Source organism: Mesorhizobium sp. CA15 (assembly GCF_020165215.1).
Lineage (GTDB): Bacteria > Pseudomonadota > Alphaproteobacteria > Rhizobiales > Rhizobiaceae > Mesorhizobium.
Genome location: NZ_JAIUHQ010000015.1, coordinates 51,140 through 105,282, shown reverse-complemented (window position 1 = coordinate 105,282; position 54,143 = coordinate 51,140). Strand labels below are relative to the sequence as shown.

60 protein-coding genes and 2 pseudogenes (1 of these 62 cut by a window edge) are annotated in these 54,143 nt (G+C 63.3%); 24 read left to right on the top strand and 38 right to left on the bottom strand.

What is annotated here, in order from left to right; genetic code table 11:
* Positions 1–558 precede the first annotated feature (558 nt).
* Together groES and groL are read left to right on the top strand one after the other, a co-directional pair.
* The gene (gene groES / locus LB515_RS22100; protein WP_010915433.1) at positions 559–855 is read left to right on the top strand and encodes a co-chaperone GroES; all 297 of its coding nucleotides are present in this window, start codon (positions 559–561) and stop codon (positions 853–855) included.
* A gap of 63 nt (positions 856–918) precedes the next feature.
* Complete coding sequence (groL, locus tag LB515_RS22095; RefSeq protein ID WP_095768453.1) at positions 919–2,574, top strand: chaperonin GroEL; 1,656 nt, start codon at positions 919–921, stop codon at positions 2,572–2,574.
* A 77-nt stretch (positions 2,575–2,651) separates the two neighbouring features.
* Here the strand turns inward: groL and LB515_RS22090 are convergent, their stop codons facing one another.
* Positions 2,652–3,260 carry a TetR/AcrR family transcriptional regulator gene (locus tag LB515_RS22090; RefSeq protein WP_224708961.1) on the bottom strand — a complete coding sequence of 203 codons (609 nt, stop codon included), beginning with the start codon at positions 3,258–3,260 and terminating at the stop codon, positions 2,652–2,654.
* A gap of 114 nt (positions 3,261–3,374) precedes the next feature.
* Here LB515_RS22090 and LB515_RS22085 point away from each other — a divergent pair, with 114 nt between their 5' ends.
* The 3 genes and pseudogenes from LB515_RS22085 to LB515_RS22075 all read left to right on the top strand — a co-directional run bounded on the left by LB515_RS22085 (position 3,375) and on the right by LB515_RS22075 (position 5,262).
* A complete protein-coding gene (locus tag LB515_RS22085; protein WP_224708960.1) occupies positions 3,375–4,385 on the top strand; it encodes a zinc-dependent alcohol dehydrogenase family protein in 1,011 nt (336 codons plus the stop codon).
* A 37-nt stretch (positions 4,386–4,422) separates the two neighbouring features.
* The gene (locus tag LB515_RS22080) at positions 4,423–4,857 is read left to right on the top strand and encodes an OsmC family protein (RefSeq protein WP_224601523.1); all 435 of its coding nucleotides are present in this window, start codon (positions 4,423–4,425) and stop codon (positions 4,855–4,857) included.
* A gap of 19 nt (positions 4,858–4,876) precedes the next feature.
* A pseudogene (locus LB515_RS22075) lies at positions 4,877–5,262 on the top strand (nuclear transport factor 2 family protein).
* Here the strand turns inward: LB515_RS22075 and LB515_RS22070 are convergent.
* The 7 genes from LB515_RS22070 to LB515_RS22040 form a co-directional block, all read right to left on the bottom strand.
* Positions 5,259–5,657 (bottom strand): RidA family protein, encoded by a 399-nt coding sequence (locus LB515_RS22070; protein WP_224708959.1) that lies wholly within the window; start codon positions 5,655–5,657, stop codon positions 5,259–5,261. The pseudogene LB515_RS22075 and the gene LB515_RS22070 sit on opposite strands and share 4 nt — an antisense overlap.
* Positions 5,658–5,776: 119 nt before the next feature.
* On the bottom strand, positions 5,777–6,388 hold the full coding sequence (locus LB515_RS22065; protein ID WP_140840792.1) for a LysE family translocator: 612 nt from the start codon (positions 6,386–6,388) through the stop codon (positions 5,777–5,779).
* A gap of 100 nt (positions 6,389–6,488) precedes the next feature.
* On the bottom strand, positions 6,489–6,827 hold the full coding sequence (locus LB515_RS22060; protein WP_224708978.1) for a YkgJ family cysteine cluster protein: 339 nt from the start codon (positions 6,825–6,827) through the stop codon (positions 6,489–6,491).
* Between the two features lie 44 nt (positions 6,828–6,871).
* A complete protein-coding gene (locus tag LB515_RS22055; RefSeq protein ID WP_181174749.1) occupies positions 6,872–7,030 on the bottom strand; it encodes a hypothetical protein in 159 nt (52 codons plus the stop codon).
* A gap of 1 nt (position 7,031) precedes the next feature.
* Positions 7,032–7,439, bottom strand: coding sequence for a hypothetical protein (locus LB515_RS22050; RefSeq protein WP_318012642.1), 408 nt, complete (start codon positions 7,437–7,439; stop codon positions 7,032–7,034).
* Between the two features lie 369 nt (positions 7,440–7,808).
* Positions 7,809–8,564 carry an SDR family NAD(P)-dependent oxidoreductase gene (locus LB515_RS22045; protein WP_224708957.1) on the bottom strand — a complete coding sequence of 252 codons (756 nt, stop codon included), beginning with the start codon at positions 8,562–8,564 and terminating at the stop codon, positions 7,809–7,811.
* A gap of 105 nt (positions 8,565–8,669) precedes the next feature.
* Positions 8,670–9,329 carry a glutathione S-transferase family protein gene (locus LB515_RS22040; RefSeq protein WP_224708956.1) on the bottom strand — a complete coding sequence of 220 codons (660 nt, stop codon included), beginning with the start codon at positions 9,327–9,329 and terminating at the stop codon, positions 8,670–8,672.
* A 164-nt stretch (positions 9,330–9,493) separates the two neighbouring features.
* Here LB515_RS22040 and LB515_RS22035 point away from each other — a divergent pair.
* Positions 9,494–9,628: pseudogene (locus LB515_RS22035) on the top strand (CsbD family protein).
* Positions 9,629–9,704: 76 nt separating this feature from the next.
* On the opposite strand, the gene LB515_RS22030 reads toward LB515_RS22035, so the two are convergent.
* Positions 9,705–10,829, bottom strand: coding sequence for a metallophosphoesterase (locus LB515_RS22030; protein ID WP_224708955.1), 1,125 nt, complete (start codon positions 10,827–10,829; stop codon positions 9,705–9,707).
* Positions 10,830–10,879: 50 nt separating this feature from the next.
* Positions 10,880–11,527, bottom strand: coding sequence for a TetR/AcrR family transcriptional regulator (locus LB515_RS22025; protein WP_140840784.1), 648 nt, complete (start codon positions 11,525–11,527; stop codon positions 10,880–10,882).
* 227 nt (positions 11,528–11,754) lie between these two features.
* Between LB515_RS22025 and LB515_RS22020 the strand changes: the two genes are divergently transcribed.
* Entirely contained in the window at positions 11,755–12,513 is a 759-nt protein-coding gene (locus LB515_RS22020; RefSeq protein ID WP_224708954.1) for an NIPSNAP family protein, read from the top strand.
* On the opposite strand, the gene LB515_RS22015 is transcribed toward LB515_RS22020, so the two are convergent.
* On the bottom strand, positions 12,514–13,350 hold the full coding sequence (locus LB515_RS22015; RefSeq protein ID WP_224708953.1) for an alpha/beta fold hydrolase: 837 nt from the start codon (positions 13,348–13,350) through the stop codon (positions 12,514–12,516).
* On the bottom strand, positions 13,347–14,285 hold the full coding sequence (choX, locus tag LB515_RS22010) for a choline ABC transporter substrate-binding protein (RefSeq protein WP_224708952.1): 939 nt from the start codon (positions 14,283–14,285) through the stop codon (positions 13,347–13,349). The genes LB515_RS22015 and choX overlap by 4 nt, the downstream gene beginning before the upstream one ends.
* Before the next feature lie 84 nt (positions 14,286–14,369).
* Here choX and betI point away from each other — a divergent pair, with 84 nt between their 5' ends.
* Positions 14,370–15,020 (top strand): choline-responsive transcriptional repressor BetI, encoded by a 651-nt coding sequence (betI, locus tag LB515_RS22005; RefSeq protein WP_224708951.1) that lies wholly within the window; start codon positions 14,370–14,372, stop codon positions 15,018–15,020.
* 73 nt (positions 15,021–15,093) lie between these two features.
* Here betI and LB515_RS22000 read toward each other — a convergent pair whose 3' ends face one another.
* Positions 15,094–16,065, bottom strand: a complete 972-nt coding sequence (locus tag LB515_RS22000) for a LysR family transcriptional regulator (protein ID WP_224708950.1) — start codon at positions 16,063–16,065, stop codon at positions 15,094–15,096.
* Between the two features lie 105 nt (positions 16,066–16,170).
* On the opposite strand from LB515_RS22000, the gene LB515_RS21995 reads away from it, so the two are divergent.
* The 4 genes from LB515_RS21995 (at position 16,171) to LB515_RS21980 (ending at position 19,507) form a co-directional block, all read left to right on the top strand.
* Positions 16,171–16,650 carry a cupin domain-containing protein gene (locus tag LB515_RS21995; RefSeq protein ID WP_224708949.1) on the top strand — a complete coding sequence of 160 codons (480 nt, stop codon included), beginning with the start codon at positions 16,171–16,173 and terminating at the stop codon, positions 16,648–16,650.
* A gap of 262 nt (positions 16,651–16,912) precedes the next feature.
* Positions 16,913–18,310: a class II fumarate hydratase gene (fumC, locus tag LB515_RS21990; RefSeq protein WP_224601497.1), complete on the top strand. Its 1,398-nt coding sequence runs from the start codon at positions 16,913–16,915 to the stop codon at positions 18,308–18,310.
* Between the two features lie 211 nt (positions 18,311–18,521).
* Positions 18,522–18,944 (top strand): DoxX family protein, encoded by a 423-nt coding sequence (locus LB515_RS21985; protein ID WP_224516145.1) that lies wholly within the window; start codon positions 18,522–18,524, stop codon positions 18,942–18,944.
* A gap of 140 nt (positions 18,945–19,084) precedes the next feature.
* Entirely contained in the window at positions 19,085–19,507 is a 423-nt protein-coding gene (locus LB515_RS21980) for a DoxX family protein (RefSeq protein WP_224531012.1), read from the top strand.
* A gap of 24 nt (positions 19,508–19,531) precedes the next feature.
* On the opposite strand, the gene ppx is transcribed toward LB515_RS21980, so the two are convergent.
* Together ppx and LB515_RS21970 are read right to left on the bottom strand one after the other, a co-directional pair.
* Positions 19,532–21,067, bottom strand: coding sequence for an exopolyphosphatase (ppx, locus tag LB515_RS21975; RefSeq protein WP_224708948.1), 1,536 nt, complete (start codon positions 21,065–21,067; stop codon positions 19,532–19,534).
* Positions 21,064–23,259 carry an RNA degradosome polyphosphate kinase gene (locus tag LB515_RS21970; RefSeq protein WP_224708947.1) on the bottom strand — a complete coding sequence of 732 codons (2,196 nt, stop codon included), beginning with the start codon at positions 23,257–23,259 and terminating at the stop codon, positions 21,064–21,066. The genes ppx and LB515_RS21970 overlap by 4 nt, the downstream gene beginning before the upstream one ends.
* 252 nt (positions 23,260–23,511) lie before the next feature.
* On the opposite strand from LB515_RS21970, the gene LB515_RS21965 reads away from it, so the two are divergent.
* A complete protein-coding gene (locus LB515_RS21965) occupies positions 23,512–23,757 on the top strand; it encodes a zinc-finger domain-containing protein (protein WP_027169907.1) in 246 nt (81 codons plus the stop codon).
* A 15-nt stretch (positions 23,758–23,772) separates the two neighbouring features.
* A complete protein-coding gene (locus LB515_RS21960; RefSeq protein WP_224708946.1) occupies positions 23,773–25,005 on the top strand; it encodes an FAD-dependent monooxygenase in 1,233 nt (410 codons plus the stop codon).
* 225 nt (positions 25,006–25,230) lie between these two features.
* Here the strand turns inward: LB515_RS21960 and LB515_RS21955 are convergent, their stop codons facing one another.
* The 5 genes from LB515_RS21955 to LB515_RS21935 form a co-directional block, all read right to left on the bottom strand.
* Positions 25,231–25,899: a TIGR02117 family protein gene (locus LB515_RS21955; protein WP_224708945.1), complete on the bottom strand. Its 669-nt coding sequence runs from the start codon at positions 25,897–25,899 to the stop codon at positions 25,231–25,233.
* A gap of 173 nt (positions 25,900–26,072) precedes the next feature.
* Positions 26,073–26,822 carry an amino acid ABC transporter ATP-binding protein gene (locus tag LB515_RS21950; protein ID WP_176477089.1) on the bottom strand — a complete coding sequence of 250 codons (750 nt, stop codon included), beginning with the start codon at positions 26,820–26,822 and terminating at the stop codon, positions 26,073–26,075.
* Between the two features lie 68 nt (positions 26,823–26,890).
* Positions 26,891–28,048, bottom strand: a complete 1,158-nt coding sequence (locus LB515_RS21945; RefSeq protein ID WP_224708944.1) for an amino acid ABC transporter permease — start codon at positions 28,046–28,048, stop codon at positions 26,891–26,893.
* A gap of 4 nt (positions 28,049–28,052) precedes the next feature.
* Positions 28,053–29,240 carry an amino acid ABC transporter permease gene (locus LB515_RS21940; RefSeq protein WP_224708943.1) on the bottom strand — a complete coding sequence of 396 codons (1,188 nt, stop codon included), beginning with the start codon at positions 29,238–29,240 and terminating at the stop codon, positions 28,053–28,055.
* A 62-nt stretch (positions 29,241–29,302) separates the two neighbouring features.
* Entirely contained in the window at positions 29,303–30,331 is a 1,029-nt protein-coding gene (locus LB515_RS21935; protein WP_140545460.1) for an amino acid ABC transporter substrate-binding protein, read from the bottom strand.
* A 464-nt stretch (positions 30,332–30,795) separates the two neighbouring features.
* Between LB515_RS21935 and LB515_RS21930 the strand changes: the two genes are divergently transcribed.
* The 5 genes from LB515_RS21930 (at position 30,796) to LB515_RS21910 (ending at position 35,214) form a co-directional block, all read left to right on the top strand.
* Complete coding sequence (locus LB515_RS21930; protein ID WP_224708942.1) at positions 30,796–31,968, top strand: cystathionine beta-lyase; 1,173 nt, start codon at positions 30,796–30,798, stop codon at positions 31,966–31,968.
* Between the two features lie 136 nt (positions 31,969–32,104).
* Positions 32,105–32,803 carry an RNA polymerase sigma factor gene (locus LB515_RS21925; RefSeq protein WP_224708941.1) on the top strand — a complete coding sequence of 233 codons (699 nt, stop codon included), beginning with the start codon at positions 32,105–32,107 and terminating at the stop codon, positions 32,801–32,803.
* Between the two features lie 107 nt (positions 32,804–32,910).
* On the top strand, positions 32,911–33,435 hold the full coding sequence (locus tag LB515_RS21920) for a DUF4142 domain-containing protein (protein ID WP_224544660.1): 525 nt from the start codon (positions 32,911–32,913) through the stop codon (positions 33,433–33,435).
* Positions 33,432–33,818 carry a cupredoxin family copper-binding protein gene (locus LB515_RS21915; RefSeq protein ID WP_224708940.1) on the top strand — a complete coding sequence of 129 codons (387 nt, stop codon included), beginning with the start codon at positions 33,432–33,434 and terminating at the stop codon, positions 33,816–33,818. The genes LB515_RS21920 and LB515_RS21915 overlap by 4 nt, the downstream gene beginning before the upstream one ends.
* A gap of 310 nt (positions 33,819–34,128) precedes the next feature.
* The gene (locus LB515_RS21910) at positions 34,129–35,214 is read left to right on the top strand and encodes an HPP family protein (protein ID WP_224708939.1); all 1,086 of its coding nucleotides are present in this window, start codon (positions 34,129–34,131) and stop codon (positions 35,212–35,214) included.
* A 101-nt stretch (positions 35,215–35,315) separates the two neighbouring features.
* On the opposite strand, the gene LB515_RS21905 is transcribed toward LB515_RS21910, so the two are convergent.
* Entirely contained in the window at positions 35,316–36,539 is a 1,224-nt protein-coding gene (locus LB515_RS21905) for an anion transporter (RefSeq protein WP_140840747.1), read from the bottom strand.
* Positions 36,540–37,214: 675 nt separating this feature from the next.
* The gene (locus tag LB515_RS21900; protein WP_095768421.1) at positions 37,215–37,379 is read right to left on the bottom strand and encodes a DUF3309 family protein; all 165 of its coding nucleotides are present in this window, start codon (positions 37,377–37,379) and stop codon (positions 37,215–37,217) included.
* A 203-nt stretch (positions 37,380–37,582) separates the two neighbouring features.
* Here LB515_RS21900 and LB515_RS21895 point away from each other — a divergent pair, with 203 nt between their 5' ends.
* The 4 genes from LB515_RS21895 to LB515_RS21880 all read left to right on the top strand — a co-directional run bounded on the left by LB515_RS21895 (position 37,583) and on the right by LB515_RS21880 (position 39,760).
* Positions 37,583–37,750, top strand: a complete 168-nt coding sequence (locus tag LB515_RS21895) for a Thivi_2564 family membrane protein (protein WP_095768420.1) — start codon at positions 37,583–37,585, stop codon at positions 37,748–37,750.
* A gap of 48 nt (positions 37,751–37,798) precedes the next feature.
* Positions 37,799–38,104, top strand: a complete 306-nt coding sequence (locus LB515_RS21890; RefSeq protein ID WP_224637311.1) for a hypothetical protein — start codon at positions 37,799–37,801, stop codon at positions 38,102–38,104.
* Between the two features lie 120 nt (positions 38,105–38,224).
* Positions 38,225–38,665, top strand: coding sequence for a GFA family protein (locus LB515_RS21885; protein WP_224632227.1), 441 nt, complete (start codon positions 38,225–38,227; stop codon positions 38,663–38,665).
* A gap of 549 nt (positions 38,666–39,214) precedes the next feature.
* On the top strand, positions 39,215–39,760 hold the full coding sequence (locus LB515_RS21880) for a hypothetical protein (protein ID WP_224708938.1): 546 nt from the start codon (positions 39,215–39,217) through the stop codon (positions 39,758–39,760).
* 26 nt (positions 39,761–39,786) lie between these two features.
* On the opposite strand, the gene LB515_RS21875 is transcribed toward LB515_RS21880, so the two are convergent.
* On the bottom strand, positions 39,787–40,047 hold the full coding sequence (locus tag LB515_RS21875) for a hypothetical protein (protein WP_140840739.1): 261 nt from the start codon (positions 40,045–40,047) through the stop codon (positions 39,787–39,789).
* A gap of 189 nt (positions 40,048–40,236) precedes the next feature.
* On the opposite strand from LB515_RS21875, the gene LB515_RS21870 reads away from it, so the two are divergent.
* Positions 40,237–40,413: a hypothetical protein gene (locus LB515_RS21870; protein ID WP_176477083.1), complete on the top strand. Its 177-nt coding sequence runs from the start codon at positions 40,237–40,239 to the stop codon at positions 40,411–40,413.
* Positions 40,414–40,525: 112 nt separating this feature from the next.
* On the opposite strand, the gene msrA is transcribed toward LB515_RS21870, so the two are convergent.
* The 15 genes from msrA to LB515_RS21795 all read right to left on the bottom strand — a co-directional run.
* Positions 40,526–41,047 carry a peptide-methionine (S)-S-oxide reductase MsrA gene (msrA, locus tag LB515_RS21865; protein WP_095768415.1) on the bottom strand — a complete coding sequence of 174 codons (522 nt, stop codon included), beginning with the start codon at positions 41,045–41,047 and terminating at the stop codon, positions 40,526–40,528.
* Positions 41,048–41,201: 154 nt separating this feature from the next.
* The gene (locus LB515_RS21860) at positions 41,202–41,522 is read right to left on the bottom strand and encodes a hypothetical protein (RefSeq protein WP_140545448.1); all 321 of its coding nucleotides are present in this window, start codon (positions 41,520–41,522) and stop codon (positions 41,202–41,204) included.
* Positions 41,522–41,716, bottom strand: coding sequence for a hypothetical protein (locus tag LB515_RS21855; protein ID WP_140840733.1), 195 nt, complete (start codon positions 41,714–41,716; stop codon positions 41,522–41,524). The genes LB515_RS21860 and LB515_RS21855 overlap by 1 nt, the downstream gene beginning before the upstream one ends.
* Entirely contained in the window at positions 41,701–41,940 is a 240-nt protein-coding gene (locus LB515_RS21850; RefSeq protein WP_224637308.1) for an ABC transporter permease, read from the bottom strand. The genes LB515_RS21855 and LB515_RS21850 overlap by 16 nt, the downstream gene beginning before the upstream one ends.
* A 109-nt stretch (positions 41,941–42,049) precedes the next feature.
* The gene (locus LB515_RS21845; RefSeq protein ID WP_224708937.1) at positions 42,050–42,253 is read right to left on the bottom strand and encodes a hypothetical protein; all 204 of its coding nucleotides are present in this window, start codon (positions 42,251–42,253) and stop codon (positions 42,050–42,052) included.
* Positions 42,250–42,999, bottom strand: a complete 750-nt coding sequence (locus LB515_RS21840) for a glycoside hydrolase family 108 protein (protein ID WP_224708936.1) — start codon at positions 42,997–42,999, stop codon at positions 42,250–42,252. Before LB515_RS21840 ends, LB515_RS21845 begins: the two co-directional genes overlap by 4 nt.
* Positions 43,000–43,121: 122 nt before the next feature.
* A complete protein-coding gene (locus LB515_RS21835; RefSeq protein WP_224708935.1) occupies positions 43,122–44,198 on the bottom strand; it encodes an acyltransferase family protein in 1,077 nt (358 codons plus the stop codon).
* 69 nt (positions 44,199–44,267) lie between these two features.
* Positions 44,268–44,978, bottom strand: a complete 711-nt coding sequence (locus LB515_RS21830) for a LamG domain-containing protein (protein WP_140840723.1) — start codon at positions 44,976–44,978, stop codon at positions 44,268–44,270.
* Positions 44,978–45,418, bottom strand: coding sequence for a hypothetical protein (locus LB515_RS21825; RefSeq protein WP_224708934.1), 441 nt, complete (start codon positions 45,416–45,418; stop codon positions 44,978–44,980). The genes LB515_RS21830 and LB515_RS21825 overlap by 1 nt, the downstream gene beginning before the upstream one ends.
* A 12-nt stretch (positions 45,419–45,430) precedes the next feature.
* The gene (locus LB515_RS21820) at positions 45,431–47,404 is read right to left on the bottom strand and encodes a hypothetical protein (protein WP_224708933.1); all 1,974 of its coding nucleotides are present in this window, start codon (positions 47,402–47,404) and stop codon (positions 45,431–45,433) included.
* Between the two features lie 122 nt (positions 47,405–47,526).
* A complete protein-coding gene (locus LB515_RS21815; protein ID WP_224708932.1) occupies positions 47,527–50,373 on the bottom strand; it encodes a hypothetical protein in 2,847 nt (948 codons plus the stop codon).
* Between the two features lies 1 nt (position 50,374).
* Positions 50,375–50,872: a hypothetical protein gene (locus LB515_RS21810; protein ID WP_224708931.1), complete on the bottom strand. Its 498-nt coding sequence runs from the start codon at positions 50,870–50,872 to the stop codon at positions 50,375–50,377.
* A 27-nt stretch (positions 50,873–50,899) separates the two neighbouring features.
* Positions 50,900–51,547 carry a hypothetical protein gene (locus LB515_RS21805; RefSeq protein ID WP_224708930.1) on the bottom strand — a complete coding sequence of 216 codons (648 nt, stop codon included), beginning with the start codon at positions 51,545–51,547 and terminating at the stop codon, positions 50,900–50,902.
* Between the two features lie 89 nt (positions 51,548–51,636).
* Positions 51,637–54,102: a hypothetical protein gene (locus tag LB515_RS21800; RefSeq protein ID WP_224708929.1), complete on the bottom strand. Its 2,466-nt coding sequence runs from the start codon at positions 54,100–54,102 to the stop codon at positions 51,637–51,639.
* Positions 54,102–54,143 carry the 3' portion of a hypothetical protein gene (locus LB515_RS21795; RefSeq protein WP_224708928.1) on the bottom strand. Its footprint extends 558 nt past the window's final position, so the window shows 42 of its 600 coding nt (coding positions 559–600); its start codon lies beyond the right edge, outside the window — the gene reads right to left on this strand; the stop codon is at positions 54,102–54,104. The genes LB515_RS21800 and LB515_RS21795 overlap by 1 nt, the downstream gene beginning before the upstream one ends.

Here is a 54,143-nt window from a genome sequence, read left to right as displayed (position 1 = left end):
CGCCCTTGACCAGGCTCTGCGGCGAGACATGACGGGTGCAGCGCTCGCGCTCCCCGCAGAACAGCCAGAAGCGGGCGCCAAAACCGTCCGGCTCCGGCTCGGGAATGAATTTCTCGACGACCAGATCCCGGCGTTCGAAGACCGCGGCCGGAACATCGGCGAGCGAGGCATGGATCTCGTATTTTTCGAAGGCTTGGACGCCGGGAAACGGCTCCGGCCTGCCGGCTCGCCGCGCGCCGGTTCAGCTGCTGTTCCGGCGTTCCCCGCACATACGGGCTCGCAGAACGCTGCCCGTTGCTGGTGCTGCGTTCGCCGAGGCGCCTGGACTAACGGGCGGGTTGCTCGTCGGCGCCTCGCGATGGCCGGTGCATTTCGGCCTTGCGTCTCGCACGAGAAAAATTTCGCGCCGCTGCCCCGTTGCGCGCGCCTTGACTCCGGCAACCCAGCGGCCTATCTCAGCGCCACGTTAGCACTCGCCTTTGGTGAGTGCTAACTTATATCCGGCGGCCTCGCCGGATGGAGGAACAGTTCTCACCGTTCTCATTCGAGGAAGAAAACATGGCAAAGTCCAAGTTCCGCCCGCTTCATGACCGCGTGGTCGTTCGCCGGGTCGAATCCGAATCCAAGACCGCCGGCGGGATCATCATCCCGGATACGGCGAAGGAGAAGCCGCAGGAAGGCGAGATCATCGCCGTCGGCTCCGGTGCCCGCGACGAAAGCGGCAAGCTCGTGCCGCTGGACGTCAAGGCCGGCGACCGCATCCTGTTCGGCAAGTGGTCGGGCACTGAAGTCAAGCTCAATGGCGAAGACCTTCTGATCATGAAGGAATCCGACATCATGGGCATCATCGGCTGATCATCGGCCTCACCTGAATCTTCATCTTCGGGCTCTTCCCGAGCCCCTGCCAGGAGCTAAAACATGGCTGCCAAAGACGTAAAATTCTCCCGCGATGCCCGTGAGCGCATGCTGCGCGGTGTCAACATCCTCGCCGACGCGGTGAAGGTCACCCTCGGCCCCAAGGGCCGCAACGTCGTCATCGACAAGTCGTTCGGCGCCCCGCGCATCACCAAGGACGGCGTCACCGTCGCCAAGGAAATCGAGCTTGAGGACAAGTTCGAGAACATGGGCGCCCAGATGGTCCGCGAAGTCGCTTCGAAGACCAACGACATCGCCGGCGACGGCACCACGACCGCAACGGTCCTGGCGCAGTCGATCGTCCAGGAAGGCCACAAGGCGGTCGCCGCCGGCATGAACCCGATGGACCTGAAGCGCGGCATCGACCTCGCCGTCACCGAAGTCGTCACGGCGCTCGGCAAGGCCGCCAAGAAGATCAAGACTTCCGAGGAAGTCGCCCAGGTCGGCACGATCTCGGCCAATGGCGACGAGTCGGTCGGCAAGATGATCGCGGAAGCGATGCAGAAGGTCGGCAACGAAGGCGTCATCACCGTCGAGGAAGCTAAGACCGCCGAAACCGAGCTGGAAGTCGTGGAAGGCATGCAGTTCGACCGCGGCTACCTGTCGCCCTACTTCGTCACCAACGCTGACAAGATGGTCGCCGATCTCGAGGACGCCTACATCCTGCTGCACGAGAAGAAGCTCTCCAACCTGCAGGCCATGCTGCCGGTCCTGGAAGCCGTCGTCCAGACCTCGAAGCCGTTGCTCATCATCTCGGAAGACGTCGAAGGCGAGGCCCTGGCCACGCTGGTCGTCAACAAGCTGCGCGGCGGCCTGAAGATCGCCGCCGTCAAGGCGCCGGGCTTCGGCGACCGCCGCAAGGCCATGCTGGAAGACATCGCCATCCTCACCGGTGGCCAGGTCATCTCGGAAGACCTCGGCATCAAGCTCGAGAATGTCGGCCTCAACATGCTCGGCCGCGCCAAGAAGGTGTCGATCTCCAAGGAGAACACCACCATCGTCGACGGCGCCGGCAAGAAGGCCGAGATCCAGGGCCGCGTCGCCCAGATCAAGCAGCAGATCGAGGAGACCACCTCGGACTACGACAAGGAGAAGCTGCAGGAACGTCTGGCGAAGCTCGCCGGCGGCGTTGCCGTGATCCGCGTCGGCGGTGCGACCGAAGTGGAAGTCAAGGAAAAGAAGGACCGCGTCGATGACGCCCTGAACGCGACCCGCGCGGCCGTGGAAGAAGGCATCGTCGCCGGCGGTGGCGTCGCCCTCCTGCGCGCTTCGGGCAACCTCAAGGCCACCGGCGCCAACTCCGACCAGGCCGCCGGCATCAACATCGTGCGTCGCGCGCTGCAGGCTCCGGCCCGCCAGATCGCGGCCAACGCCGGTGCCGAAGCCTCGATCGTCGCTGGCAAGATCCTCGACAACAAGGGCGCGACCTTCGGCTACAACGCCCAGACCGGCGAGTATGGCGACATGATCGCCATGGGCATCGTCGACCCGGTCAAGGTCGTGCGCACGGCTCTCCAGGACGCGGCCTCGGTCGCCGGCCTGCTGGTCACCACCGAAGCCATGATCGCCGAAGCTCCCAAGAAGGAGTCGGCTGGCGGCGGCATGCCTGGCGGCATGGGCGGCGGTGGCATGGGCGGCATGGGCGGCATGGACTTCTAAATCCAGGCTACCAAGCCAATGCATACGAAAGGGCGCCGAAAGGCGCCCTTTTTGTTTGCATTTGGAGATCCGAGTCCTCAGGCGGCACTCTCCGCCTGCCGTGCCGCCTTTCCGGCCAGCACCGCCTGCTCGACCAGCCCAGCGACCTCGTCGGCAACCGCCTGGACCGGGGCACGGTCGCGGGTGGCGCGGGCGATCACCATCAGACCTTCCAGCGAGGATTCGACCAGCAGGGCCAGCGCCTGAGCGCGCCGCTCCGGCACCCCTGCCCTGACGAATGCCTGACGCAGCAGTCCGATCCACTGCTCGAAGGCCGAGCGGCAGATTTCAACCAGGTCCGGCACATCGTTCGGCGCGTCGAGCACCACCGGCGCGACAGGACAGCCGAGCGAGAATTCGTTCTCCTCCAGCATGCGGGCCACCGACTGATAGATGTGGTGAACGGCAACGGCGGGATCGCTTTCCTCCAACAGCGCGGCGCCCAGCCGCTCCGTCACGTGGGCGACACTGGCGCGCGTCACCTCGACGACCAGTTGGTCCTTGCCGCCCGGGAAATGGAAATAGAGCGAGCCGCGCGGTGCGGCGCTGGCGCTTAGAATGTCGTTCAGCGACGTGCCGTGATAGCCGCGCTGGCGGATGAGCAGCGCCGTCGCCTCGATCATGCGGGTGCGTGTGTCCGTCGCCACGTCGACCTCTCAAAATGTCAACCTCTGTCAGGAGCGCGCATTATAGGACTTGCCCTGAATATGACAATCGGTCTACATAATATGTAAATCGGTCTACATATACCGGAGGCAAAAATGCGGACTTACCGGCTCGAGGAATTCGGCGACATCGGGGGACTGGTCATGCGCAAGGAAGCGCTGCCCAAGCCGGGTGCAAACCAGATCCTGGTGCGAGTGCGCGCCGCCTCGCTCAACCGCCGCGACACGATGATCCTCAACGGCACCTATCCTTTGGCACCCCGCGCGGGCATCGTGCCGCTGAGCGACGGTGCCGGCGAAGTCGTGGCCGCCGGCGACGGCGTCACTCGCTTTGCCGTCGGCGACCGCGTCACCGGCAGCTATTTCGCGCGCTGGATCGACGGCCGCATCCATCCGGGCGTGATCGACCAGCTCGGCTGCACACTGGACGGCGTGCTGAGCGAATATGCGCTGCTTGACGAGCAATGGGCGGTGCGACTGCCGGACCATCTTTCCTGGCAGGAGGCTGCGACCTTCACCTGCGCCGGGCTGACCGCTTGGAGCGCGCTGACGCACGCCGAGATTCCGAAGCCGGGGCAATGGGTTCTCACCATTGGCTCAGGTGGTGTTGCGTTGTTTGCCTTGCAGTTCGCCAAGCTCATGGGCTGCCGTGTGGCCGCTGTCACCTCGCGGGCGGAGAAGACCGACAGGCTGCGGGCGCTCGGCGCCGACCTCGTCGTCGCGGCGGCCGAGACACCGGAATGGGGCATGAAGCTGCGCGAGGCGACCGGCGGCATCGACCTGGTCGTCGAAACCGGCGGCCCGGCGACTTTTGCGCATTCGCTGATCGCCAGCACGCTTCACGGGCGCATCGTGCTGCTGACCGTCCAGGACCAGAACGGCAAATCGGTCGAAATCCCGGGCGCCGTCTATCAGCGCAGCCTTGTCACCATCAGCCGACTGTTCGTCGGCAGCCGCAATGGGTTGGAGGCAATGCTTGCCGCTGTGGCCACGCACCGGCTGAAGCCGGTCATCGACAAAGTCTTCCCCTTCGCCGAGGCGCGCGAGGCCTACCGCCATTTCCAGCAGGGCGACGTCTTCGGCAAGGTCGTCATCGAGGGCGCGTGATCGCCGCTTTTCCGCAAAACCAGATAGGAGATCAGCCATGACAATCCGCGAAGCCTCCGCCCAATGGCAAGGAACGCTCAAGGAAGGATCCGGCCGGCTGCGGCTGGGCAGCGGCGTTTTCGAAGGCGCCTATTCCTTCCCGTCGCGCTTCGAGAACGGCCCAGGCACCAATCCGGAAGAGCTGATTGCGGCCGCCCATGCCGGCTGCTTTTCGATGGCGCTTACCGCCATTCTCGGCGCCGAAGGCCACACGGCCGAGAGCATCCACACCATCGCCAAGGTGCATCTCGGCGCGACTACGGCCGGGCCGACGATCACCCGCATCGAGCTCGAAACTCAGGCGCGCATCGCCGGCATATCGGCCGAGGATTTCGAGCGGCTGGCGCAAAAGGCCAAGGCGGCCTGTCTCGTCTCGCGCGCGCTGGCGGGCGTCGCCACCATCACGCTCAAGGCGAGCCTCGTAGCTCAATGAAACGACAGGAGAAGATCAAATGACCCATGAACACATCATCGACATCGCCGCGGCCAAACGCTCCGCCGAGACGGCGGAAATCATGCGGCGCTACAATGACGTCTCCAGCGCCACGACCCTTCGGCACTGAACGAACTGGTGGCGCAGGACTGCGTGATCGAGAACACCACGCCGGCGCCCGACGGCGCCCGCCGCACCGGCAAGGCGGCTTGCGTCGAATTGTGGTCGGCGATCGCTACCGGACCCGGTACCCGCTTCGACATCGAAGAGACGTTCGTCGCCGGCGATCGCGCCACGATCCGCTGGCGCTTCTGGATGGCCGACGGCAGGTCGCTGCGCGGCGTCAACCTGATGCGTGTCGCCGATGGGCAAATCGTCGAGGCGATGGGCTATGTGAAAGGCTAGGCGTCGACCACCGCAACCGCATCGACCTCGATCAGATATCCAGGCGACAGGCTGGCCACTCCCAACACGACGTTGGCCGGCTTGTGGTCCCCGAACAGAGCCACGCGGGCGGCATCGATGATCGGGTAATGGTCATCGAGCCGGTAACCGACGACGTAGATCATGATCTTCGCCACGTCGTTCGGACGGGCGCCTGCGGCGGCAATAGCCCGACCGAGATTGGCGAACACCTGGCGCGTTTGAGCCGTGAAATCACCTTCGCCGACAAGCTTGCCGTCTAAGTCTTCAGGTTCCTGGCCGGCGATAAATATCAGCCTGGTGCCCTTCGCCACGACAACTTGGCTGTATGTGTCAGGCTTCGGCAGATCCTGGGGATTGATGCATTCAAGCGTCATTGCGACCGCCTTTCTTACTCGGATTTCCGGCCTTCCTCGGATTTCTGGATCTCTCGAGCCTCATCAGCCCAAAGCTCCCCCGAGGCGGCATGGGCTATGTAGAGGGCTGGCGCCAAAGGCTACCGATCGGCAAGCGCCAGCTTCGCGCCGAGCATGACGAACGCGGCGGCAAAGCTGCGGCGCATCCATGTCAGCACCTTCGGCCGCGACACGATATGGCTGCGCACCGATGCCGCGAAGACGCCGTAGATGGCGAAGACGACGAACGTCATCAGCATGAAGACGCCGGAGAGCTCCAGCATCTTGGGCAGCGCGTGCGGCTCGGTGGTGCTGACGAATTGTGGCAGGAAGGCAAAGAAGAAGATCGACAGTTTCGGGTTCAGGATGTTGATCAGGATGCCCGAGGTGATCGTTCTGGCGGTCGAGCGCGGCGCGGCGTCCTCGTCGATGCTGAGGCCGCCTTTTTCCTTCAATGTGTTCCAGGCCATGTAGAGCAGATAGGCGACACCGAGATATTTCAGCGTCTCGAAGGCGACGGCGCTTGTGTGCAGCACTGCGGCCAGGCCGGTGATGGCGGCCGCCATATGTGGGATGATGCCAAGCGTGCAGGCGAAGGCCGCGATAATGGAGGCGCGCGCGCCGCGCGAGAGGCCGGCGCCAAGCGTGTAAATGACGCCGGTGCCGGGCGAAGCCACGATGATCAACGACGTCAACAGGAATTCAATGCTCATGGATTTCCTCCGCTGCCCTGCCCGGCGGGAAGGTACCGGGAGGCGTGCAACAGGGCAAGCGGGGCGCTTTTCCTCGCCCCGCGATGCGGGGGCAAGGAAACTAGCCGACCGCCAGCCCATGCGCCGCCCTCGCCATCAGGCAGTCGCCGCCGCCGGGCATGCAGGCCCGGCAGACGTCGGGGCGCAGCTCGTAGATGCCGCAGGCCGTGTGCTTGCCCACCTCGCCGGTGAGCGCCGAGCATCGGCCGCCCTCGCAGCGCATGCCGGACTGGTCGGCCGCTACCAGCTCGGCCGGGATGCGGTCGAGCTGCTCATCCTCCTCGGTCGAAAAGCGCGGCCAGTCCGCCGAGTAGGAGCAGCAGGCGCCGCAGCTCTGACAGTCGAAGACGGCGACCGCGCCGCCATCCTCGTCGACAGACACAGAGGGCTGACCGAGCAGGCCGAGCGGCCCGGCTGTGCGACCGCCGTCCTGCGGCAAGGGCGCTACTTCTTCCTGGTCTTGCGCGGCGGCGCTTCGGCCGGCGACTTGAACAGATCGGTCGCAACCTCTGCGGGCGCATCCGGCTTTGCCGCCGGCTTGGCTGGCTTGGCCGCGGCGGGCGGAGCTGCCGGCTGGTCCTTGGCGGAGAATTTTATGGCCATGTCAGTCCTCGTCAGAAAAGCGCGATGATGGCGCATTCGGATTGCGCAAGCGGCCGATCAGCGCCGAGACCGCCGTGATGTTCATTTCCTCGGGCGACCAGTTCCTGGCGTCCTCGATGTGGTGCGGCGCCAGCTCACGATGCGTGCTGCCGCTGTAGGCGGCATCCTGATAGCTGGTGCGTTGATGGGTCCTGGCGTCTTCCCGCACATACTCAATCAGATAGTTCGGGGCTTCGGCGCGGCCGGGCACGCCAACGCGCACCTGGGCATCGCCATGCGCGCGCTTGCAGCGTTCGAGCCTTTCCAGCACTCGGCGAACATATTCGATCGGCTTGTCAAGGGTGTCGATCATATCGGCGATGGTCGCATCGGCGGCGATCGGCGTTGATGGCACGCGTTTGGCGGCCATCAGCGTGTGCCTGCCGGTTTCGGCAAAGCCTGCCCACATGATTCATTCGAGCTAGCGGTCAAAATCTTCTCCTGCCCGCAGGTTGATGCCGAAATGGCAGAGCGTCTTTCGGCCATGACCACGCACAAAGCAACATTGGCGTCGGATTAAATTGCGGACGTCCGCATCCCTGGCCTTGCAGCATCCTTATCACATCGTGGCGGACGTTGGGGCTATCCGCAAAAAGGGCAAAAAATTCGTCGGCTGCGGAACCAATGTCGTGGCGGGCCGTTTTCACTCAAGCCGTCAGCAATTCACGAGCAATCGAGAACGGTTGACGGCAAAAGCGCCTCCCGCGCCATAACAAGCGCGAGAGGCGTTTTCTGTTGTTCACCGCTCCTGATCGGTCGGACGGATAAGTATCTCGTTGACATTGACCCTTGGCGGCTGGCTGACAGCATAGAAAATCGCGTTCGCAATGTCTTCAGCGGTCAGCGCTTCCATTGTGGCGAGACGGTGTTCGAGTCCGGCCTTGGATTGCACGTTGGTGATATGATCGCCGAGTTCGGTACGCACAAGGCCCGGCTCGACGACGGTGACGCGCACCTTGTCGGCATAGACCTCGCGGCGCAGCGATTCCGAAAAAGCCACCACCCCGAACTTTGTCGCCGCATAGCCGCTGGCACCGGGATTTGCGACCCGGCCGGCGACCGAGGAGACGTTGACGATGTGACCCTTTGAAGCCTTCAGGTGCGGCAGCGCCACCTTGGTGGTCGCCATCAGGCCGACAAGGTTGAGCTCGATCATCCGGCGCCAGTCGTCTAGATCGGCTTCGGCCGCAGGAGCAAGCAGCATGACGCCGGCATTGTTGACGAGGATATCGAGCCGCCCCCATTCGGATACGACCTTGTCGACCATCGCGGTGATGTCGCCGGGCTTGGCGATGTCGGCTTCAATGGCGAGCGCGACGCCATCGGCCTGTTCGATGCGCGCAACCAATGCTTCGAGGCGATCGGCACGACGGGCGGCGACCACGACTTTCGCGCCGGCCGCGGCAAGGACCACGGCGGTGGCCTCGCCGATGCCGGACGAAGCGCCGGTGACGAGCGCGACCTTGCCCGTGAGTGGTGAAATGGCGGTTGTCATGAGAAATCTCCAGGAGCCCGGCCCGCCCCTTCACATAGGCCGCGCCGCCGGGGCTTGAAGACCCCATCAGAGCAGTCGACGCAATTTGCCGAGCCGACCCCGGGCTCAATCCTGTTCGTGCGGGCCGGGCTCCGGCCAGGGCTCCCTGGCGGCTTCCGCATACCAGTGCCGCATCGCGGGCGTCGCCAAGACCGCGTCGACATAGGCGCGGGTGACGGGCGCCAGTTCGCCGCCATAGGTGTCGAAGCGCGTCACCACCGGCGCATACATGGCATCGGCCGCGGTGAAATGGCCGAACAGGAACGGCCCGCCCTCGCCATATTGCTCGCGGCACTGGCGCCAGATCGCTTCGATCCTCGCCCGCTGCGCCTCCCCCTCGGCATCGAGCGGCTTATAGGATTTCGGCCGGCGCAGGTTCATCGGCCAGCCGTAGCGGACCTCGCGGAAGCCCGAATGCATTTCCGTCGCCACCGAGCGCGCCAGTTGACGGGCGCCGAGATCGGTCGGCCAGAGCCTTTTTTCCGGATAGAGATCGGCCAGATATTCAAGGATGGCAAGCGTTTCCCAGACAATCCTTCCATTGTGGTTCAAGACCGGCACGAGGCCGGTCGGCGACACCTTGGCGAGGTTTGCCGCCGTCTCGGGCGTGCGCAGCCGCACGAAGCCTTCCTCAAAAGGGATATCCAGGTGCTTCATCGCCACCCATGGCCGCAGCGACCATGAGGAAAAGCACTTGTTGCCGATATAGAGGGTGAACTCCGCCAAGACCGACCTCTCCTCATGCAGGCTGCGGCCAACCTAGCCGCTTCACCTTCGAGCCGAAAGTCATTGTCGCAACGCCGGCTTGCGGGACCAAAATCTCTGCGTCCGTTTGGCTGCCGGATGCGGTTCTCGCATCCGGCTCCCATCCAGACCCAGGACATGCGCGCATGGTGAACAGGGATCAGGTCGCCGGCATTGCCAAGCAAATGAAGGGTTCGGTCAAGCCGGCGGCCGGCAAGGCCACCGGCAACCGGCTAACCCAGATCTGAAGCGCCGCCGACAAGCTCGCCGGCAAGGTGTAGAAGACCTGTGGCGACGTGGATAAGGTCCGTAAGGTCTTCTGGTTTTGGTCGCAAGAGTCAGCCAGGAGGCGGCCTTTCATGTCTGGAATTGCTTGGCCAAGGCATTGGTGAAGACGATCTCGCCGTGATCGCCGACCGCCTCGCCCAATGCCACATCCATGTTGCCGGCCGTCACCCGCGCCAAGGCGAAGCCCCCTAAAAAGGCGGCCTTCGGCTTGATGATGTCGAGCCCGTCACGCTGGTAGATCATCGGCACTTCGTGCTGGTGGCCGTGGAAGACGGCAATCACATTGTAGCCCTTGATCGCGGTCACCAGCGCCTGGCGGTCGGTCTCGCCCCACCAATGCGGGCGGCCGGAGCCATCGTCATCATAGGTGCGTTTCAGCGGATCCCAGCGCTCCGTAGAGAAAGAGTCCCAGCCATAACGCTGGAACAGGATGACCGGCCGGCCATCGCCGGCATAAGTGGCGAGGTCCTGCTTCAGCCAAGGCAGGCTGCTTGGCGCGCCATGGCCGGTATCGCCGGCGAAGCGGTGCATCTGGACGAGATGCAGGCCGCCCCAGTCCCAGGAATAGCAGTCGGTATCGACGTCGTATTCGGTAGCGGGCACCGGCGGCTTGAAGAACACGCCGGGACGATGGTTGACCTCGACATAATCGCGCAATTCGCGGCGATACCAATCGACGTGCGGCGGCGAGCCGTTCTGGTCGAGATCATGATTGCCGAGTCCGACATAGACCGGGATGTGGATCCGGTCCGGCCCGACACCTTCCTGATAGCGCTTGGAGAACTGCAGAAGCTGCGTGCCTTCGCTGGGCTCGGTGACCTGGCCGCCGCCATCGTCGGTGATATCGCCGCCGGTGACGAGGCCGAGCGGCGTGCCGATGCGGGTGCCGGCCGAATGCAGGCCGGTGGCAACGCCGTCGATCTCGGCCGGCCACTTCTTGTCGGCAATCGCGTTCAAGGCCGCGACGTTGCGCAGAAGTGCTGCATCGGTCTTGCCTTCCTGCAGGCAGTTGGGACTGAGCCCGTTCGCCATGCGGCAGGCATGAATATCGGCGATGAAGAGGAAAGTGGCGTCGATCGGCTGGATGCGCCTGCCGGTCTGGCCGAAGGCGACGCGAGGCAGCGCGCCGGCAGCAGCGAGACCTCCGGCGATGAAGACGCGGCGCGAAACGGTTGCTGGTGAAGAGCGATTCATCGTCACCCGATTAAACACCCTCGGACCGACTCCCTCTGTCCTGACAGCATTTATCGCAACAACACCCTGCGGCGTCGTCTCGTTGCCAATCCGCCCGAAGACGGATGCACGCTTTCCAGCCCCGTCAAGCACTCCAGCAACACCCCGGCATCCTGCGATGTCTTGGCCATCGACATGGCGCCGGAATAAGCAGCCACCGCAAGCGCGGCGAAGCGGTCGGGATCGGTCCCACCCTCCCCGCCGTCCTGCTGGTCGGCTCGGATCTTGTCGGCGATCGCCCTCCGCCAGCCGGCGAAAATCTTGGCAAGCGCCAGGCGAAACTCGTCGTCGGCCAGCGACAGTTCATGCGCGAGATTGTTGAGCGGACAGCCGCGGACATAGCCCTGTCGCTCTAGCTCCGCAGCCACCGCCTCGAACACGGCCCGCACGCCTTCGCGGGCCGATGACGCCGCCAGCATCGGGTCGATCCAGGTCTCCTGGACCGCCGCCGCCACTCGTTCCTCGATCACTGCGAGCGCCAGCGCCTTCTTGGTCGGGAAATGGTGGTGCAGCGCGCCGCCGGTGACACCGGCCGCCGCCATCAGATCGCCAAGGCTCGAGGCGTGATAGCCGCGCGCCTGGAAGGCGCCTTCCGCCACGTCGAGGACGCGCCGGCGCATGCCTTCCGGATCGTTGGTGCGCTTTTTGCCTATCGCCATCTCCGCCTTCTCCCCTTGTGGGAGAAGGTGTCGCCGAAGGCGACGGATGAGGGGTGCTCCAGCTTGGCAATGACGGCGATCCGTCACCCACCCCTCATCCGTCTCGGCGCTACGCGCCGATCCACCTTCTCCCACAGGGGGAGAAGGGAAGAAGATAGCAGATTGACAAAACAGGACAACCGGTCTGTTTATAAACAGGACGATCACCCTGTTTTGAGATTCTGGCCATGAACCGACCTTCCCGTCTTGCTTCGCCCGTCGTCGAGCTTCGGCAATACACGCTGAAGCCCGGACAGCGCGAAACGCTGATCGCGCTGTTCGAGCGGGAGCTCGTCGAAACGCAGGAAGCGACGGGCATGACCGTCATCGGCCAGTTCCGCGATCTCGACCGCCCCGACATGTTCGTCTGGCTGCGCGGTTTTGAGGACATGGAAACGAGAAAGGACGCCCTGAGCGCCTTCTATGGCGGCCCGGTCTGGGCAGCGCATCGCGATGTCGCCAATGCGACGATGATCGATTCCGACGACGTGTTGCTGCTCAAACCGGCTTGGCGAGGCGCGGAGTTCGACCTGTCAGGGTTGCTGCGGCCGACAGCCACCGAGGCTGAAACCATGAGCAATGGGAGCCGGTTGGCCGGCTTTGTTGAGATTTCGATTCATAATTTGCGACCAGGCACTGAGGCCGGCTTTGCCGAACGCTTCCAGGCTGAGGCGGTTCCGCTGCTTGCGGCAAACGGCGCCCGGCTGCGTGGCGCCTTCGTCAGCGAGCGTTCCGAAAACACATTTCCTCGGCTGCCGGTGCGGGCCGGCGAAAATGTCTTCATCGCCATTACCGGTTTCGACGATGGCGATGCCCACGCGGGCCATCAGGCCGCTCTCGCCGCTTCGCCGGCATGGCAGGTGGCCCGCGAAACTATGGCGGCCGTTGCCACAAAGCCGGCCGAGACGTTGCGCCTGACGCCCACGGCCCGGTCGCTGTTGCGATAGTCAGACTGCCGGCAACATGCCGGCTATTGCCTCGGCGACAAAGGCCGGATCTTCCCAATGCGGGTTGTGGCCGCAATCCTGTGCCCACACCAGGCGCGATCCGGCCAGCGCCCCTGCCATCGCCCGCTGATGCGCTTCGCCAAAAAGCGGATCGCGCCCGCCTGCGATGATCAGCGTCGGGGCCTGCACGGCGCGCGCCGCGGCGGTCAGATCGGTGCCACGGACTTCTTCGAGAATGGCGCGCCAACGCGCTGCGGGAATCGCGGACGCGTCTTTCGCCAGGCCGGCGAGAAAAGCCCGCGGCACGCCCGGCCGGCAGGCATGCCACCAATCATAGAAGGGATCGACCGGCGAGATCGGATCGCGCAACGCGGCGACTTCATCGATCAGTTGGTGATCCTGTTCGAAACCGGGCATCAGCGCGCTTGCCAGGATCACCAGCCCGCCGACCAGTTCCGGATGCCGTGTGGCCAGCGCGATCGACACCATGCCACCCAGTGAATGGCCGACGACGACCGGCCGGTCGAGCCGCAGGCGCCGGATCAGCCCGGCAATGTCCTCAGCGAAATTGACGACACTGCACCCCTCGCCCGCATTCGAGGCGCCGTGGCCACGCAGATCGGGCATGATCAGCCGGCGCCCGGAAAGATGCGGCGTCAGCAGAGAAAAACTGCGGCTGGTGTCGGTGAAGCCGTGAATCAGCAGCAGCGGCGGCTCCGCACCGGCGATCTCGACATAGGCAAGGTCGAGACCGCCGATATAGACGGTCCGCTTGCGCCCGGCCCAGGACGCCTGCTCGGCCTCCTGATCCATCAGTTCCAAGGCTGCCGGCCTCACAGTCCGAGCTTTTCCTTGACCGCGGCAAGGCCGGGCTTGCCGTTAAAGGTGGTGACGCCGGCGAGCCACGCATCGAGCCGATCCTTGTGCAGGGTGATCGACTTCAGCGCCCCATCCTCCGGCTTCATGCCGTCGTTGATGAGATAGCCCATACCGACATTTTCCATGTCGATGTCGAAGGCAAGGTTCTTCAGGAACTGCGCGACGTTGGGACATTCCTGCAGGAAACCCTTGCGCACCTGGGTGGTCACGGTGGCGGCGCCGAAATTCGGGCCGAAGAACTTGTCGCCGCCGGTCAGGTACTTGAAGTCGTACATCGTGTTCATCGGGTGCGGCGCCCAACCTTGGAAGACGATGAACTGCTTCTCCTTGATCTCGTAGCCGACCTCCGAGAGCATGCCGGCTTCGCTCGATTCGACCACCTGCCAGCCATCCAGACCATATTGCGGATCGGCAATGGCATCCATCATGAGCTGATTGGATCCGGGCTCGATGCCGTACATCTTCTTGCCGAACTTGTCGGCGAATTTGTGCAGGTCCGACAGGTCCTTGACGCCGGCGTCCCAGACATACGTCGGCACGGCGAAGGTGTATTTGGCGCCGACCAGGTTGACGCGCACATTCTCGATCGAACCGTCCTTCTTGTAGGGCTCGTAGTAGGTGACCATCGCAGGATCCCAGTAGCCGAGGAACAGGTCGAGGTCTTTGTTCTTCATGCCTTCATAGATGACGTTGATGCCAAGCACCTCGCTTTGCGGCTCGTAGCCGAGCGCCTGGAGCAGCACCTTGGCCACACCCGTGGTGAAGGCGAGATCGTTCCAGCCGGGTTCGGCCATGCGAACCGCTTTGCAGCCTTCGGCTTCGGCGGCGCCGGCCGCCTGGGAAGCCGCCATTAGCGCTGCGACACAGACGCCTCTCGCAAGCATGCGCAACATTCCGGTTCTCCTCTTCCAATCCTTTTTTGACCTTGTGGTCATTTTATTGTCCCATTGGTCAATCATTGATCTGAGCGGACGAAAATGTCAACGTGGATTCGTTATGCATGGATCGGTCCGGTGAAACTCACGCGTCTCAGCGACATACGCCGCAAGGAACTGCGGCAGGCGGCCTTCGCAGTGCTGGAGCGCGAAGGCATCGCCGGCGCGACGCTGGAAAAGGTCGCAGCCCAGGCCGGCGCCTCGAAGGGCATCGTGCTGCATTATTTCCGCAACAAGCAGGAGCTTTTCGAGCACGCCATGCGCGAGGCGAACGCCGTGCTCTGTCACGCCGTCGTCGCCCGGCTTCAGCGGGCGCGAGCGCCGATGGAACGGCTGGACGCCGTGATCGAAGGCAATTTCGAGGAGCATTTGTTCCTGCCGCCGCTTTGCCACGCATGGCTGTCGCTCTGCGCCGAGGTGCCGCGCGACGAGAAGCTGGCGCGCATCCAGAAAGTCATCCACGCGCGCATGCGCTCGAACCTTTTGTCCGGCCTGCGTGGCCTCGCTGCGCCCGAACTGGCCGAAGAAATCGTGCTCGGCGTCACCGCTTTGATCGACGGACTGTGGCTCAGGCTTGGCCTGCAGCCGGGCAGCGTCACGCGCGAGCAGGCCGTGCGCCAGGTCAAGGATTTCGTCGCGGGCCGGCTGGGCCCGCGCCAGCCCGCGCCGGTCGGGTTAGCCTCAGCCGGATAAGGTTCATACCGGCGATCGCTCCCGCGCTTGACCGTCCGCGTTGCTCAGCGCTGCACTCCCGCTCCAACGGCAGCTATACCCCCGGGAGAGCACTTGCGGTGCCGTCCCGGTCCTTGAAGCCGAGCGTTCCCACCTCATCGAGTATCTGCTCGCGGATCCAGCGATGCGGTGGCTCATCATCGCGGCGGGCGTGCCAGTACATTCTGACCGCCGGCGATGGTATCGGGATCGGCGCCCGATAGATGCCGATCGGCAGGGATTTTGCCGCCGCTACAGCGAACTGCGTTGGAACCGCAGCCAGGTAAGGCCCATTCGCCACGGCCAGCGCGACGGCCTGGAAGTGCGGCAAAGCAAGCATGACGCGACGCGCCCGGCCCATCCTGCCCAGCGCATCGTCGGTGAAGCCCGACATTGATCCATCGATGGAGCGCAGCGCATGCGGCAGCGCGCAGAAGAGGTCGAGTGGCACCTCTTCGCCCTCGGCGATGCCGGCCTGGCCGAGCGCTGCATTGTCCTTCGCCGCGACAATGGCGAAGGGCGAGCCGAACAGCGCCACGCTTGAGACCCACTCCGCGACCTCCAGCGGGCGCTCCAGCGCAAGGTCGATCCGATCGTCCTGCAACAGCTTCGAGACGTCGCCGATGGCGCTGTCGAGGAAACGGAACGATACGCCGGGCGCCACCGCCGCAACACGCGCGGCGAAGGGCGGCATAAGAAGCATGGAGAAGAAATCCGCGCCCATGAAGGTGAAGGTCCGTTCCAGCCTTGCCGGATCGAAATCGGTCGCCGGCTGAAAGGCGCGCTCGATCTCGCGCAGCGCCGCGCGCACCGGCTCCGCCAGGCTTTCGGCGCGAGGCGTCGGCACCATGTCGTTGCCGCGGCGCACGAAGAGCTGGTCGTTGAGCGCATGGCGCAGGCGGTTGAGCGCGGCACTCACAGCCGGCTGGCTGAGGCCGATCTGCTCGCCGGCGCGCGTCACGCTCTTCTCGCGCAGCAGCGCGTCGAGCACCCTCACCAGATTGAGGTCGAGCGCGTTCAAATTCATCGCATCAATCCGCCCCATACGATCATTCGATTTCCATCACCGGCTCGTCCTTGCTTAGGTCGCCGTCGAAGCCGCTTTGTCGGCACTCAACAAGGGAGAGCAATGATGACAATGATCAACACGACGATCGCAGGCAAGGAACTCCTCTGGTTCAACAACACGCTCGTTGCCATCCAGGTTTCGTCAGCCGACGGCGAGGACGGCATCTGCATCATCGAGCACCGCCAGCCCTACGGCGATTCCGCGCCGCTGCACGTGCACCGCAATGAGGACGAGGTGTTTCATATCCTCGAAGGCCGGATACGTTTTGTCGTCGACGGCCGCGAGCGGCTTGCCGGCGCCGGCGAAACGGTGCTCGCTCCGAAAGGGCTGCCGCACACTTACAAGGTCGAGTCTCTCGAAGGCGCCCATACGCTCACCGTCACGCGCGGTTCGGATTTCGAGACGATGGTGCGCAAGGCTAGTCGCCCTGCGGAGCGAGCCGAACTGCCGCCGGCGGCAGCGCCGACGCCGGAGATGATTGAGGTGTTGACGAGCCTGTGCGCCGAGAACGGCATCGATATTGTCGGGCCGCCGCTGGGGTGAGCCTTTCCTTCTCCCCTTGTGGGAGAAGGTGGATCGGCGCGATAGCGCCGAGACGGATGAGGGGTGTTCCAGCGGAGTGAGACGCTGGCTTTCCCTGGAACACCCCTCATCCGTCGCCTTCGGCGACACCTTCTCCCACAAGGGGAGAAGGAAGAGGCGCGCCCTTCAACCGATTTGCATCTTTCCCGCCCGCAATCTCCGCTTGATGCCCTTTGTGCAACGCGATACGCCGTTGCCCAAATCGACAGATCGGAGACTTGCCGTGAGCGCTGAAAAGACCAGAACCGAAACCGATACGTTCGGCCCCATAGAGGTGGCGGCCGACCGCTATTGGGGCGCGCAGGCGCAGCGTTCGCTGGGCAATTTCAAGATCGGCTGGGAAAAACAGCCGGCTTCTATCGTGCGCGCGCTCGGCATCGTCAAGCGCGCCGCGGCCGAAGTGAACATGGAGATGAAACGGCTCGATCCGGTCATCGGCAAAGCGATCGTCGAGGCGGCGCAGGAAGTGATCGACGGCAAGCTTAACGATCATTTCCCGCTGGTGGTTTGGCAGACGGGCTCGGGCACGCAGTCCAACATGAATGCCAACGAGGTGATCTCCAACCGGGCGATCGAGATGCTCGGCGGGGTGATGGGCTCGAAGAAGCCGGTGCATCCGAACGACCACGTCAATATGAGCCAGTCGTCCAACGACACCTATCCGACGGCCATGCATATCGCCTGCGCCGAGCGGGTCGCGCATCACCTGATCCCTGCCCTGCACCACCTGCACAAGGCGCTCGACGCCAAGGCCCGCGCCTTCAACCACATCATCAAGATCGGCCGCACGCACACGCAGGACGCCACGCCGCTGACGCTCGGCCAGGAATTTTCCGGCTATGCCGCGCAGGTCGCCTCCTCGATCAAGCGCATCGAGCTCACGCTGCCCGGCCTGCAGGAACTGGCCCAGGGCGGCACCGCCGTCGGCACAGGGCTCAACGCGCCGGTCGGCTTCGCGGAAAAGGTGGCGGACCGTATCGCCGCCATCACCGGCATCGCCTTCGTCACTGCCCCGAACAAGTTCGAGGCGTTGGCGGCGCATGATTCCATGGTGTTCTCGCATGGTGCCATCAACGCTGCGGCCGCGGCGCTGTTCAAGATCGCCAACGACATCCGCCTGCTCGGCTCCGGCCCGCGGTCGGGCCTCGGCGAGCTCTCGCTGCCGGAAAACGAGCCGGGCTCCTCGATCATGCCGGGCAAGGTCAACCCGACCCAGTGCGAGGCGCTGACGCAGGTCTGCGTGCAGGTGTTCGGCAACAATGCTGCACTTGCCTTCGCCGGCAGCCAGGGCCATTTCGAGCTCAATGTCTACAACCCGCTGATGGCGTATAATTTCCTGCAGTCGGTGCAGCTGCTTGCCGATGCTTCCGTTTCCTTCACAGACAATTGCGTGGTCGGCATCGAGGCGCGCGAGGACAACATCAAGGCGGCGCTCGAGCGCTCGCTGATGCTGGTGACGGCGTTGGCGCCGACCATCGGCTACGACAACGCCGCCAAGATCGCCAAGACCGCGCACAAGAACGGCACGACCTTGCGCGAGGAAGCCTTGGCCACCGGGCTGGTCAGCGAAGCCGATTACGATCGGCTGGTGCGGCCGGAGGATATGACGCATCCGGGCTGACGATTGCATCTCTTCTTAGGAAGAAGCGGACGAGCCATTTTGCAGTGGGAGAATTTGCTCCCACTGCCGATTCTCGCGACATGAATTTCGCGCCCGCCGGGGCAATGTAAGAATGAAGATTCTGTGAACAATGTGTCGCCACATAGGCGGCTTCTGGTGAACAGTCTCTATCGTTTATCTGACGGGCCATTCAACCGTTCGGAGAACCGCCATGTCCATCAACTCTTCCGTCGCCGGCAACGGCGCAACATCCAGCAGCTCCACGACGATCCTGTTGGGTCGCGTCCTGCTTGCCGTCATCTTCCTGCTTTCCGGCTTCGGCAAGCTCACAGCGATTTCCGGCACCGCCGGCTATTTCGGCGCTCTCGGCCTGCCGGTGCCGACCGTAACGGCCGTCGTTGTTGGGCTGATCGAGCTGCTTGGCGGCCTTGCCATTCTCGTCGGCTTCCAGACCCGGATCGCTGCCTGGGTGCTCGCCATCTTCACGATCGCCACTGGGCTGGTCGCTCACACCGGCTGGGCCGACCAGATGCAGATGATCCAGTTCCTCAAGAACCTCGCCATCACCGGCGGCTTCATCCTGCTCGCCTCCTCCGGCGCCGGCGCCTATTCGATCGACGCCAAGCGCGGCTGATCTTTTTCCTCCCATACTGAAGCAATCCTCCCAAACTGAAACGAAAGCGGTGCGGAATTTTCCGCATCGCTTTTTCGTTTTCCGGTTGTAGGCGTAGACTGCGCCGGCAGCCGGCCTGATGCCGGCAAGGGAGATGACCAATGCCCCGCAACGCATTGCTTCTCGTCTCGCGGCTCCTGCTCGCCGCGCTGTTCGTGCCCTCCGGTTTTCAGGCGCTCACCAACATCGCCGGCACGACCAGCTATTTCGCAGGCCTCGGCCTGCCGCTTCCGACTCTTGCAGCCTGGGGCACCGGCCTGTTCGAGCTGATCGCCGGATTGCTGATCCTGGTCGGCTTCCAGACGCGGATCGTGGCGCTGCTGCTTGCCGCCTTCTCGATCGCCGCCGGCTTCATCGGTCACTACGGCCAGGGCGCCGACGATGCGACCCTCGCCTTCCTGCACCAGCAGATGCTGATGAAGGACATCGCCGTTGCCGGCGGCTTCCTGGCGCTCGCCATGGCTGGCGCCGGCGCATGGTCGGCTGACGGGCACGGTTTCGGCCTCGGTGCCCAAGTGACCTGAGCCGGCCCTATTTCACTGACATGCCTATTTCACCGACACACTTGGTCCGCCCTCGACCGCCAGCACCAGACGCCGGTTGGTGATGCGCGCGAGCTGCGCCAGCCGGCCGGCAGGACGCTCGCCATAGAGGTCGGCGAGCGAGGCCGGCAGTACCAGCGCGAGCGCTCCGTTGCCGCGGCTCTCCCATTTCAGCCTCGGCATGACGCCCGGCATTGCCGCTGTGAGGAGATAGACCACACGCATCATCGCCGCCAGCACGCGGGCGCGTTCCAGAAGGCGCGGCGGCGCCAGCGCTTTGATCTCGGGAGCGATGCCGTCGTTGAAGATGCCGTCATGGCGATAGGCGTTGGCCAGGGCCAGATAGGCGCGGCCCGGATGGTCGACGCCGATAAAGGAGGCATGCGCGATAATGTTGAGCGACTGCCGGCCGCGATATTCCGGATGCGCGCGCCAGCCGATATCGGCAAGCAGGCAGGCGGCATGGCGGTAGCGTGCCTCGTCTTCCGTCTCGTCAATGCCGAAGGCCTTGAACGCCTTGCCGGTCCATTCGACCAGGTCGTGCGCGTGATGCACCGAGCGCGAGCGCAATAGCGCCAGTTCCTCGGCGGCCGAGATCAGCGGGTCGGCCTTCTGCTCGGCGGCGTCGAGCAGCGAGTAGAGGAAACCCTCGCGCACGCCCTGCGCCGAGACGACGATCTTCGACGGCTGCATGGCCGACATGATCTCCTGCAGCACGACGGCGCCGTAGGGTAAGAGCGAGCGGCGGTTCTTGGAAACGCCCTCGATGCCCCTCACCTTCTCGACCTCGCTGCGGGCGACCTGCTTGAGGAAAGTCTGCGCGCTGTCGGCCGATATCTCGTAGTGATGCATGACGCCGAGCGGGTAGTTGTTCATCTCCATGTGCAGCCGGGCAAGGTTTCGCCAAGTGCCGCCGACTGCGTAGAAAACCCTGCCCTGCCCGCCCTTGAGCAGCTTCGCCCGCGCCAGTTCCTGGCGCGCGATCTTTTGGGCCTGCACGAGCGAGTTCCTGGCCATGTCCTGCAGGCGCAGGCCGCCGAGCGGCAACGTGATGCCGTCGCCCATCGCTTCGCCATTGATGTCGATCAGCTCAAGGCTGCCGCCGCCAAGATCGCCGGCGATGCCGTTGGCCGGATGGAAACCGGATATGACGCCGAGCGCCGAATAATAGGCCTCCTGACGGCCGGTGAGCACGCGGATCTCGGTCTTCAGCACGTCCTCGGCTCGGTGGATGAAATCGGGGCCGTTGCCCGCCTCGCGCGCGGCGGCTGTCGCCAGCACATAGATGTGCTCGGCACCCGCCTGGTCCGAGAGCGCGCGGAACCGGCGGAATTCCTCCATCGAGCGCGTCACCGCCTCGGGATCGAGCTTGCCCGTCGAAACGATGCCGCGGCCGAGGCCGGCCAGCATCTTCTCGTTGAACAGAAGCGTGGGCGAGCGCGCCAGCCCCTCATAGACGACAAGGCGAATCGAGTTCGATCCGATGTCGATGATCGACAGCGGCCGCCGGTCCTGAAGCCGGCCCTGGGAAACTGCAGTCACGCGGCGCTGTTCTTCTTGCGGCGCTTGAACTGGGCAATGCGCTTGGGCGCATGCGATTTCAGCGCGTCGCCCCGCCCGGAGAGGCTCGGATTGGTCATGAAATATTCCTGCGCGTTGAACGGCTCCTCGCCCTCCTCCAGCACAGCGCGCCGGGAGGTGCCGTCAGCCAATACGTCGAAACTTTGCTGGTTGTCCATGATGTTGCCCAGCATGATCTGGCCAAGCACCTGTTCATGCACAGTTGGATTGGTGATCGGCACCAGGGTCTCGACGCGGCGGTCGAGATTGCGCGGCATCATGTCGGCCGACGAGATGTAGACGACCGCCTCGTCGGACGGCAGGCCGTGGCCGTTGCCGAAGCAGAAGATGCGGCTGTGCTCAAGAAAGCGGCCGACGATCGATTTCACCCTGATGTTCTCGGAAAGACCCGGCACCTGCGGCCGCAGACAACAGATGCCGCGCACGACGAGGTCGACCTCGACGCCGGCGCGGCTGGCGTCGTAAAGCGCGTCGATGACGGTCGGATCGACCAGCGCGTTCATCTTCATCCAGATGCGGGCCGGCCGGCCGTCGCGGGCATGAACGATCTCGTCCGAGATGTGTTTCAGGATGCGCTTGCGGAGCGTGAAGGGCGATACGGCAAGGCGCATCTCCTCGGCGGGCTCGGCATAGCCGGTGATGAAATTGAAGAGTTGCGCGACATCGCGCGCGATCGTCGGGTCGGTGGTGAAGAAGGACAGGTCGGTGTAGATACGGGCGGTAACCGGGTGGTAGTTGCCGGTGCCGAGATGCACGTAGTTGCGCAGCCGGCCATCCTCGCGGCGCACGATCAAAGACATCTTGGCGTGGGTCTTCAGCTCCAGGAAGCCGAACACGACCTGGACGCCTGCGCGCTCGAGGTCGCGCGCCCAGCGGATGTTGGCTTCCTCGTCGAAGCGCGCCTTGAGCTCGACAAGTGCCGTGACCGACTTGCCGGCCTCGGCGGCGTCGATCAGCGCGCGCACGATCGGGCTGTCGTTAGAGGTACGGTAGAGCGTCTGCTTGATCGCCACCACTTCCGGGTCGGCGGCGGCCTGGCGCAGGAACTGCACCACCACGTCGAAGGACTCGTAGGGGTGATGGACGACGATGTCCTTCTCGCGGATGGCGGCGAAGCAGTCGCCGCCATGCTCGCGGATGCGCTCGGGAAAGCGCGGATTGTAGGGGGTGAATTTGAGGTCGTCGCGCGGAATGGCGACAATCTCGGAGATCTGGTTGAGCGCCAGCGGGCCGGTGAGCACGCTGATTCGGCTCGACGACACGCCGAGCTCGCCGGCGACGAAGTCCCGCAACGCAGCCGGCATCAGCGTGTCGAATTCGATGCGGATCACCGAGCCGCGACGGCGCCGCTTCAGCGCCGTTTCGAACAGGCGCACCAGGTCTTCCGACTCTTCCTCGACCTCGATGTCGCTGTCGCGGATGATGCGGAACGTGCCGGAGCCTTTGACCTCGTAGCCGGGGAAAAGCTTGCCGATATAGATGCCGACCACTTCCTCCAGCGGAATGAAGCGAACATGGTTCTTGCGGTCGGGCAGGCGGATGAAACGCCTGAGCGCCACCGGCAGGCGCAGCAGCGCGCTCATCTCCTCGCCATTCTTGCGATGGCGCAATTGCAGGGCGATGGAAAAGCCGAGATTGGGGATGAACGGAAACGGATGCGCCGGGTCGATCGACAGCGGCGTCAGCACCGGGAAAACCTGTTCCTGGAAATGCTCCTCCAGCCAGGCCTTCTCATCCTTGGTCAGCGCGTCGCGGGTGATGCTCTCGATGCCTTCCTTGTTGAGCAGCGTCATCAGCGCCGAGAGGCTCTTCTGCTGGTCTTCCTGAAGGCGCTCGACCTCCCGCAACAATTGTTCCAGCTGCTGTTCGGGCGTGCGGCCGTCCGGGCTCTTCAGTGCGATGCCCTCGCGGACCTGGCCGGCAAGGCCGGCGACGCGAACCATGAAGAACTCGTCGAGATTGGCGGCAGAAATCGACAGGAAGCGGACGCGTTCAAGCAGCGGATGATGCTCGTTCAGCGATTCCTCCAGCACGCGGCGGTTGAATTGCAGCCAGGAGAATTCGCGGTTGACGAAACGATCGGGATTGCCGCCGTCGGGGCTTGCGGCCTCGACGGTTATGAACTCGCTCTGCACAGGCTTCAGTTCGTTCATGGTTTCCTGCTCTTGCCCGCAACCGTTCCCAGGAGGCGCCGCATACTGCCGTTCAACGACGCTCTAGCATGTCTTTATGACGCATGATCGTCACGGAATCGCTCCGGCACCGGCCCCATGCGCTTAACCGGCTCAACCTATCCTCTGCCAGCCTTTTGCGACAGTTTGATTTCATCGATCTTGCAAACTGGCCTGTTATGCTCCAGATGCAAACTGGTCACACCCACTGGCCGAACCCAATTGGAGACGACGATGGCAGGCGGCAGCATTCCCCATTTCCAGAACGACGCGGGCCATCCGGTCATCGAGATCGGCGTCAAGGAATTCATGTGCACCGGCGCCAACCCGCCTTTCGACCATCCGCATGTGTTCCTCGACATGGGCGACGACAATGAAAAGGTCTGCCCTTACTGCTCGACGCTCTACCGCTATTCACCGTCGCTGAAGGCGACGGAAACGCAGCCGGCCGGCTGCCTCTATGTCGACCAGGCCGCCTGATCGCCCCGATCAACCATGACTGAAATAAGGTCCCGGCAGATCGTCATCGCCGGGGCTGGCATTGCCGGGCTCGTGGCGGCGCTTGCCTTTGCCGAGCGTGACTTCCCGGTAACACTGTTCGAGCAGGCCAGGCAACTCGAAGCGGCCGGCGCCGGCCTCCAGCTTTCCCCCAACGCGACCCGGATCCTGCGGCGGCTCAGCGTGCTCGATCGCCTGCTGCCCAACGCGATCCGGCCGCGAGCGGTGGTGCTGAAGGACGCAAGGAGCCTGCGAGAGCTGGCGCGCGTGCCGCTTGGGGAAACCGCAGAAAAGCGCTGGGGGGCGCCCTATCTCGTGGCGCACCGCGCCGACCTGCAGGCGGCGCTGATGGCGGCAGTGGCGGAACGGCCCGGTATCGCGCTTGTCACCGGCGCGCGCGTCACCGGCATTGCCGTCGACCCGCAAAGCGTTACCGCGACGGTCGAAATCGACGGCAAAGCGACGGATGTCGCGTGCGGTTTGCTGGTTGCAGCCGACGGCGTCTGGTCGTCGGTTCGCGCCCAGCTTGCCCGGACGGCCGGCTTTGCGGCAAGCCGCTTTTCGGGCGAGCTCGCCTGGCGCGCGACGGTCACGGCGCAAAGCGCCGCCGGCCAGGCTTTTATGCAAATCGGAGCCACCGACAGCGTCACCACTTTCCTGCATCCCGGCTTCCACATGGTCGCCTATCCGGTGAGCAAGGGTAGCGCCGTCAACCTTGCCGCCTTCACCAAGGGCGAGCGCATTGCCGAAGGCTGGTCCGGCCATGCCGACCCTGCGATCCTTTCGGCTGCCATGCGAGGCACGGCGGCAGCGCTGGCGGAGCTGGCGGCGCTTGCGGGGCCGTGGACAGCCTTCCCCATCCACACGGTCGCGCAGCAGCGCTGGACCCTGGCGGAGGGAGTAGTACTGATCGGTGACGCCGCGCACGCCATGACGCCGTTCGCGGCGCAAGGCGCGGCCATGGGGATCGAGGACGCCGCTATGCTCGCCAATCTCGTTGCCGACTTCCCCGGCGATCCAGCTCGAGGCCTTGCCATATGGGAAAATCTCAGACGCCCGCGCGTCGAGAAGGTGCTGAAACGCGGCGCTCTCAATCGGCTGGCCTGGCACGCGTGGGGACCGGTGGCGATCACACGCAATCTCGTGCTGGCGGCGCGACCGGCGGAAAAGCTCGCGGCGGACCTGGACTGGCTCTATGGGTGGGAGGAGCGGGAGGTTGTGCGGCGGTAGCGTCTGCCACCAGCTGGATAGGCCGGCGGGACAGCACCCCCTCTGCCCTGCCGGGCATCTCCCCCGCAAGGGAGGAGATTGGCAGCTTGGGCGCTGGCTCCCGCCTTGCGACGTTGATGATTGGCGAAAGCAGCCACGACAGCTAATTTCCCCCTTGCGGGGGAGATGGCCGGCAGGCCAGAGGGGGTGTGACGGAACGCGGCGTTTGCAAATTCCCATCAACCCTCAATCATGCAGCCTCAGCGACCACCACAACGACACCGGTAGCGGATTCCACCATCCTGTTCGTAGGCCAGCCGTGCGCAGCCCCGCCGCAGTCCAGGTGTTGCAGCCGACCAGCGCGTTGAAATGACCGTCGGCTTCGTAGAACCGGTCGTAGGTGGAATAGCCGGCGTCCTCGATGACCACGGGCTCGCCCGTCCGCTGCCGGAAGCTTGCCGCGATATAGTCGAGCAGCGCCGAGAAATGTTCCTCATCGATGTCAAAACCGGCGACATCCGGATGCGGCTCAAGAATAGCCCCCGCAGCATCGACATGCATCACCGCGGCGTCGAGCGTAAGCGCCTTCAGCACCGGTATGGTCTTCAATTGCGACCAGGTCGGCGTCTCCAGATAGAAGGCGCGGCCGCCCCAGCCGAAGACGATGTAGCGCGCCCCCGGAGCCTCGATCGGCAGGCCGGTATCGGCGAGAAAGGCAAAGCGCCGGCGCACGCCGTCATCGAGGGGCACGGCGATGTCGGTGTGGATCGGGTTCTTCAACACCAATATGTGCCGCGTCCCTTCGCCTTCGGCCGATGCCGCCGGCCAGAGCGGTCGCGGCACCAGCGTGCCGAGCGCGGCGGCAAGCACCGCCGCTCCCAACAGCATCACCATATATCGCAGGACTCGTCTCATCGGGTGCGGTCGTTCCGTCTCGTCTGCGTCAACCCCAGGATAACCTGGACAATCAGGCTAGACGATTTCGCAGCGTCAACCAAAAATGAGCCGATCCTTGTCCGATCGCCCGAATGCAAAAAAAGCCCGGCTGTTTCCAGCCGGGCTTCCTAAAATTTGGCGATTGCGCCCGCTCAGTGCAGGATCTGCGACAGGAAAAGCTTTGTGCGTTCATGGCGCGGATGGTCGAAGAATTCGGCCGGCGTGTTCTGCTCGACGATCTGGCCCTGATCCATGAAGATTACGCGGTTGGCCACCTTGCGGGCAAAGCCCATCTCGTGGGTGACGCAAAGCATGGTCATGCCCTCTTCCGCCAGCCCCACCATCGTCTCCAGCACTTCCTTGATCATTTCCGGGTCGAGCGCCGAGGTCGGCTCGTCGAACAGCATGATGCGCGGATTCATGCACAGCGAGCGCGCGATCGCAACGCGCTGCTGCTGCCCGCCGGAGAGCTGGCCCGGATATTTGTTGGCCTGTTCCGGTATCTTGACGCGCTTAAGGAAATGCATGGCGATTTCCTCGGCCTGCTTCTTCGGCATCTTGCGCACCCAGATCGGCGCCAGCGTGCAGTTCTCCAGGATGGTGAGATGTGGGAACAGGTTGAAATGCTGGAACACCATGCCGACCTCGCGGCGCACCTCGTCGATCTTCTTCAGATCGTTGGTGAGTTCCTTGCCGTCGACGATGATCTTGCCCTTCTGGTGCTCTTCCAGCCGGTTGATGCAGCGGATCATGGTCGACTTGCCGGAGCCGGACGGACCGCAGATGACGATGCGCTCGCCACGCATCACCTTGAGGTTGATGTCCTTCAGCACATGGAACTCGCCATACCATTTGTGCATGCCGACGATGTCGATGGCGACATCGGTGGTGGAGATGTGCATCTTGGCGGCGTTGACCTTGATTTCTTCCGCGCTGACGGCGTTTTCGGTGGCCATAACCTGTTCCCTTTTTATCGTTTATAACCGGTGTCGAGCCGGCGTTCGGTGTACATTGAATAGCGCGACATGCCGAAGCAGAACAGCCAGAAAACGAAGGCGGCAAAGATCAGGCCGGATCTCGCGGTCTGTGGGGTTGCCCAGTTGGCATCGGCGAAATTCTGCTTCACCACGCCGAGCAAGTCGAACATCGAGATGATCAGGACCAGGCTGGTGTCCTTGAACATGCCGATGAAGGTATTGACGATGCCCGGAATGACCAGCTTCAGCGCCTGCGGTAGCACGATCAGGCTCATCTTCTGCCAGTAGCCGAGGCCGAGCGAATCGGCGCCCTCATACTGGCCCTTCGGGATCGCCTGCAAGCCGCCGCGAATCACTTCGGCCATATAGGCGGCGGCAAACAGCGACACACCGATCAACGCACGCAGATACTTGTCGAAAGTAACGCCCGCGGGCAGGAACAGCGGCAGCATGACGCTGGCGAAGAACAGCACCGTGATCAGCGGAATGCCGCGCACCGTCTCGATGAAGACGATACAAAGCCATTTGATGATCGGCATCTTCGAACGGCGCCCGAGCGCCAGCACGATGCCCAAAGGCAGCGACACCGCAATGCCGACGAAGGAGAGGCTGAGCGTCACGAGAAGCCCGCCCCAGCGCGAGGTCTCGACCACCGGCAGGCCGAACACGCCGCCAAGCAGCAGGAAGAAGGCGACGATCGGCAGCGCTACGAACAACAGCACCGCATTCAATCCCTTGCGCGGCACGCGCGGGATCAGCATCGGCACCAACAGCGCCACGAACAGGATGGCGACCAGGATCGGCCGCCAGCGCTCCTCGATCGGATAGGTGCCGAACATGAACTGGCCGAACTTGGCGTTGACGAAAGCCCAGCAGGCACCGGTCCAGCCGTCGGGCTGGATGCCGCCTTGCGTGACAGTGGTGCAGACGGTGCGATCCGGCCCGGTCCACTGGGCATTGAGGAAGGCCCAGCTGATGACCTGCGGCAGGATCCAAAGCACGATGGCGATGCCGAGGATTGTGAGGACGGTGTCGCCGACCGAACCGACCAGGTTCTTGCGCACCCAGGCATAGGCGCCGCGTTCGGTAGGCGGGGCCGGCTGGGCAAGCGCCATCTCGGTGCGCACCCAGGACATTTCATGTTCCTGCATGGCCTTACCTCTCCACCAGCGCCATTCTGGCATTGACGATATTCATGACAAAGGACGTCACCAGGCTCAGCACCAGATAGGCGATCATCATGATGAAAACGCCCTCCACCGCCTGCCCGGTCTGATTGAGCACCGTGCCGGCGGTGGCGGTAAGGTCCGGATAGCCGATAGCGATCGCCAGCGAGGAGTTCTTGGTCAGGTTGAGATACTGGCTGGTGAGCGGCGGGATGACTATGCGCATCGCCTGCGGGATGACCACCAGCCGCAGGATCGGACCGGAGCGGAGGCCGAGCGCCGCCGCCGCTTCGCTCTGCCCTTTGTTGACGCCCCTGATGCCGGCGCGCACGATCTCGGCGATGAAGGCCGCCGTGTAGAAGGAGAGCGCCAGCAAGAGCGACAGGAATTCCGGCTTGACCCAGAAGCCACCGGTCAGGTTGAAGGTCGATTGCTTCGGAAAATCGAAGGTGAGCGGCATGCCGCCGAGCAGGAAGGCCAGCACCGGCAGGCCGACGATAAGCGCGACCGATGTCCAGAAGACCGGAAATTGCTGGCCCGTCGCCTTCTGCCGCTGTCGCGCCCTGTGGGCGACGAACCAGACCATTGCAATGGCGAGCAGCAGTGCGACGCCGATCAGCCAGGAGCCATCGCCCCAAACGGCGCGCGGAAAATAGAAACCGCGCTGGTTGAGGAACGAGCCGAAAGGCAGGTGGATGCTCTCGCGCGGCGGCGGCAGCACGGCCAGCACGCCGGAATACCAGAAGAAGATGACCAGCAGCGGTGGGATGTTGCGGAAGATCTCGACATAGACCGTGCAGATCTTGCGGATCAGCCAGTTCTGCGACAGGCGGCCGATGCCGATGGCGAAGCCCACGATGGTCGCAAGCACGATGCCGGCGGCGGCGACAATGATCGTGTTGAGCAAACCGACGACCAGCGCGCGGAAATAGGTCGAGTCGGACGTATAGGCGATCGGCGTGTCGGAAATGTCGAAGCCGGCCCTGCTCCTGACAAAACCGAAGCCCGACGCGATGTGCAGACGCTGGAGGTTTTCGATGACGTTGTGGACGATCCACCAGATCGAACTGAACAGCAGGATCACAACCAGCGTCTGAAAGAACAGGCTGCGTATTCTCGGGTCATTGATGAAGGAGCCGCGACTCGGCTCCTCGCGAAGGATTTCCTGCGAAGCCATGGACCGTCCTCTGGAAAGAGAAACCGGGAGACAGACGACCTGCCTCCCGGATCACGTTTCAATCAGCGGATCGGCGGACCGTATTGCAGGCCGCCTTTGGTCCACAGCGCGTTGATGCCGCGCGCGATCTTGAGCGGGCTGCCCGAGCCGACGTTGCGCTCAAACATTTCGCCGTAGTTGCCGACAGCCTTGACGATGTTGACGACAAAGTCGTTGGAGAGGCCGAGATCGGCGCCATACTTGCCGTCCGGTTCAGTGCCGAGAAGGCGCTGGATGTTCGGGTCGGTCGACGTCTTCATCTCATCGACATTGGCCTGCGTGATGCCGGCTTCCTCGGCGTTGAGCAGCGCGAAATACGTCCAGCGCGCGATATGCGCCCACTGGTCATCGCCCTGGCGCACGGCCGGGCCGAGCGGCTCCTTGGAGATGATCTCGGGCAGCACGACATGGTCGGCCGGCGAGGAGAGCGTCAGACGGATACCATAAAGGCCGGACTGGTCGGTGGTATAAGCATCGCAGCGGCCGGCGTCATAGGCGGCGTTGACCTCTTCGAGCTTCTCGAACACGACGGGGTTGTACTCCATCTTGTTCTTCTTGAAGTAGTCGGCGAGGTTGAGCTCGGTGGTGGTGCCGCTCTGCACGCACACGGCGGCGCCCGAAAGCTGCAGCGCGGAGTTCACGCCGGGCAGCTTCTTGGCGTTGATCATGAAGCCCTGGCCGTCATAGTAGGTGATGCCGACAAAATCGAGGCCAAGCGCGCTATCGCGGTTGCTGGTCCAGGTGGTGTTGCGCGACAGGATGTCGATCTCGCCCGATTGCAAGGCGGTGAAACGCTCCTTGGCGCTTAGCGGCGTGAACTTCACTTTGGAGCCGTCTCCGAAGACAGCGGCCGCAACGGCGCGACAGAAGTCCGCGTCGATGCCCTTCCAGTCGCCCTTGTCGTCCGGCGCCGAGAAGCCGGCGAGGCCGGTCGAGACGCCGCACTGGATAAAGCCCTTCTGCTTCACGGTATCGAGCGTGCCGGCCGAGGCGGCAGACGCCATGAACCCGAGCGCGGCGACGCCAAGAATGCCGATTGCAATGTGTTTCATGACCCACAGACCCTTTTCTGTTACAGGCGCCCCTATCGCCAGGCGACGCTTGATCTTTTTTCGTTTGTGAATGCAGCTCCCACTCCAAGGCCCACTCCCGGGACCCGCATCGGTTGCGATGCGCTGCCTCCCATTCACGAAACGCATCGAAGGCGATTATTCCTGTGAGGTCAAGGGAAATGACCGATTCCTCAGAGGTTTGAAAGCAATTGCCGCAAATGCCAGAATTGCGGACAAGAGCACATGAAACCGGCAGGCGATGCGAACAAATCACTCAAGTCGCGGCGTCGCGAATCCGTGCTCCTGCGGCAGAATCCGCTGCGGCAATAGCGTTCTTTACTGGGCTTGAGCGCCTTTGGATTGGCCCAGCGGAAGACCGGCTTTTGGCGGGCCCGACGCGGTTGCGCCGGCTTTGCCGCCGCTTTATGGCTGATCCCCTGACATCATTCGATAGGCGACGAACCATGGCTAGAGACGGCATCGAGATGGGCATCAACACGCTGCTTGCCCATTCCGGCAACAATCCGCGCGACTATTTCGGCTTCGTCAACCCGCCGGTCGTGCATGCCTCGACAGTGCTTTATCCCGACGCCGCTTCGATGGCTGGGCGCAGCCAGAAATACACTTACGGCACCCGCGGCACCCCGACGATGGACGCGCTCACGCTCGCCGTCGATGCGCTGGAAGGCTCGGCCGGCACGATCGCGGTGCCTTCCGGACTGGCGGCGGTGACGGTGCCGCTGCTCACCTTCCTTGCCGCGGGCGATCACTTGTTGATCGTCGACAGCGTCTACCACCCGACGCGCCACTTCGCCGACACGATACTGAAGCGGCTCGGCGTCGAGATCGAATATTACGAGCCGCGCATCGGCGCCGGCATCGCTTCGCTGATCAAGCCAAACACAAGGGTGGTGTTCACCGAATCGCCGGCATCGAACACCTATGAGGTGCAGGACATCCCGGCGATCTCCGAGGCTGCACATGCGGCGAACGCCATCGTGATGATGGACAACACCTGGGCGACGCCGCTCTATTTCAAGCCGCTCGACCATGGCGTCGACATCTCGATCCACGCGGCGACGAAATATCCGGCCGGTCATTCCGACGTGCTGCTCGGCCTGGTTTCGGCCAACGACGCCTGCTGGACGAAGCTTTATGATGGGTTTTGCGCGCTGGGCTGCTGTTCCGGTCCCGACGATATCTACCAAGTGCTACGCGGCCTGCGCACGATGGGCGTGCGGCTAGAGCATCACCGCAAGAGCGCGCTCGACATCGCGCGCTGGCTGGAGGAGCAGCCTGGCATCGCGCAGGTGCTGCATCCGGCGCTGGAAAGCCATCCCGACCATGCGCTCTGGAAGCGCGATTTCTGCGGCTCGAGCGGAGTCTTCTCGATCGTGCTCAACAGCGGCGGCCAGAAGGCCCAGCACGCCTTTCTCGACGCGCTCAAGATCTTCGGCCTCGGTTATTCCTGGGGCGGCTATGAGAGTCTCGCTGTTTCGGTCTTCCTTGGCGACCGCACGCTTGCCAAAGGTTCGTATGCCGGCCCGCTGATCCGGCTGCAGGTCGGGCTGGAGGATGTCGAGGACCTGAAGGCCGACATTCTCCGCGGCCTCGCCGCGGCGGCTGCCGCCGAGTGACGGCCTGATCAGCGGACGATTCCGACCAGACAAGCCTCTGTCCAAGCGGTAGCATGACCAGTGCAACCGTTCTGGAACCTTTTGTCGGCAGGCGCATCCAATCGCACATGTAACGTTGCCGGGAGATCGGGGCGAGATGAGACAGCCTGCTATTGAAGCCGCCGAAATCGGTGCGGCGGAGGCCGGCGACATGGCACTGGTGCGCCGGGCGCTTGCGCGCGATCCTGGTGCGTTCCGCGCCATCATCAAGACGCACAACCAGCGGCTTTACCGCATCGCGCGCGGCGTGGTGCGCAATGACGCCGAGGCCGAGGACATCGTGCAGGAGGCCTATATGCGCGCCTTCGCCAGTCTCAGCAGCTTTCGCAGCGAGGCTTCGCTTTCCACCTGGCTGTCGCGCATCGTCATCAACGAAGCGCTCGGCCGGCTGCGCAAGCGCAGGCGCACTGTGGCGATGCCCGGAAATCCGGGGGCGCAGATCATCCGGTTTACCTTGAACCAAAACGACTTGAATCCAGGCGACGATCCGGAGCGGACGATGGCGCAGCGGCAAATCCTCGGGCTTGTCGAACGGGCGACCGACAGCCTTCCCGATGTCTATCGTACCGTTTTCGTGGCCCGTGTCATTGAGGGCCTCAGCATCGAGGAAACCGCCGATCTGCTGGGCGTGAAGCCCGAGACGGTGAAGACCAGGCTGCATCGGGCGCGAGCACTGGTGCGAAAGGCGCTGGACGACGAGATCGGCCCGGTTTTGCTCGACGCCTTCCCCTTCGCCGGTCGTCGCTGCGAGCGGCTGACGCAGGCGGTGATGAAAAGGCTGGGATTCGAGCCCTAATTTCGATTTCCCGATCTTTTCCTGGGAACGTTTCGTTCTCGCCCGCATCCAACGGCAGTCAACACCAGATGAAGCCCGTAGCCAGAGCGCCGGGCAAAGGAGATGCCATGTTCATGCGATTAACCGCCGCCCTCGCCGCCCTTTCCTTCGTGAGCACGGCGCCGCTGGCGCTAGCCGCCGAAAAGCCCACCGATCCGCAGATCGCCCACATTGCCTATACGGCCGGCACGCTCGACATCGAAGCGGCCAAGCTGGCGATCAAGAAGTCCAAGAACAAGGAGGTCGTCGACTTCGCCAAAGACATGGAGCGCGACCACGAGGCGGTGAACAAGCAGGCGCTCGAGCTCGTGAAGAAGCTGAAGGTCACGCCCGAGGACAACGACACCAGCAAGGCCCTGACCAAGGCTGCGAAGGAAGAGGACGCCAAACTGGCGAAGCTCAAGGGTGCCGCCTTCGACAAGGCCTATATCGAGAACGAAGTGGCCTATCACAAACAGGTCAACGGCGCGCTCGAAACCTTGCTCATCCCCTCGGCCAGCAATGCTGAGCTGAAGAGCCTGCTGGAGACCGGCCTCAAGGTTTTCCAGGGACATCAGCAGCATGCCGAACACGTCGCCGGCATGTTGAAATGAGGCCGCTTTTGCTTTGTTTTGAGGCAATTCCTGACGGAAGGCTACGGCGAAGTCGCTGCGCCCAATCGTTCCACACTTTTCCAGGAATTGCTCCGGTCACCCTGGCACTGGCGCTCATCGCATCGCCGGCGTTCGCCGCGACGATCGAGATAACGATCGACAAGCTGGTCTTCTCGCCCGCAAACATTCAGGCCAAGGTCGGCGATACGATCGAGTGGACGAATAAGGATGTGATCGCCCACACCGCGACAGTGAAAGGCGGCTGGGACGTGATGATCCCCGCAAAGTCGAAGGGCAAGATTACGCTGAAGGCGGCGGGGACAGCGGACTATTTCTGCCGCTTCCATCCCAACATGAAGGGCCATGTCGAGGTGGCGCCCTAGCTATCCGAGAGCGAGGCGCGCGCAGCGCCTCGCTTGACCTTGCAGCAATCCCATGCCGAAAGCAGCCTCAGCGCCACGCGCCGCATTCGTACAATTTCATTCGGGCGAATTGCCGAACCGACTCTGCAAACCGTCGTAAAGGCTTGGCGCGATTGAGAAAGCCGAGGCCGCTGGCGGCGCGTCCGGCGCGGATCGCTGTGCAATAATATTCTCTTCAGCGGCGAATCTACGGATTGGTTTGGCTTTCAAATCCGCGGCTTCAGCGGCATTGCGGGCAACGCAATTCCACCTCTTCGATCCAGGGCCTGCCATGGCGTTTCGCCTTTTCGTTCCGATCCTTGCCGGTGCGACGCTTCGCGAACGGCTGCTTGCCTGCATCGGCGCTACCATCGGTATCGCGCTCACCGGCATGATTAGCGGGCTCGCCATGGGTAGCGGCCCGCTTGTGGCGATGCTGGTGGCGCCAATGGGCGCTTCGGCAGTGCTGCTCTTTGCCGTTCCCTCGAGCCCGCTGGCGCAGCCCTGGTCGATCATCGGCGGCAACACGATTTCGGCGCTGGTTGGCGTGACCGTGGCGCATTTTGTGCATGACACGGTGGTCGCCGCCGGCCTAGCGGTGGCGCTGGCGATCGCCGCCATGTCGTTCACGCGCTCATTGCACCCGCCGGGCGGCGCAGCGGCGCTTACCGGCGTGCTCGGCGGGCCGGCCGTCGCCGCCGCGGGCTTCCTGTTTCCCTTCGTGCCGGTAGCACTCAACTCGACCATCCTGGTTGCGCTCGGCTTCCTTTTCCACAAGCTGTCGCGGCGCAACTATCCCCATGTGCACGTGCCCGCCGCCCGCGGCCACGGCACCGCCGACCGGCCGCCGGCCGAGCGCGTCGGCTTCCGGCCCGAGGATGTCGACGCCGCCCTCTCGGCGCTCGACGAGACCTTCGACATCGACCGTGACGACCTGGAGCGCCTGCTGCGCCAGGTCGAGTTGCAGGCCATGGTGCGCTCGCAGCGTACGCTGCTTTGCAAAGACATCATGTCGCGCGATGTGATCTCCGTGGCGGAAAAGGCGTCGGCCGACGACGCGCGCAAACAGCTGATCGACCACAACATCCGCACCTTGCCGGTGATCGACGCGGACGGACGGCTCTCCGGCGCGGTCGGTCTGCGCGAGCTGACAAGGGCGACCGACACGGTCAAAGGGGTGATGTCTAAGGCCGGCACAGCCTCACCCGACACCCCGGCGATGAGTCTGCTGCCGGTGCTGACCGACGGCCGCAGCCATGCCGTGGTGATCGTCGATGCCGAGCGGCGCATCCTCGGCCTGATCACCCAGACCGACCTGCTCGCGGCCGCCGCACGCCTGCAGCAGGCAGACAGGGCGCCGTTGAAGGCGGTGGCCTAAGCAAGGCCCTCACCCCCGCAAGCCGACTGCCAGGTCGAGACGCTGCCGCCGGTCATGTCGCCGCGGCGCCCTCGATCAGGCGGTCCGAAGGGACAGCGTCTTCAGGCCCAGGCTAGCCAGGCGGTGCCGGCAAGAAGCGTCACCAGCGTCAGCGGCAGGCCGACCTTAAAGAAAGCCGAGAAGGAAAGCTCCTTGCCGGCAGCTTTTGCCTGCTCGGCGACGATCAGATTGGCAACCGAGCCGAGCAGCGTGAAATTGCCGGCAAGCGTCGAGCTCATCGCCACGACCAGCCAGGCGCGCGCCGGGTTTTCCAGCCCAGGAACGAAGGGCCGGAGCGCCAGCACCGCCGGCACATTGCTCATGATGTTGGAAAGCACCGCGGTGAAGCCGGAGAGCCGCCAGACATCGTCGAGTCCGATGTTCTTGGCCCAGGCGATCATGTCGGGCGTGAGCAAGGTGCGCTCGGCACCCGCCACCACCACGAACAAGCCGGCGAACATGAAGAGCAGCGGTCCGTCGATCTCGCGGTAAATGCGCCGCGGCTTGATTGCCCGCGTGACCAGCAGGAAGGCGCCGGCAATGAGCGCCGCCTTCGCGACGGGAACGCCGGCGAAGAAGGCGAGCGCCAGCAACACGCAGACGATGGTGGCCTTCAGCACCTGCCCGGGCAGCATGCGGCCGCGATAGACTTCCGGGCTGAGCTCGGCAGGGCGGGAGAATTCGGCCCGGTAGACGATGCGCACGATGACGATGACGCAGAGCAGGCCGAACAGCGCCACCGGCGCGAGCGCCAGCGTGAAAGCCGGATAGGAAATCCCGGACAGCGCACCGATCACCATATTCTGCGGGTTGCCTGTGATGGTGGCGACGCTGCCGCAGTTCGAGGCCGTGCAGGTAGCGATGAGGTAAGGCACCGGGTTGCGGTTGATGACTCGTGTGACGTGCACGACGATCGGCGCCATCACCAGGCAGATCGCGTCATTGACCAGGAAGGCCGAGAGCGCGCCGGTCAGCAGCGTCACCATTACCAAAAGCATGAAGGGCGCGTGGGCATGCTCGATGGCAAAGCCGCCGAGCGCCCGAAACGCGCCCGAGACCTTCAGATGCGCGACCACGATCATCATGCCGAGCAGCAAGGTGATGGTGTCGAAATTGATGGCTCTGTAGGCATCCTCGATGCCGATCGCGCCGATTGCGATCATGGCGGCGCCGCCCAGCAACGCGATGCCGGCGCGGTCGAGCCGCAGGCCCGGAATACGGCCGACGGCAACGCCGGCATAGGTGAGCACGAGGATGAAAAGCGCGCCCGCGCCGGTCCATGTCATTGCAAGAAGATTCCCTTTGCGTGCCCTGATCCGTCGACGCATCGGGCGGCACCACATTTAACAAGGCCAGCGCAAAGGGAAAGCGCACAAGCGCGTGAAAGCCTTATGTCGCTTTCACGCCTTTCACATTCATAAACCCTAATGTAAAGAATAGTGAATTAACATATGTGACCGATAATCCAGGCGTTGGGGACTAAACGGATGAACACGGTCGTTGAAGCGGAACATAGCGTCCCGTCACGGGAGGAATTGATGCGTCCGCAGGAATGCTCCCGCTGTCACGGGGCCAAGAAGGTTTTCGTTTGCGCGCGGTGGCTGAGCTCGAACGGCCATTGCTGCCCAGGGGGCACGCACCGGCTGAATTGTCCGGGACACAGTATCACCTGCCTCGAATGCAGTGGGCGCGAGAGCTAGCGGGATTCGCGGATCTGCCGCCGGTCGACCGCAACGCCGCGGAATCTCGTTCTATTGCAGCAATGATCATCCGACTGCGACGCGCCCTGCGACGGCAAATGCTTCCGCTCCTCGCCGTCGTCGCGCTGATCGCCGCCTTGGCCGCCAAAACTAGCCGAAACGCAGATCGGGAACCGCGACGCCAGCCGCGAAGCAATCGCCTGGCGGCGAAGCTGAGGGACGCGCTGGCGACACCCTGAGGCGTAGTCGCATCGTGGGCCGTCAGATGCGGCCGAGCAACACCAGGATGATCACGATGACCAGGACGAGTCCGAGGCCGCCGCCGCCATAATAGCCGGTGCCGTAGAAAGGCCCTCCGCCTAAGCCGCTGAAGCCGCCAAGCAGAGCAAGGATGAGAATGATGATGAGAATCGTGCCGAGGCCCATGGTTTCTTCCTCTCTGACAGTGCGATCCCGCGCATTGCTATCGAGGAAGTGAACTCGCAAGCCGCGCGCATGTTCCGCCGACGTCGAAACCGGCTTCTGCTTTCGGACGACACGATCGGCGGGCTCGATCCGCCTGGAACCATTTCGCAGCCGGCAACGTTGGAGCCTGCCCATCCGGGCAATCTTGATAAGAAGGCAGGCAAATGGGCGTATCGATCCTTATCGGCATATTGATCACTTTCCTGGTGGTGATCCTGGTGCTTTACCTCGTGCAACGCCTGCCGCTCGATGCCCGCGCGCGCCAGATCGCGCAGATCATCGTCATCATCATCGGAATCGTTTCGCTGCTCAAATATCTTGCGGTGTTCTAGCCGCGATCCATATTCGACACCCGGAAACTTCAAAAACCTGGCGTCCCCATGAGAACCCTGTTGATTGCACTTGCCGCAGGCAAAATGTTGTGCGCCGGCCCAATGTTGTGCACCGTGAGCGCCGCCTACGCCCGGCCGGACACACGCGCGATGACTTGCGAGCAGACGCAGACGCTGATCAAAAGTGATCGTGCCGTGGTCTTGAGCACAGGCGCGGATACTTATGACCGATTCGTTCGGCAATTCGGCAATGAGTGCGACTGGCCGGAAGTGCCTGTGTCGACGACGGTTCCGACCAAAGACGGCGAGTGCCGCGTCTATCGGTGCGAGGAGCCGATCAACCTCCCCGACTGACCGTGCTTCTTGCACGCAGGCGTGGAACCATCGCAACTTGTTGCGGGTTTTAGCAGCCGGCAGCGGGACCTGCCGGGGCAACCGAAATTGGCTCTGTGCATAGCCGCAGGAGGAACAGCAATGCCTGAAATCGCGCGCAGCGGGAGTTGCCTGTGTGGCGGGGTGCAGTTCCGCGTCACTGGGGAGCCGCTCCGGGTCGGCCTCTGTCACTGCAAGGACTGCCGCAAGACAAGCGGATCGGCCTTCCATGCCTACGCCGTATGGCCGCTAAAAGCGTTCGAAACCACCGGCATCACCAGCAGCTATGGCGCTCGGAGCTTTTGCCCCACCTGCGGAAGCCGCGTTCCGTTCGTTGGCGACGACGAGGCCGAAGTGACGATCGGTAGCCTGGACGTTGCGCCAACCGAAGGGCTGGTGCCGAGCTATGAACTCTGGATCGGACGCCGCGAGCCCTGGTTGCAGGCCCTGCCCACGGCGCGCCAGTTCGAGCATGACCGGATCGCCGATGATTCGGCCGCAAGCGCTGAAGCCGACCTGGAGCCGCAGCAAAGACTGGCTTAGGTTGATCTTTTGGCAGACTTTAGCCTGAACGACAGAGACCTTCAGTCTAGTGACGGCTTCCGCACGTCCGGGAGGACGCCCGGCCGCGGACTGATATGCGCGGGCTTTTCTCGAAGTTTCGCGTTTTTCAACCACCGGTCGGTTTGCCGGTCAATCGGCTGACGCTAGCATTTGGAGATGCTGCAAATATGAGGCGGCAAGCCGGCTTGGCTTCCTGCAGCAGTACGCAAAGAGCTTTATTCTTTTACAAAATATAAGAATTTTCAACCATGCCTCTTGCGGAAATACAACCTCCGGGGTTGTTTCTCCTGCTTGTCCGCCGCGTTTTCGCGTAAAACGCCAAGCGGCAGTTGCAACATCAAAGTGAAAATTCTTTCGGCTCAAGAAATTTTTCTTCGCCCTCTTTCCGGTTATATCAACATGACATCCCCGAATTGCCAGTGGCAGCAAGTCTTATGACTTCCGGCCTTGTACAAAAGGCCATGTTTGTTTCTTACCGTTTTTGCGACATAGTGCTGCCAAAGCTTGAAACCGGACGGGGCGGTTTTCATGACGACGGCGCCTGAACACGGCCGCAACATGCATGTGCGGTATCCACCGATCGACGGGTTCTGGACCTGGGACATCAAGCGCGACCGCGTTTATGGCGACGCCAATCTTTCAGATTATTTCGGTCTGACACTCGATGAGTTCTCTCATGGCGCTTCGCTTGAACGATGCATGCAAAGCATCGATCAGGACGATCGTTCACGGGTTCGGCTGGCGATCCGCAAGGCCGTGGAGCGCAGGTCCGCATTCAGGGAGGTCTATAGGGTCCATTCCGAGAAGATGGGGTTGCGCAAGATCCTGGCCGTCGGCCAATGCTATGTTGACGGGACGGGCGAGGCAGCGCTCTATCCCGGCTGGTTCGTCGATTTGACGGACGACGCCGCGTGCGAAGAGCAGGCGCTGCGCGAGATCCGCAACCATGTCGGGCAAGCCAAGGACCTAGCGCGGTCGATCGGACACGACCTGATGTCCTATCTCCTGGACAACATCGAGGAAGAGGTCGAGCAGCGGCTTGGCGCAAGGCTGGGGAGGCGAAGATCGTCTTGAAGCAGCTTTCGCCGATTGCTCGCGGGTCAATTTCGCTTGCCGCGCCGGCCGACTTCAGCCACGACCATGCGCGCAAAATACGACTGGGGCGACCGGCGCTCTATGAGCTTGGCCCGCTCCAGGGCTGCATCGCCGTAAAATTCGATCAACACGCCGGCAGCCTTGGCGGCGTCGGCTTTCAATCGGCCGAAATCGGCTTGCCCGCTCTCGCTCGGGGGCTCGCTCCTGGCGATCACGTCAAGCATGGCTTGCAACTTGTCAGGAGTGCTGCCCTCGTCTTCGTGCATGGTCGCCATCCGATTGGGCGCGCAAAATATCGACATTTCCGCGCGATGTCCAACAGCTTCGTTGATCGGGCGTCCCCAGTGCAACCGATTACAGCTTCACCGCGAGCGAGGCGATAATCTTCGTACAAGCATAGTGAGCCAAACTTACCGCACCGACATTTGGGGGCACCCATGGACCAGCCTAGCAAAATGGAAAACCTGCAATTTGCGCAGGGAATCCTGCGAGAACTTCGCCAGAAGGCGGAGGCCGATGGCGAGAAGCTTCTGACCTACCTGATCGACATGGCTTATCTCGAAGCCAGCGACCGCATCCGCGCCCACTGGATCGGCAACCACGAACACGAAGGCCGCCGAGCCAAGGGCTAAGGCCCGCCGGGCCGGGACAACCAGCCGAAACGCAAAAAAGCCCGCCATGCCTTCCGGCACGGCGGGCAGATCAAAGCGCGTGAAGACTATGTCAACACACCGCGGTCGCTGATTATGACGCGGCCGCCTGTTGACGAACCGGAAGCTTCCAGCCCGGCCGTGCGAAATGGCAGGTGTAGCCGTTGGGATAGCGCTCGAGATAGTCCTGATGCTCGGGCTCGGCTTCCCAGAAGGGCCCGACCGGAGCGAGCTCGGTGACGACCTTGCCAGGCCACAGGCCGGACGCGTCGACATCGGCTATCGTGTCCTCGGCGATCCGTTTCTGTTCATCGCTGGTATAGAAAATCGCCGAGCGATAGCTCGCGCCGATATCGTTGCCCTGGCGGTTCTTCGTCGTCGGATCGTGGATCTGGAAGAAGAATTCGAGCAGCGTGCGGAAGCTAGTCTTGGCCGGATCGAAGATGATCTCGATCGCCTCGGCGTGGGTGCCGTGGTTGCGGTAGGTGGCGTTGGGGACATCGCCGCCGCTGTAGCCCACTCGCGTCGAGATCACGCCGGGCAAGCGCCGGATCAGATCCTGCATGCCCCAGAAGCAGCCGCCGGCAAGGACCGCGCGCTCGGTGGAAGAAGCCATGTCGTACCTCCTTTGGATTGCTCCATAAATAGGCGTTGCGCCTGGATTCTTCCAGCGGCTCGAGCGGGCAAACCGCTGACACCGTCATCTTGGTATCGTGTGGACGATCTCCCGGTCGATGTCTCGATGCCTGCACGGTGTCGGTCCGCCGCGATCAGGAATCCGGGGTTTGTTTGAATCTTCGCACGACCACCTCGAAAACGATGTCCGAGATCCACATGGCCGAGACTCCGATGAGGAAGGCTGCGGCGAGCGTGGTGGTGTCGTCGGCGGCGGGAATTGGCAGGCCGCTTGCCCGGACCCAAGCGACGACAGGCAATGTCAGATAGGCGGCGGCCAAGGCGCCGCAGATGGGCGAGGCAATCATCTCGCGCAGCTTGTAGCGATGGCGCGACAGCGCCCGCAGCACGCCGCCGGCGAGCCCCGCTGCCACGACCTGGCCCTTGATGCCGAGAAGATCGAAGATGTCATGCATCACGGCCTCCAGCCGCAGAGTTTTTCGCCCTTGCGGTTGTGCGCAAGCAGCGCCCTCGCCTCCTGGTCGGACAAGGCATCGACCGCGCTGGCAGAGAGGCGCATCGGCGGGGCGACGGCGCAGAAGCTGCCCCTGCCCGTCGTGCAGCCGGCGAGCGCGGCGACGATGGCGGCGACGATCAATCCCTTGCCCATGATTTCAGCTCCTTTCTGACCGCGTCAGCCGGCAAAGCGCCGACATCGTTGTCGACCTGGTCGGCGGCATCCCGGGCCGCGGCCTCTGCGTCGGCCTGCTTGCTGCGCTCAGCCCTTGCGCCTGCGAGGCGCTGGCGGAAGCCCCAGCCGAGCGCGCCGACAAGGCCGGCGCCGATCGCCAGGATTGACGGATTGGTGAGAAACCACGCCAGCAGCGCGCTCATAGCAGCGCTCCGATGAGAAGCCCGGCGATAAAGCAGGCGGCGCCGATGACGACATACGGGCTGGCGGCTTCGATACACGCGGTGAGCAGATCTTTCAGATTCTCCATAGTCAATGCTCCCAGCCGAAGCGGCGCGCGAGCAGATGCCACCACTCGGCCGCGGCGGCGATGGCAAGACCGAGGCCGGTCTCCAGCGCCATTTGAATGTCGGGATCGGCGGAGAACGCCGAGGCGTCGTCGGCGCCCAGAAGGCCGCGCGCGACAAGCACGCCCGCGCAATAGCGCAGGGCGATGCGGATGATGACGGCAGTCATCGGCAGAACACTCCGAAAAGATTGCAGGAAAGATGCGCGGTCGAGGCGGTGAGCGAGCCGAGCGCCAGCGTGATCAGCGCCAGGACGCCGGCTACCTTGGCGGGCGATGCGGATTTGTTTGGCAGAGTGGGTGCCTCGCCGGCGGCAGGCAATCCGGCGCCGGCAGGGGTTGCGGCTAGCGGGTCATCATCGGGGGATGCAGGCCCCAGCGAAGCGGATCCCTCAGTCGCCGACGGCGCGGCCGACATCAGCAGCGCCTGCCGGCGCACGAAGGCGACTCGGGCGCTCCAGCCCCGGCCGAAGCTCGGCCAGGCCGATAGTTTTTTCAGGAAGGCGAGCCGCGCGTCGCACAGCGCATTGATGACGACGCCGGCGGGTTTTGCCCTCACCGCCGCCAGCGTGGCCGGGCCAATGCGGCCATCCCGAACAACGCCGAGCACACCTTGAAGATACTTCGCCGCCCTGCTCGGCCCGCTGTTCACGGCGAAGTCGAAGAGCGCGTAGTCGATGCCGCCGGGGAGCTGAGCGCCCACCACAGCATCCCAATAGAAACGGCGGTAGACGGTGGCGACTTGGTCATCCGAGATGGCGCGCAGATCGGCCTTCGTGGCGTCTGCTTTGACGTAGCGGAAATTGGCGAGCGTGACGCCCTTCATGGTCGCACCGCCGGGGTCGGCGGGGTTGTCGGACCAGCCGCCTTCAGAGGTGAGAACGAGCGAAAGGGCACGCGCAAAGTTGCGATCCATGGGGGTTCCTTTCCGCCGGGAGGGGCAGATTCTTGAGATTCAGGGGTGCGAAGGAACATGCGGCGAGACGGAGCGCTCGCACGCGGCGGTCAGCGACCAAACTAAAGGTGCAGTGGCAAGATCTACGCGGCTTCTAAACGCGGTGCGCCTTTAATGATGGCGCGAGAGAGTTTTTGCCCAAGCGCAATTCCGGGCAGCTCAATCAATCGGTAGCTGACGGCTGCTAAGAAGACGCTCGGGGGGATAATGACGAGAGATACCAGAATGCCCGCCATCACCGCATCCGACGGAAGCCAACTTGGCGGCACATTGTGAATTGCGTTCAGAAAGAGGACATTCCACAGATAGAGGCCGAAGCTCACACGCCCGAGAAATGCGGGAAGAGGCGAAACGAAGAACGGTGACGAAGCCGCCCTGTCATCGTGGAACAACAGCGCGAGCAACACAAAACCTAACGCTGCCGTCAGAAGCTCAAGGCCGTGCACGAATTGCCTAAGCAACAGGAAAGCGACCAGGAGCAGTGCCCATCCTATCGGCCTTGCCAACTTAGCAGCAAAGGCACCCAGCCCGCTCGGCACCAAGGCCCCAAAGATGAACAGATACCCGTAATCTGAGAGCAATTGTACTCCAAGCAGTTCAGGATTTTTCCGAGCGATGCATGTGTAAACGAGCACTGCAAGAGTACCCCACATGCCCCACCGAAGCGTAAACACTCCAGCCAACAGCATCAGTGGGACGGCGAGCATTTCCACCTGCAGTGTCCAACTTGGTTGTATGACTGCATAGGACCACAGGGCCATGTTCGCACAGGCTTCCGACCACGAGATAGGCCATGCCTGAAGCAATGCCGCGGCCAGCACACAGGCTATGAGCCCTGGATAGATGCGAAACACGCGCTTCACGGCAAACGATGCGCCCGCACGCCACGGATTACCAATGTCAGAAAGGGAACGGATCAACACGCAACCACTTAGAAGGAAGAACAGCTCGACCGCCGCCGTGCCGTTGAAAATCGAGAGCCACAGCTTGGGCCAGTGGTCGGTTGCGGTCACTTCCCAGAACGTTTTTGGCAAAACGCGCTGTATCAATCCCTCATCAAAATGAAGGATACCGTGATAGAAGATGACCGCGATTGCCGCGTAGGCGCGAAGGCCATCGAGCGCCAACAAACGCTGTCTGTCGCCCGTAGCGAATCCCATTCTGATCATGTCCCTCGCAAACCGCCGACGTTAGTACGCGCAGCCGATGCCAGATGTCCAGATGAACAATCAGTCGTAGCGATCAAATGCAGAACCGGCCGGTGTGAAGTTGGCGATGTAGCGGGCAAGATTGTTCGAGATCCGAATCTCGTCCATATTCCCTTTGTATTTGTGGTCTGGCCCGCCGGTGTCCCGCTCACCGACGAAAGTTCCGATGTTCAGCGAAGTGCTATCCCAGGCAACCGAGGTGGAGAAGTTGCTTCCAAATTGCGTGCCGTTGAGAAAGCAGCGGATCACACCCGAGGCGCGGCAGATTGCCCAATGATACCAAGTACCGGCGGTGAGCGTGCCGGACGTGGCGCGCTTGACGCCCCCGGCGCCATCATTTGCATCAATGAAGATATCTAACTGCTCACTCGGATTGAGATTGATGAAGAACCCAGCATTGTTCGTGCCGCCTCGTATATCGAATACCGGGCGCGAGTTTGTGGTTTCCGCAGTGCATCGCATGCGACCCTCACACGTGAAATCCCCCGGCAATTTGAGTGCCGTCGGATGGTCGCAGTAAAGGTAGTCGCCAATCCCATCAAAGGTGCAGCAACTTCCTCCGAAGACCGACGTAGACGTGTCGATTTGAACGTTACCTCCAAACCCTATGGCGAGATTGTTGAGCGAGCTATCGACAAAAACTTGCGATCCGTTGGCCCCGTCGAAATGCAAAAGCATGGTCGCCTTCTTCGGCGGCGGCGCGACGATCTTTGGGATGATACCGGGATACATTAGATGCCCAGCCCGAGGACCGACTTCAGTTCGCTGATCGAGACGCCGGATCCCGCCAGCATAGCACCCACCTTCTCCTCTGCCGTCGGCGGTTCCGGTGGCGGCGGGGCATCCTCGACCTGGTAGATCTGTTGGATCACTTCACCGGTTTCCACATAGGACGGTGCGCCGACGACCTGTTTTCCTTCCGGCACTACGAACGGCACGGCAATCCTGCCGCCCACCGCCTCGACTTCGTCGATCGTCCAAAGGCCCTGGTCGTAGAAGCCGCGCAGGCTGTCGCCGTTCATCTGGATTTCGACAGGATAAGGATCGCATGGGGTCTCCACTTGCCGGCCATCCCCGTAGATGGCGGTATAGGTACCGACCATCTGGGTCACGATCGAGGAGGCGTGCCACTCCTGCCAAACGTCATTGATCTTGCGAACGAGAAGGGACATCGGGTTCTCCTGTTAGGTTCTCAAAACGCTGGTGATGACAAGGCGGCTCGCCGTGTCGACAAAGCCGGCCAGGAAGACGGTTTCCGTCGTCTGGATGATGATCGGAAAGCTCTCGACGCCGGCCGCTGGCACAAGATTTGCGCTTAGGCTCACGGTGCGTGCGGACGTCACGGCGGTGATCTTGAGCACGAAGCCGAACTGGGGCACCGCATTTGTCGGATTGCCGATCGTCACGTTCGTCGACGCAGCCAATGAAGCGTTGTTGCCAAGCGACATATCCCACGAGACCGACGCGCCGGACGTAAGTGTCTGGTAGGCTACGGTCGACTTTAATGCGGCCGCCGTGAGAAGCTTGTTTGCCGTGCCGAGCTGGAATTCGCTGTTCGAAGCGATCGCCGCCGAAGCGAGCATGGCATAGGTCACCAGCCCGGCCGGCACCATGCCTGCCGTCAACTGGCCGAAACCCAGCGCCGAGGACACGCGCCGCAGCAGAGTGTCATCCGACCCGGCCGCGATGTCCGCGCGCGTGCCGCTCGAATTGGCCGATCGGCCGAGGACCGACACCGCAGCGCTGTCAGCCAGGGTATTCAGTGCTATGGCGTTCGCCGGCGGGCTGAAGGTGCCGGTGAAAGAGGCATTGGCTTTCGGCGCCAGACTCGCCACCGCCACGCCGCTGTCCTTCACCAGCTTGCCCGTCGTGCCGTTGAATGTGGCGATGTTGTCGGCCGCGGCTGAGGCCGGCCCTGCCACCAGGCTTCCCACCGCCACCCCACTGTCCTTACCGGCCTTCCCCGTGGTGCCGGCGAAGGTGACGATGTTATCGGTCACGGAGGAGGCCGGGCCTGTGAAGTCACCCACGCCGGTGCCATCCGCACCCTTGTCGCCAGCGCGTGTGAAGATCAGCCAGATGCCGTCGGTGCTGGTCGGCAAGGTGCCGGCACCGCTGACATAGGCGAGCGTAAGCTTCCGATAGCCGCCCCCATCCACCACCGATCCGGTGACGTTGTAGACATAGGCGATCGCGGCGTTCGCCTTGGAGCGCAGCGTGAGCTGGCCCTTGATGGTGTTGGTGCTGTCGTCGAACGTATCCAGCACGCCGCTCACTGTGGCGCCGCTGGAATCGAGGTTGTCGATATAGGCGGCTGTGGCCGAGGCGGCGCCGGCATTGTTCAGCCGCAGCGTGCCGTTGCCGGGGTCGGCATCGGCAGTGCTGGTGGAAAACGTGTAACCAAAGGCTGCCACGGCATTTGCCGCGGCAATGGCGCTCGCCGCCGCGTTGGTGGCCGAGGTCGCGGCATTGGTCGCCAAGCCGGAAGCGGCGGTGGCAGAGCCTGCAGCGGCCGAAGCCGATCCGGAAGCAGCGCTGGCCGAAGTGCCGGCGTTGGTGGCCGAACCGGCGGCGGCGGAAGCCGAGCCGGCCGCGGCCGTCGCCGAAGTGCCGGCATTGGTGGCGCTGGTCGCGGCATTGGTGGCGGAGGTTGACGCGGCGCTTGCCGAGCCGGAGGCGGCCGTGGCCGAGCCTGCCGCATTGGTGGCGCTGGTGGCCGCCGCGTTCTTGGAGGTGAGTGCTGCGGCCGCGCTCGCGGCGGCGGCATTGGCAGCATTCACTGCGCCGCCAAGCGTGTCCTGCGAGAGATAGAAGCTGAGCACGATCGGGTCGGCGCCAATCACCGGATCCAGCGTCTCGAAGGCATAGACGCGATCGGCCGAGACCGTGCCCTCCTGCACATGTACCGTCGTGCCCTTCTGCATTGTGCGCGCGGTGCGGGCGTCGGCGGCGCGAAACCACTGGCCCTCGCTCGCGGTATAGATACCGTTCTGGGTCTGGTCGGCCTGGTCCTTGACCAGCACGCGGTCGCCGGCTTGCGTCAGCACGCCGTCGATGGTCTGCAGGGCGTAAAGGGTGATGTTCGCGGTCGTCGCCAGGCGCACGGGTTCGCGTTCACCGGTCAACAGGCGAACGGCGGCGGTTGCAGGTCGGGCCATAAGGCTTGCTCCATGAAAAAGCCTCGCAAAAGCGAGGCTGGAAAAGATTGGGATTAGCGCGGGACTAGATTTGTAGCCGCACCGGAATCAGCTCATTGTCACCGCGATTCTCGCCAACAGCTTCATTGAGCCTGTCCGCGCTCGGTATCCAAGCCATCTGAATCCAAAATTGCTCCCGCTCCAGCGGTCCCGCCGGCCGCACCGACAACGCTGTTGAACTGAATGATGTGTTTCAGATCTTTGTGTTCATTCACATAGGCGCGAATGCGGGCCGCCGTCTTCGGCGCAACGGTCTTCATATAATTGGGGTTTGCCATGTAGGCGCGAATGGCTTCCGCCATCAACTCCCTGTCCGCCTCAATCCCCTTCTTGTAGCCCATTTGCTCCGGGCCAAAGCCTCGGTACACCTTCGACGAGGATTGTTCGACAGCCTGCCCGGCGGCGCGAGCCCTCTGCAGAAAAGGATTGTTGAGGTCGTTGTAGAGCCACCTGAGTTCGGCCTTGATTCCATCCTGGTCGATCATTCGAACCGGCGCAACTCGATCGTGGCCGACGGTCTTGCCAGCAAGGTCATCGATCATGTGGCCTATCTCATGCGCCCCGACCTTTGTCGCGTCGGAGGCACGCAGCGTATTCAAGATATGGATAGAACGCTCAGGACCATCTAGGCCACGCGCCACTATATACTTTCCGACTTCTCTTCTTGAAAACGCTCTCGCCTCATCTGCCGTAATGCGCGAGCCAATCGCTGCCTCTGCAAGGTCGTCAAGTTCTTCCGGTACGATGGCGACGTCTTCTCCGCCCACCACTCTTCGGCCGACCACGGTTTTTCCGCCGAGGGCTCTGCCTTCGGGGTCGTAGAGGAGTCGTCCGGTCTCGGGATCGGAGAGTTGTCTTCCGGTCCTGGGGTCGATGAGGAGCTTTTCGTTGTCATCGGCCTTCACCGCGCCTGGGTAATCGTCGAAAATCGAGCGAGCTGTTTTTGTTTGGGGATCATAGATGTTTGCGCTTCTGCTCGCAATCTCGTCCATAGGTCGCGCAAGTGAAGCGCCTTCACTGGAATTGGTCACAATGGAACGTTCAATTTGCGCTGCCGCTTGGGAACCGACCGCCCCAACTGCACGCGGTATCGCACTCTCAGCAGCTCGACCAACCCCTGGCCCCGGTATCGCCCAGCCCCATGCGTCTCCTCCCTGACGCATCATCACCTTCTCGGTGCTGTTTGCTGGCTCGTAGTACCCATGGCCGAAATCGGGTCGCTCGGTTGATCCAAGGGAAACAACGTAGCCAGCACCTTTAATCAATTTTCCGGCGAGTATGCCGGCATTCGCAGTCTCCTTGCCAAGGGCTTTGGCATCCGCTCGAAATACCTCGCCCACGGAAAGGCGTGGCTTGCCGCCCGGCAGAATCCCGCCCAGACCGGCAGCATCCAGTTCCCGGACCAGAGCTGCTCGCGCGACGGGACCTTTCGTACGCAAGAACAACTCGCTTGCCTTCGCGTAGTTGTCCATGAAGTACATACTTCCGCTGTCGCGATCCTCCGCAAGTTTGAGAAGAATGGAGAACGGCACGGGCTGGAGATTTTCATCATCAATGCCCAATGCTTTTTGCCTGGCGACGGACAATTCTATTGTTCTGTCGTATGTGTCCTGGTCATAAGCCTCTGGATCGGAAGGTCCGGTGCCAAATACGGCTTTCCAGCCCGCGGAGATATCTTGAGACGTATCGCTGACATAGCCACCTGAATCGACCCGCCTCCTCTCCAGGACCAGCTTTGCCGCGACGGCGGTTGCCCCGTCGCGCTCTTTGTCTGGCGACGAAGCAGCCTCGGCATCGTTAAGGGCGGCATTGATGGCCTGGTTCGACATGGCCCCCATGTCGAAAATCTTCTTCCCGACATCGACTTGCCATTCGAGACCCTGCCGGCGCTTAATGCCTTCTTCCGGGCCGTAGACGATCTTGTAGGCATCGTCGCCCGGTATGTGGCCGGAGTAGCTGCCGGTCCGTGCGATCTCGTCCGGCGCCTCTGCTTCGGCGCGATCGATGGCGGCGCGGATCTTGACCTCTTGAGCGAGGCTGGCGGCCTGCGCCTGTCGGCGGATCGCTTGTTGTTCCTCCTCAGGAATGTCGCCGAACGCCTGTGCGATCATCTCATCCGGCGTCTTGTTGCGACGCCAGTCGCCCTTCGCGGCGGCCTGCTCATCCTGCGCCGCGGCGCCAAGCTGTGCCCGCACCGTCTCGCCCATGCCGTCGCTGGCCACCGATCCTGCGCTCAGCATCTCGGCGGCGCGGCGCGGGTCCTGCTCGATCAGCGCCTGCATGCGCGCTTTCGCCGTGCGGGCGCGCCAGTCGGCTTCGGCCTGCAGCCTGATCTGCGGGTCGAGGTCCATCTTGGCGACAAGATCGAGGCCGGCCTGTCGAGAGGCATCGAAGGCGGCGGTGTCGTTCGGGTCGCTTCGCGCGATGTTGTCGAGCTCGGCGGTGTGGACCTCCGCCACCTGGTCCTGCTCATATTGCTTGCGGCGCTGATTTTGCTGCAGTGCCAGGCGTATTGCGCCCGCCTCCCGCAGCGCTTCCTTGCGGCTGGCGAGACCGGGGCGCAGCTCGGGCGGCACCTGCTTCAGGAAATTGCCGAACAGCGTGTCGAACTGGCCGGTCCTTACCACCTGGCCGGTGTATGGATCGACCTGGCCATACATGGCTTCGTGCAGGCCGGCGCCGTCGGCGGGGGAATTGGCTACCGTCTCGGCCTCAGCCTGGGCAAGCTCGCCGTTCAACCGGTGCGCGGCGATCTCGGTGTCGAAGGCCTGCTGCTGCGCCTTGCGCTGCTCGTAACGCTCGGCGGCTGCCTGCCACCTGTCGCCGAGCTGCTGCATCGCCTCGCCGACCGGCGAGGTGTCCGGATATTGCACCGCATTGCCGGTATCGAGCCGGCGCTCGCCGACAAAAAGAGGAATGATGTGGACCATCTCAGTAGAGCCCCGTGTAGCCGCCGATGATGGCCCTGCTCGCCCGAGGCGAGAGCGATGAGCCGCCGAAGGTCACGGACTTGGCCGGGTCGTAGAGGCCGGACAGACCGTCGATGAGGCCATTGCCCGCCTTGAAAATCGAGGCCGTCATCGCCTGCTTGCCCTGGAAGCGAGAGATGGCGGCCTGGGTGTTGAGATCGTTTTGACGCAATTTTGAGTTGTACAGAGTCGCATCGAGGTCGACCTGACCCTGTCGGGCATTCGCCGCCAGCACCTCGGTCGGCGAGCCGGCAATACCGACTCCGGAAGCGCCCGCCTGGGCGCGCGCCCGGGCTTCGAGCAGATCCTGCTTGCGGCGCTCCTGTCTCTGCTCGAAGGCGGCGCTTTGCGCATCCGCCTGCGCCTGCTGCTCGTAGGCCTTGGCCTGGTAGTGGGCCAATTGCTGCTGCTGGGCGCCCTGCATCAGGGCGCCGCCGACCGAGACGGCCGTGCCTGCCAATCCAAGAAGAGCTAATGTGCACATCGTTCAGCCTCGCCGGGTCTTGGGTTTCCTGGTTGCGCCCGCCACGGGCGCGCGCAGCGCCGGGCGCGGATCGAGCGCGCCGCCGGAACTGACGAGCGAAAGGAGCAGCCGGTCGGCCGCGAGCCCTGCGCGGCTAAGGCGCGCCGGCGCAGCCGCGCGTGGGCCGGCCATGGCTGCGCGGCGGGTAGCGGCCAGGCTCACCTTCAGGCGCGCCAGGCCGGCGGCGTCGAACAGGCCGTTTGCGGTGGCGATGGCGCGCGACAGCGCATCGGCCTCGAACAGTTCCTCACGCAGTTGCTCGACCAGCCGGCGCGCGGCGCGCCAGCGGGTGCCGAGAAGTGCCGCCTTGCCTTCGATCTCTTCGGCAAGCGCCTCGATGTCCGCGCGGGCCTCGCTTTCCGCGGCGGCATCGCGGCGGCTGCCAGCGGCGGCGATTGTTCGTTCCAGCATCGCGATCTCGTCGTTGCAACCGTCGAGCGCGGCCCGCGCGGCAGCGAGATCGCCATCGCCGAGAATGGCGCGGTCTTCCGCTTGCTTCAGGCCATGGCGGCCGGCGACGGCTTGCGAGAGGTCGGTGTCGAGCAGAGCGATGACGGCTGCGAAATCCGCAGCCGTCCGCGCCCTGCCGAGAGCTTCGGCATGGGATGTCATGAGGGGTTCCTTGGGTGGGTGGAGCGGAGCGAAGGAGAGCCAATCTCCCGCCTTGTGGGGGAGATTGGCAGCTTCAGCGCCGCCAGCGTTTAAGGCTCGGCGTCAAACACAGGCGTGAACGCACGGATCGTGCAGGGCGTGGGATTGACGTGGCGGATCTTCACCCTGCCCTGCCCTTCCCAGCTGTCGTCGATTGGCACCTCGGCATTGCCGGTATAGAGCTTTGCCTTGCCGTCGGGCGCGACGATCGAGGGCATTCGCACAGCCTCCCAGCGGCCGCGGATGAAGGACTGCACCTCAAGTCCTGTCGTGTCGGTCTCGAGCAGCGACAGGATCAGCTTCGCCACCTTCTTGCGGCGACCGATGATCGAGCCGTCCCGGCCGCCGACATCGAGCTCCAGTGTGTCAGCCTGCGATTGAAACGGAAGCCCGACCTGCCATTTGGCGGCCGTTGCGCCGCCAGGCAGCGTGACCTGGCCGGACGCGACGGCGAGGCCGCGAAAGACCTTGCCGTCGGCCAGCACGTCGATTTTCTCGCCGTTGAGGTGGCCGAGGCCGGAGACGACGTTGACTGCGGCGCCGGAATAGGTCAGCCCGCAATCGACCTGGAAGCCGTCTTCCAACGCGCCGTATTCGAAGGGCGTCTGCATCACCTCGATGTAGCGCCTGGTCACGCCGCCGATGGTGCGCTTGACGATCAGCCAGATGTCGTCGACGCCGTTCTGTCCGGGCGTCACCACGGCACTTTCGACGATTGCCCAGTCCGACCCTGAAAACGACCCGCCGATGCGGTGGCGGTGCATGCCGCGAACCTCCTGGCTCGGCTGGTGCGTGTATCCCCCAAGCTCTCCATTATCCAGCGGAAACCAAAGGATGGGATCCGGATCCGTCTGGTAGGCGAGCTCGACGACACCCTTCTTCGGGATGTGCTCCGATATCTGGCCGATGTCGTCGGACTGATAACGGGTGGTCTGCACCTGCGCCAGTTCAGCAATCGAGCGGCGCGAGCGCGTGACGTAGAGGAAGGACTGGCCGGCATCGACGGGGCGGATGCGGGCGCAGCCGAAGGTGCGCGAGCGTCGGTTCTTGAACGATGACGGCGTCAGCGCCTCGTCGATGCCGGAACCCGACAGCGCGCGGATGCCGCCGGAGGTGCCGATGAGAAGCGCGCCGTCGGAATCGGCGATCCAGACGATATCGTTGGCCTGGCCGCCGCCGGCCTGGACGAATTCCAGCGCATCGTCGTCCTTCTCGCCGAGCGCGAAATTGTCGAAGTCGCCGGTGGCCGAAGCGTAGACGGAGAAGCGACGGCTGAACGCCAGACGCTCCTCGTAGAGCGAACCGGACTCGACATATTTGCCTGGCACGAAGGTGCCGAGCCGCCAGCGGGTGATCGGATTGGTGTTCGGCAAGGCATGGCCGTATAGCACGATCTTGACGACGGTCCCGCTGGTGCGGCTGGTGATCTTGGCCCAGCGCCAGATACCATCGGCGCCTAGCAGCCGGATGGCGCGGCCGACATCGGTGGCTTGGAAGCCGGCGCCGTCATTGATGCCGGCGGTTCCCGAAGCGGTGAGATCGAACGGTGTCTGGTCGGATGCAGCAATGTGAAAGGCCAGTTCCGCGGACTGACAATCTACAGCGTCCGGTCCACCGCCCCCGGTGAAGGCCATCTGGTAGTACTCGAAAGCTGCCTGGTTGTGAAATTCGTAGAACCGTGTCTCGCTGTTGGCCCAACCAGTCTCTGCTGTTCGGGAGTCCAACGTCACCCAGGTCGTACCGTCATTGGAGCCCTGGATCTCCCAACCCGTGAAGTAATTGTTGTCGGAGGTGGCGGTCGGGTAGGTGGTAAGCCAATAAGCGTCTACGACCCGCCGCGCGCCGCCAGGACTCTGGTAGCGGATATAACCGTCGGACCCGCCATCCAAAGTCACCTCGTTGATCTTGTCTCGATTGAACATCCTGTAAGCGTCAGTGCCGCCGCCAGAGGCCGACGCCGTGCCATAGGGGGACGTATTCCCCGTCATTTTCGGCGTCAGGTGACCAGTGTCGGACGGAGTCAGCGTGGTGGCGCTGTCATTGATGTCGTCATAAGGCCCATCCCGAAATTCGAAATCATCGAGCGTCCAAACGGTGTGGGCGGTGCGGGTCAGCACCTTGGGCGGATAATCGCGATGGGTGATCCACATCTGGTCGGCCGACTGCACATAGGCGAGCTCGAAAAGATCCGACTCGAGATAGGGCGAGGCGATCTCGACCGTGCCGACGCGCGCGCCATAGGCGTAGACGCGGATATACTGATCGCCGAACTCCAGGCAGTAGGCCTGCTCGGAAGAGAAGATGAAGGGAACGCCGCGGGTCTTCTTCGCCGAGTTCTTCACCTCGTTGACGAAGTAAGTGCCGCCGCGCGCGCGGATGCCGCCATGCGGCAGCGTGACGAAGTTCTCGCATTTGGCGAGCGCCGCGCGGTAGAGGTCGAGTGAAGCCCGCGCGTGCAGCCTGGGCGAGATCTCGCCGCGGGTAAAGACGTCCTGGACCGGGTAGAGCGCAGTCATCAACGAAGACTCCGGAAATCGCCGCGCTGGGTCGCCCAGGC

Bases quoted from the DNA above. Each gene is read 5' to 3' on its own strand.
- LB515_RS21965 (WP_027169907.1), top strand. From the start codon at position 23,512: ATGGCAGGCGGCAGCATTCCCCATTTCCAGAACGACGCGGGCCATCCG.
- LB515_RS21985 (WP_224516145.1), top strand. From the start codon at position 18,522: ATGTCCATCAACTCTTCCGTCGCCGGCAACGGCGCAACATCCAGCAGC.
- LB515_RS21870 (WP_176477083.1), top strand. From the start codon at position 40,237: ATGGAAAACCTGCAATTTGCGCAGGGAATCCTGCGAGAACTTCGCCAG.
- LB515_RS22080 (WP_224601523.1), top strand. From the start codon at position 4,423: ATGACAATCCGCGAAGCCTCCGCCCAATGGCAAGGAACGCTCAAGGAA.
- betI (WP_224708951.1), top strand. From the start codon at position 14,370: ATGTCAACGTGGATTCGTTATGCATGGATCGGTCCGGTGAAACTCACG.
- LB515_RS21935 (WP_140545460.1), bottom strand. From the start codon at position 30,331: ATGAAACACATTGCAATCGGCATTCTTGGCGTCGCCGCGCTCGGGTTC.
- LB515_RS21905 (WP_140840747.1), bottom strand. From the start codon at position 36,539: ATGACATGGACCGGCGCGGGCGCGCTTTTCATCCTCGTGCTCACCTAT.
- LB515_RS21850 (WP_224637308.1), bottom strand. From the start codon at position 41,940: ATGAGCGCGCTGCTGGCGTGGTTTCTCACCAATCCGTCAATCCTGGCG.
- LB515_RS21875 (WP_140840739.1), bottom strand. From the start codon at position 40,047: ATGCACGAAGACGAGGGCAGCACTCCTGACAAGTTGCAAGCCATGCTT.
- choX (WP_224708952.1), bottom strand. From the start codon at position 14,285: ATGTTGCGCATGCTTGCGAGAGGCGTCTGTGTCGCAGCGCTAATGGCG.
- LB515_RS22065 (WP_140840792.1), bottom strand. From the start codon at position 6,388: ATGAGCATTGAATTCCTGTTGACGTCGTTGATCATCGTGGCTTCGCCC.
- LB515_RS21955 (WP_224708945.1), bottom strand. From the start codon at position 25,899: ATGAGACGAGTCCTGCGATATATGGTGATGCTGTTGGGAGCGGCGGTG.
- LB515_RS22070 (WP_224708959.1), bottom strand. From the start codon at position 5,657: ATGACGCTTGAATGCATCAATCCCCAGGATCTGCCGAAGCCTGACACA.
- LB515_RS22000 (WP_224708950.1), bottom strand. From the start codon at position 16,065: ATGAATTTGAACGCGCTCGACCTCAATCTGGTGAGGGTGCTCGACGCG.
- LB515_RS21915 (WP_224708940.1), top strand. From the start codon at position 33,432: ATGAGGCCGCTTTTGCTTTGTTTTGAGGCAATTCCTGACGGAAGGCTA.
- LB515_RS21835 (WP_224708935.1), bottom strand. From the start codon at position 44,198: ATGGGATTCGCTACGGGCGACAGACAGCGTTTGTTGGCGCTCGATGGC.
- LB515_RS21940 (WP_224708943.1), bottom strand. From the start codon at position 29,240: ATGGCTTCGCAGGAAATCCTTCGCGAGGAGCCGAGTCGCGGCTCCTTC.
- LB515_RS21900 (WP_095768421.1), bottom strand. From the start codon at position 37,379: ATGGGCCTCGGCACGATTCTCATCATCATTCTCATCCTTGCTCTGCTT.
- LB515_RS21925 (WP_224708941.1), top strand. From the start codon at position 32,105: ATGAGACAGCCTGCTATTGAAGCCGCCGAAATCGGTGCGGCGGAGGCC.
- LB515_RS22085 (WP_224708960.1), top strand. From the start codon at position 3,375: ATGCGGACTTACCGGCTCGAGGAATTCGGCGACATCGGGGGACTGGTC.
- LB515_RS21855 (WP_140840733.1), bottom strand. From the start codon at position 41,716: ATGGGCAAGGGATTGATCGTCGCCGCCATCGTCGCCGCGCTCGCCGGC.
- msrA (WP_095768415.1), bottom strand. From the start codon at position 41,047: ATGGCTTCTTCCACCGAGCGCGCGGTCCTTGCCGGCGGCTGCTTCTGG.
- LB515_RS21895 (WP_095768420.1), top strand. From the start codon at position 37,583: ATGGGCGTATCGATCCTTATCGGCATATTGATCACTTTCCTGGTGGTG.
- LB515_RS21960 (WP_224708946.1), top strand. From the start codon at position 23,773: ATGACTGAAATAAGGTCCCGGCAGATCGTCATCGCCGGGGCTGGCATT.
- LB515_RS21995 (WP_224708949.1), top strand. From the start codon at position 16,171: ATGACAATGATCAACACGACGATCGCAGGCAAGGAACTCCTCTGGTTC.
- LB515_RS21945 (WP_224708944.1), bottom strand. From the start codon at position 28,048: ATGCAGGAACATGAAATGTCCTGGGTGCGCACCGAGATGGCGCTTGCC.
- LB515_RS22055 (WP_181174749.1), bottom strand. From the start codon at position 7,030: ATGGCCATAAAATTCTCCGCCAAGGACCAGCCGGCAGCTCCGCCCGCC.
- groL (WP_095768453.1), top strand. From the start codon at position 919: ATGGCTGCCAAAGACGTAAAATTCTCCCGCGATGCCCGTGAGCGCATG.
- LB515_RS21845 (WP_224708937.1), bottom strand. From the start codon at position 42,253: ATGACTGCCGTCATCATCCGCATCGCCCTGCGCTATTGCGCGGGCGTG.
- LB515_RS21910 (WP_224708939.1), top strand. From the start codon at position 34,129: ATGGCGTTTCGCCTTTTCGTTCCGATCCTTGCCGGTGCGACGCTTCGC.
- LB515_RS21825 (WP_224708934.1), bottom strand. From the start codon at position 45,418: ATGTCCCTTCTCGTTCGCAAGATCAATGACGTTTGGCAGGAGTGGCAC.
- LB515_RS22030 (WP_224708955.1), bottom strand. From the start codon at position 10,829: ATGAATCGCTCTTCACCAGCAACCGTTTCGCGCCGCGTCTTCATCGCC.
- LB515_RS21930 (WP_224708942.1), top strand. From the start codon at position 30,796: ATGGCTAGAGACGGCATCGAGATGGGCATCAACACGCTGCTTGCCCAT.
- LB515_RS21980 (WP_224531012.1), top strand. From the start codon at position 19,085: ATGCCCCGCAACGCATTGCTTCTCGTCTCGCGGCTCCTGCTCGCCGCG.
- groES (WP_010915433.1), top strand. From the start codon at position 559: ATGGCAAAGTCCAAGTTCCGCCCGCTTCATGACCGCGTGGTCGTTCGC.
- LB515_RS21920 (WP_224544660.1), top strand. From the start codon at position 32,911: ATGTTCATGCGATTAACCGCCGCCCTCGCCGCCCTTTCCTTCGTGAGC.
- LB515_RS21970 (WP_224708947.1), bottom strand. From the start codon at position 23,259: ATGAACGAACTGAAGCCTGTGCAGAGCGAGTTCATAACCGTCGAGGCC.
- LB515_RS21830 (WP_140840723.1), bottom strand. From the start codon at position 44,978: ATGTATCCCGGTATCATCCCAAAGATCGTCGCGCCGCCGCCGAAGAAG.
- LB515_RS21860 (WP_140545448.1), bottom strand. From the start codon at position 41,522: ATGCATGACATCTTCGATCTTCTCGGCATCAAGGGCCAGGTCGTGGCA.
- LB515_RS21880 (WP_224708938.1), top strand. From the start codon at position 39,215: ATGACGACGGCGCCTGAACACGGCCGCAACATGCATGTGCGGTATCCA.
- LB515_RS21805 (WP_224708930.1), bottom strand. From the start codon at position 51,547: ATGACATCCCATGCCGAAGCTCTCGGCAGGGCGCGGACGGCTGCGGAT.
- LB515_RS21815 (WP_224708932.1), bottom strand. From the start codon at position 50,373: ATGGTCCACATCATTCCTCTTTTTGTCGGCGAGCGCCGGCTCGATACC.
- LB515_RS21950 (WP_176477089.1), bottom strand. From the start codon at position 26,822: ATGCACATCTCCACCACCGATGTCGCCATCGACATCGTCGGCATGCAC.
- LB515_RS21890 (WP_224637311.1), top strand. From the start codon at position 37,799: ATGAGAACCCTGTTGATTGCACTTGCCGCAGGCAAAATGTTGTGCGCC.
- LB515_RS21820 (WP_224708933.1), bottom strand. From the start codon at position 47,404: ATGGCCCGACCTGCAACCGCCGCCGTTCGCCTGTTGACCGGTGAACGC.
- LB515_RS21885 (WP_224632227.1), top strand. From the start codon at position 38,225: ATGCCTGAAATCGCGCGCAGCGGGAGTTGCCTGTGTGGCGGGGTGCAG.
- LB515_RS22050 (WP_318012642.1), bottom strand. From the start codon at position 7,439: ATGGCCGCCAAACGCGTGCCATCAACGCCGATCGCCGCCGATGCGACC.
- LB515_RS22045 (WP_224708957.1), bottom strand. From the start codon at position 8,564: ATGACAACCGCCATTTCACCACTCACGGGCAAGGTCGCGCTCGTCACC.
- LB515_RS21800 (WP_224708929.1), bottom strand. From the start codon at position 54,102: ATGACTGCGCTCTACCCGGTCCAGGACGTCTTTACCCGCGGCGAGATC.
- LB515_RS22025 (WP_140840784.1), bottom strand. From the start codon at position 11,527: ATGGCGATAGGCAAAAAGCGCACCAACGATCCGGAAGGCATGCGCCGG.
- LB515_RS21840 (WP_224708936.1), bottom strand. From the start codon at position 42,999: ATGGATCGCAACTTTGCGCGTGCCCTTTCGCTCGTTCTCACCTCTGAA.
- LB515_RS22020 (WP_224708954.1), top strand. From the start codon at position 11,755: ATGAACCGACCTTCCCGTCTTGCTTCGCCCGTCGTCGAGCTTCGGCAA.